The organism is Agrobacterium sp. MS2 (assembly GCF_003261015.1).
Classification (GTDB): Bacteria; Pseudomonadota; Alphaproteobacteria; order Rhizobiales; family Rhizobiaceae; genus Agrobacterium; species Agrobacterium pusense.
This window is the reverse complement of the sequence record NZ_QLNF01000039.1, coordinates 165,014-207,577: the sequence shown is the minus strand read 5'-3', so window position 1 is coordinate 207,577 and position 42,564 is coordinate 165,014. Positions and strand designations below refer to the sequence as shown.

The 42,564-nt window shown below is 62.0% G+C and carries 48 protein-coding genes; 38 read left to right on the top strand and 10 right to left on the bottom strand.

What is annotated here, in order from left to right; genetic code table 11:
- Positions 1–2,086: transglycosylase domain-containing protein (locus DOU54_RS14790; RefSeq protein WP_193603348.1), on the bottom strand; the 2,086-nt coding region annotated here is incomplete at its 3' end.
- A 253-nt stretch (positions 2,087–2,339) separates the two neighbouring features.
- Between DOU54_RS14790 and DOU54_RS14785 the strand changes: the two genes are divergently transcribed.
- Positions 2,340–2,819 (top strand): YcgN family cysteine cluster protein, encoded by a 480-nt coding sequence (locus tag DOU54_RS14785; protein WP_003497144.1) that lies wholly within the window; start codon positions 2,340–2,342, stop codon positions 2,817–2,819.
- A gap of 170 nt (positions 2,820–2,989) precedes the next feature.
- Positions 2,990–3,814 (top strand): class D beta-lactamase, encoded by an 825-nt coding sequence (gene blaOXA / locus DOU54_RS14780; protein WP_037091572.1) that lies wholly within the window; start codon positions 2,990–2,992, stop codon positions 3,812–3,814.
- 28 nt (positions 3,815–3,842) lie between these two features.
- Here blaOXA and DOU54_RS14775 read toward each other — a convergent pair whose 3' ends face one another.
- Entirely contained in the window at positions 3,843–4,178 is a 336-nt protein-coding gene (locus DOU54_RS14775) for a type II toxin-antitoxin system YafQ family toxin (RefSeq protein WP_113382162.1), read from the bottom strand.
- Positions 4,175–4,450, bottom strand: coding sequence for a type II toxin-antitoxin system RelB/DinJ family antitoxin (locus DOU54_RS14770; RefSeq protein WP_113731474.1), 276 nt, complete (start codon positions 4,448–4,450; stop codon positions 4,175–4,177). Before DOU54_RS14770 ends, DOU54_RS14775 begins: the two co-directional genes overlap by 4 nt.
- A 107-nt stretch (positions 4,451–4,557) precedes the next feature.
- Between DOU54_RS14770 and DOU54_RS14765 the strand changes: the two genes are divergently transcribed.
- The 6 genes from DOU54_RS14765 (at position 4,558) to DOU54_RS14740 (ending at position 9,306) form a co-directional block, all read left to right on the top strand.
- Positions 4,558–5,166, top strand: a complete 609-nt coding sequence (locus tag DOU54_RS14765) for a class I SAM-dependent DNA methyltransferase (RefSeq protein WP_113382161.1) — start codon at positions 4,558–4,560, stop codon at positions 5,164–5,166.
- A gap of 67 nt (positions 5,167–5,233) precedes the next feature.
- Complete coding sequence (locus DOU54_RS14760) at positions 5,234–5,614, top strand: YkvA family protein (protein ID WP_004440697.1); 381 nt, start codon at positions 5,234–5,236, stop codon at positions 5,612–5,614.
- A 49-nt stretch (positions 5,615–5,663) separates the two neighbouring features.
- Positions 5,664–8,249 carry a heavy metal translocating P-type ATPase gene (locus tag DOU54_RS14755; protein WP_162749698.1) on the top strand — a complete coding sequence of 862 codons (2,586 nt, stop codon included), beginning with the start codon at positions 5,664–5,666 and terminating at the stop codon, positions 8,247–8,249.
- On the top strand, positions 8,246–8,668 hold the full coding sequence (gene cueR / locus DOU54_RS14750; RefSeq protein WP_113382160.1) for a Cu(I)-responsive transcriptional regulator: 423 nt from the start codon (positions 8,246–8,248) through the stop codon (positions 8,666–8,668). The genes DOU54_RS14755 and cueR overlap by 4 nt, the downstream gene beginning before the upstream one ends.
- Positions 8,669–8,714: 46 nt before the next feature.
- Positions 8,715–8,915: a heavy-metal-associated domain-containing protein gene (locus tag DOU54_RS14745; RefSeq protein ID WP_006700082.1), complete on the top strand. Its 201-nt coding sequence runs from the start codon at positions 8,715–8,717 to the stop codon at positions 8,913–8,915.
- A gap of 220 nt (positions 8,916–9,135) precedes the next feature.
- Entirely contained in the window at positions 9,136–9,306 is a 171-nt protein-coding gene (locus DOU54_RS14740) for a type II toxin-antitoxin system RelE/ParE family toxin (protein ID WP_286079913.1), read from the top strand.
- On the opposite strand, the gene DOU54_RS14735 is transcribed toward DOU54_RS14740, so the two are convergent.
- A complete protein-coding gene (locus DOU54_RS14735) occupies positions 9,303–9,551 on the bottom strand; it encodes a hypothetical protein (protein WP_004440706.1) in 249 nt (82 codons plus the stop codon). The two genes, DOU54_RS14740 and DOU54_RS14735, sit on opposite strands and share 4 nt — an antisense overlap.
- Positions 9,552–9,727: 176 nt before the next feature.
- Here DOU54_RS14735 and DOU54_RS14730 point away from each other — a divergent pair, with 176 nt between their 5' ends.
- Positions 9,728–11,107 carry an MFS transporter gene (locus DOU54_RS14730; protein ID WP_193603351.1) on the top strand — a complete coding sequence of 460 codons (1,380 nt, stop codon included), beginning with the start codon at positions 9,728–9,730 and terminating at the stop codon, positions 11,105–11,107.
- A 19-nt stretch (positions 11,108–11,126) separates the two neighbouring features.
- Here DOU54_RS14730 and DOU54_RS14725 read toward each other — a convergent pair whose 3' ends face one another.
- Positions 11,127–11,300 (bottom strand): hypothetical protein, encoded by a 174-nt coding sequence (locus DOU54_RS14725; protein ID WP_004440709.1) that lies wholly within the window; start codon positions 11,298–11,300, stop codon positions 11,127–11,129.
- Between the two features lie 72 nt (positions 11,301–11,372).
- Positions 11,373–13,091, bottom strand: coding sequence for a glycoside hydrolase family 32 protein (locus DOU54_RS14720; RefSeq protein ID WP_044458786.1), 1,719 nt, complete (start codon positions 13,089–13,091; stop codon positions 11,373–11,375).
- 171 nt (positions 13,092–13,262) lie between these two features.
- Between DOU54_RS14720 and DOU54_RS14715 the strand changes: the two genes are divergently transcribed.
- Complete coding sequence (locus DOU54_RS14715) at positions 13,263–14,723, top strand: protein adenylyltransferase SelO (RefSeq protein ID WP_004440714.1); 1,461 nt, start codon at positions 13,263–13,265, stop codon at positions 14,721–14,723.
- 143 nt (positions 14,724–14,866) lie between these two features.
- Here the strand turns inward: DOU54_RS14715 and DOU54_RS14710 are convergent, their stop codons facing one another.
- The gene (locus DOU54_RS14710) at positions 14,867–15,967 is read right to left on the bottom strand and encodes a saccharopine dehydrogenase family protein (RefSeq protein WP_004440717.1); all 1,101 of its coding nucleotides are present in this window, start codon (positions 15,965–15,967) and stop codon (positions 14,867–14,869) included.
- A gap of 123 nt (positions 15,968–16,090) precedes the next feature.
- On the opposite strand from DOU54_RS14710, the gene DOU54_RS14705 reads away from it, so the two are divergent.
- Entirely contained in the window at positions 16,091–16,522 is a 432-nt protein-coding gene (locus tag DOU54_RS14705) for an Lrp/AsnC family transcriptional regulator (RefSeq protein WP_004440719.1), read from the top strand.
- A gap of 230 nt (positions 16,523–16,752) precedes the next feature.
- On the opposite strand, the gene DOU54_RS14700 is transcribed toward DOU54_RS14705, so the two are convergent.
- The gene (locus DOU54_RS14700) at positions 16,753–17,121 is read right to left on the bottom strand and encodes a winged helix-turn-helix transcriptional regulator (RefSeq protein ID WP_004440721.1); all 369 of its coding nucleotides are present in this window, start codon (positions 17,119–17,121) and stop codon (positions 16,753–16,755) included.
- A gap of 143 nt (positions 17,122–17,264) precedes the next feature.
- Between DOU54_RS14700 and DOU54_RS14695 the strand changes: the two genes are divergently transcribed.
- The gene (locus tag DOU54_RS14695) at positions 17,265–18,104 is read left to right on the top strand and encodes an SDR family oxidoreductase (protein ID WP_113731473.1); all 840 of its coding nucleotides are present in this window, start codon (positions 17,265–17,267) and stop codon (positions 18,102–18,104) included.
- Between the two features lie 23 nt (positions 18,105–18,127).
- Here DOU54_RS14695 and DOU54_RS14690 read toward each other — a convergent pair whose 3' ends face one another.
- The gene (locus DOU54_RS14690; RefSeq protein WP_162699461.1) at positions 18,128–19,768 is read right to left on the bottom strand and encodes an alpha/beta hydrolase; all 1,641 of its coding nucleotides are present in this window, start codon (positions 19,766–19,768) and stop codon (positions 18,128–18,130) included.
- Positions 19,769–20,108: 340 nt separating this feature from the next.
- Here DOU54_RS14690 and DOU54_RS14685 point away from each other — a divergent pair, with 340 nt between their 5' ends.
- The 11 genes from DOU54_RS14685 (at position 20,109) to DOU54_RS14635 (ending at position 28,760) form a co-directional block, all read left to right on the top strand.
- The gene (locus DOU54_RS14685) at positions 20,109–20,636 is read left to right on the top strand and encodes a hypothetical protein (protein WP_113382216.1); all 528 of its coding nucleotides are present in this window, start codon (positions 20,109–20,111) and stop codon (positions 20,634–20,636) included.
- The gene (locus DOU54_RS14680; protein WP_162749697.1) at positions 20,633–21,892 is read left to right on the top strand and encodes a DNA-packaging protein; all 1,260 of its coding nucleotides are present in this window, start codon (positions 20,633–20,635) and stop codon (positions 21,890–21,892) included. Before DOU54_RS14685 ends, DOU54_RS14680 begins: the two co-directional genes overlap by 4 nt.
- A gap of 556 nt (positions 21,893–22,448) precedes the next feature.
- Entirely contained in the window at positions 22,449–23,087 is a 639-nt protein-coding gene (locus tag DOU54_RS14675) for a lysozyme family protein (RefSeq protein WP_113382157.1), read from the top strand.
- A gap of 58 nt (positions 23,088–23,145) precedes the next feature.
- Positions 23,146–23,454, top strand: coding sequence for a Dabb family protein (locus DOU54_RS14670; RefSeq protein WP_113382214.1), 309 nt, complete (start codon positions 23,146–23,148; stop codon positions 23,452–23,454).
- A 236-nt stretch (positions 23,455–23,690) separates the two neighbouring features.
- Positions 23,691–24,857, top strand: a complete 1,167-nt coding sequence (locus DOU54_RS14665) for a phage portal protein (RefSeq protein ID WP_042936777.1) — start codon at positions 23,691–23,693, stop codon at positions 24,855–24,857.
- Positions 24,858–25,044: 187 nt separating this feature from the next.
- Positions 25,045–25,365, top strand: coding sequence for a DUF6107 family protein (locus tag DOU54_RS14660; RefSeq protein ID WP_003509186.1), 321 nt, complete (start codon positions 25,045–25,047; stop codon positions 25,363–25,365).
- Positions 25,366–25,393: 28 nt separating this feature from the next.
- The gene (locus DOU54_RS14655; protein ID WP_113731472.1) at positions 25,394–25,984 is read left to right on the top strand and encodes an HK97 family phage prohead protease; all 591 of its coding nucleotides are present in this window, start codon (positions 25,394–25,396) and stop codon (positions 25,982–25,984) included.
- A 31-nt stretch (positions 25,985–26,015) separates the two neighbouring features.
- Positions 26,016–27,284, top strand: a complete 1,269-nt coding sequence (locus tag DOU54_RS14650; protein WP_113731471.1) for a phage major capsid protein — start codon at positions 26,016–26,018, stop codon at positions 27,282–27,284.
- Positions 27,285–27,453: 169 nt separating this feature from the next.
- Positions 27,454–28,023, top strand: a complete 570-nt coding sequence (locus tag DOU54_RS14645) for a head-tail connector protein (protein WP_113731470.1) — start codon at positions 27,454–27,456, stop codon at positions 28,021–28,023.
- 3 nt (positions 28,024–28,026) lie between these two features.
- Positions 28,027–28,368 carry a phage head closure protein gene (locus tag DOU54_RS14640; protein WP_004440748.1) on the top strand — a complete coding sequence of 114 codons (342 nt, stop codon included), beginning with the start codon at positions 28,027–28,029 and terminating at the stop codon, positions 28,366–28,368.
- Positions 28,365–28,760 (top strand): DUF3168 domain-containing protein, encoded by a 396-nt coding sequence (locus DOU54_RS14635; RefSeq protein ID WP_004440751.1) that lies wholly within the window; start codon positions 28,365–28,367, stop codon positions 28,758–28,760. The genes DOU54_RS14640 and DOU54_RS14635 overlap by 4 nt, the downstream gene beginning before the upstream one ends.
- 6 nt (positions 28,761–28,766) lie before the next feature.
- Here DOU54_RS14635 and DOU54_RS14630 read toward each other — a convergent pair whose 3' ends face one another.
- On the bottom strand, positions 28,767–29,966 hold the full coding sequence (locus DOU54_RS14630) for an MFS transporter (RefSeq protein ID WP_167497209.1): 1,200 nt from the start codon (positions 29,964–29,966) through the stop codon (positions 28,767–28,769).
- A gap of 89 nt (positions 29,967–30,055) precedes the next feature.
- On the opposite strand from DOU54_RS14630, the gene DOU54_RS14625 reads away from it, so the two are divergent.
- The 15 genes from DOU54_RS14625 to ccmE form a co-directional block, all read left to right on the top strand.
- Positions 30,056–30,463: a phage major tail protein, TP901-1 family gene (locus DOU54_RS14625; protein WP_113731469.1), complete on the top strand. Its 408-nt coding sequence runs from the start codon at positions 30,056–30,058 to the stop codon at positions 30,461–30,463.
- A complete protein-coding gene (locus tag DOU54_RS14620) occupies positions 30,463–30,822 on the top strand; it encodes a gene transfer agent family protein (protein ID WP_077986779.1) in 360 nt (119 codons plus the stop codon). Before DOU54_RS14625 ends, DOU54_RS14620 begins: the two co-directional genes overlap by 1 nt.
- A complete protein-coding gene (locus tag DOU54_RS14615; protein WP_077986780.1) occupies positions 30,819–31,064 on the top strand; it encodes a rcc01693 family protein in 246 nt (81 codons plus the stop codon). Before DOU54_RS14620 ends, DOU54_RS14615 begins: the two co-directional genes overlap by 4 nt.
- A 44-nt stretch (positions 31,065–31,108) precedes the next feature.
- Positions 31,109–31,690: a phage tail tape measure protein gene (locus DOU54_RS14610; RefSeq protein WP_077986781.1), complete on the top strand. Its 582-nt coding sequence runs from the start codon at positions 31,109–31,111 to the stop codon at positions 31,688–31,690.
- Positions 31,691–31,803: 113 nt separating this feature from the next.
- The gene (locus DOU54_RS14605) at positions 31,804–32,442 is read left to right on the top strand and encodes a TIGR02217 family protein (protein ID WP_077986782.1); all 639 of its coding nucleotides are present in this window, start codon (positions 31,804–31,806) and stop codon (positions 32,440–32,442) included.
- The gene (locus tag DOU54_RS14600; protein WP_077986783.1) at positions 32,439–33,323 is read left to right on the top strand and encodes a phage/gene transfer agent baseplate hub protein; all 885 of its coding nucleotides are present in this window, start codon (positions 32,439–32,441) and stop codon (positions 33,321–33,323) included. The genes DOU54_RS14605 and DOU54_RS14600 overlap by 4 nt, the downstream gene beginning before the upstream one ends.
- On the top strand, positions 33,320–33,754 hold the full coding sequence (locus DOU54_RS14595; RefSeq protein ID WP_077986784.1) for an NlpC/P60 family protein: 435 nt from the start codon (positions 33,320–33,322) through the stop codon (positions 33,752–33,754). Before DOU54_RS14600 ends, DOU54_RS14595 begins: the two co-directional genes overlap by 4 nt.
- A 17-nt stretch (positions 33,755–33,771) precedes the next feature.
- Complete coding sequence (locus DOU54_RS14590; RefSeq protein WP_113382211.1) at positions 33,772–37,575, top strand: baseplate multidomain protein megatron; 3,804 nt, start codon at positions 33,772–33,774, stop codon at positions 37,573–37,575.
- A 30-nt stretch (positions 37,576–37,605) separates the two neighbouring features.
- Entirely contained in the window at positions 37,606–37,812 is a 207-nt protein-coding gene (locus DOU54_RS14585; protein ID WP_004440775.1) for a hypothetical protein, read from the top strand.
- 140 nt (positions 37,813–37,952) lie between these two features.
- Positions 37,953–38,207: a hypothetical protein gene (locus DOU54_RS14580; RefSeq protein ID WP_003497070.1), complete on the top strand. Its 255-nt coding sequence runs from the start codon at positions 37,953–37,955 to the stop codon at positions 38,205–38,207.
- 92 nt (positions 38,208–38,299) lie between these two features.
- Complete coding sequence (locus DOU54_RS14575; protein WP_003509815.1) at positions 38,300–38,971, top strand: response regulator transcription factor; 672 nt, start codon at positions 38,300–38,302, stop codon at positions 38,969–38,971.
- Complete coding sequence (locus DOU54_RS14570; RefSeq protein WP_004440792.1) at positions 38,961–40,361, top strand: ATP-binding protein; 1,401 nt, start codon at positions 38,961–38,963, stop codon at positions 40,359–40,361. The genes DOU54_RS14575 and DOU54_RS14570 overlap by 11 nt, the downstream gene beginning before the upstream one ends.
- Positions 40,362–40,465: 104 nt before the next feature.
- Positions 40,466–40,894, top strand: a complete 429-nt coding sequence (locus DOU54_RS14565) for an RT0821/Lpp0805 family surface protein (RefSeq protein WP_037091716.1) — start codon at positions 40,466–40,468, stop codon at positions 40,892–40,894.
- A gap of 160 nt (positions 40,895–41,054) precedes the next feature.
- Complete coding sequence (gene ccmI / locus DOU54_RS14560; protein WP_162749704.1) at positions 41,055–42,218, top strand: c-type cytochrome biogenesis protein CcmI; 1,164 nt, start codon at positions 41,055–41,057, stop codon at positions 42,216–42,218.
- The coding region (gene ccmE / locus DOU54_RS14555) for a cytochrome c maturation protein CcmE (RefSeq protein WP_113731476.1) at positions 42,215–42,564 on the top strand (350 nt) is incomplete at its 3' end. The genes ccmI and ccmE, both read left to right, overlap by 4 nt.

Sequence of the window (42,564 nt, the reverse complement as noted above, 5' to 3'; positions counted from 1 at the left end):
GGATTACACGTGTCGCCTCGGCCGAGAGCGAGCGGGGACGGGTGAGGGCCGGCAGGGCGGGTGTGCTGCTGGCTGCGGCTGCCACTTCCGCAGAAGGCTGCGGTCGGGCGCCGGTCGGCAGCGGGTTCTGGATGCCGGGGATGGGGCGCAGCTCCATGCCCTGATGGGCATAGTCCATCAGCCGCTTGAAGGTCATGGCGGGCAGCGCACCGCCGGTCATGTTATTCATCGGCGTGAAATCGTCGTTACCGAACCAGACGGCGGTGGTGTAGTTGCCGGTAAAGCCCACATACCAGGCATCGCGATAGGCCTGTGAAGTGCCGGTCTTGCCGCCGGAAACGATGCCATTGTCAAGCGCGCCGCGCCGCGCCGTACCCATCACGGGAATGGTCACCAGCATCTGGTTCATCTTCGAATTGGCGTCTACGGACAGCACGCGTTTGGCGGGCGGCTCGTCATGGCTGAAATCGTAGAGAACATTGCCCTCGTAATCCAGCACCTGCTCGATCCCGTGGCGGCGCGACTGCATGCCGTCAGCCGGGAAAACGGCATAGGCGGTGGCCTGATCCAGTACCGTCACTTCCGATGTGCCGAGCGGGATGGTCTTGTCGCTGCGCAGCGGCGTGGCGACACCCATCGCCTTGGCGGTATCGACGATGACCTGCGTGCCGAGCACGTCCTTGGCGAGGCGGACCGGCACGGTATTGTAGGACTTGGCGAGCGCCATCTGCAGCGTCACCTTACCCGCATAGGAGCGGCCGTAATTCTGCGGCGACCAGCCGCGCCAGGTTACCGGCGCGTCGGAAATCAGCGTTTCCGGCTTCATGCCTTTTTCCATGGCGGCCGAATAGGTATAGACCTTGAAGGAGGAACCCGGCTGGCGCAGTGCCGCCGTGGCGCGGTTGAACTGGCTTTCGCCATAGTCGCGGCCGCCCACCATGGCGCGCACGCCACCGCCATTTTCGATCATCACCATCGCGCCCTGCTTGACGCGATACCCTTCGCCCAGTTCGCGCAGGCCCATTTCCATCGCCTGTTCGGCCGCCTGCTGCAGGCCGGTGTCGATGGTGGTGCGGACGACGACGGTGTGATCCTTGAACTTGCCCGCGGCTGCCAGCCGCTGCACTTCGTCAAAAGCCCAGTCGAGGAAATAATCCGGCGCCTTCACATCTTCGCGGTCGATGACGGTGGCGGGGTTGCGGCGCGCGCCGACCACCTGCCCCTCGGTCATCAGCCCGCTCTGCACGAGGTTGGAAAGCACGGTGTTTGCGCGGGCACGCGCCGCCGGAAGGTTGACATGCGGTGCATATTTCGCTGGCGCCTTGAAAAGCCCGGCCAGAATGGCGGATTCCGAAAGCGTCACGTCGGTGAGGTTCTTGCCGAAATAAAACTGCGCGGCCGCAGCAGCACCAAAGGTGCCGCCGCCCATATAGGCGCGGTCGAGATAAAGGCTCAAAATTTCCTTCTTCGACATGTTGGTCTCGAGCCACAGCGCGAGGAAGGCTTCCTTGATCTTGCGCTCCAGCGAGCGTTCATTGGTGAGGAAGAGGTTCTTGGCGAGCTGCTGCGTCAGCGTCGAGCCGCCCTGCACCACGCCGCCGGCGCGGGCGTTTTCGCTCATGGCGCGGGCAAGGCCGATGAAATCGATACCGAAATGGTCGAAAAAGCGCCGGTCTTCGGTCGCCAGCACCGCCTTGATGAAATGATCAGGCATCTGGTCGATCGGCACGCTGTCTTCATGGATGATGCCGCGATGACCGATGGTGTTGCCGTATCGGTCGAGGAAGGTGACTGCGAAGTCACCGCGATAACGCCAGTCCTTCTTGGTTTCCTCGAAAGCGGGCATGGCAAGCGCCAGAAGCACGACCGATCCCGCCGTTCCAAAGGTCAGCGCGTCGCAGGTGAGATTGACGAGGAGCTTCTTCCAGCCGCGGACATGCAGCTTGCGGGAGGCGATGGTGACATCTTCCCAGAAATCCACCAGCCTTGCCGCAGCCGTCCACAGGCCGGAGTCGATGAAGCTATCGATCCGGAGCAGGATATGCCGTTTTTTGCGGCCTTTTTTATCGTCTTTTTCTTCCTGCACCTGGCGATATTTCCTGTTTAAGGCAATGCGACCGTCGATATTCTGCGCTTCAACCCATTCCCGACGCAAAACCGTGGCATGGTTATGTCGGAAGTGCTTGACGTGGCGGCCTTTCGCGGGCCAATGACCCCTTCGCCGCCTGCCAATATGCTAAAATATCGTACAAACCAGCCCTTGGCGATACGATATAAAGGATTAGGGACCGGTTAAACACTCCCGTCCAAGAGATCAAAATGAAACGGAAATGTTAACGATGAATGACGCGCCGTTCTGGAAAACCAAATCGCTGACCGAGATGACCGGCGAGGAATGGGAAAGCCTGTGCGACGGCTGCGGATTGTGCTGTCTCAACAAGCTGGAGGACTGGGACACCGGCGAAGTGGTGTTCACCTCCGTCCGCTGCGTGCTGCTCGACGGCGAGAGCTGTCGATGCTCGGATTACGAGAACCGCCGTGCCACCGTGCCTGATTGTATCCAGCTTGACCTGAAGAAGGTTCACGAGATCGGCTGGCTGCCGCCCACCTGCGCCTATGCGCTGGTGCGCGATGGCAAGGATCTCTACTGGTGGCATTATCTCGTCTCCGGCGATACCGAAACAGTGCATCAGGCCGGCATTTCCGCGCGCGGCCGCACCGTCAGCGAGGCCGATGTGGATGTTGACGACTTCGAGGATTATGTGGTCGACTGGCCGCTGACGGTCGGCGAAAGGGCGGGAGAAAAGGAGCGGACGTGATGAAAAACGGCAATTTTCGTTTTGGTCCTATTCCTGCCCCATCAGCCTCCTAAAGGCATGTCATCCGAAAACGTGTCACGGTTTCGGGCTATGACTTGTCTGAAATCAAAGACAGCTTCCGGCCATTCCGGCAATTGATCCGCAAAAGCGGACGAGGGACATCAAAACGCATGCGCTACCGGCTGCCCGCCATCTTTCTTTCATGCCTTGCCCTTCCGGGGCTCCTGCCGTTTTCCGCTGACGCCCAGCAACAGCCCCAGGCCTTCGAATGCACGCTGGTCACATCAATCGAGACCGGCGCCATCATCAACCAGCAGGGCGCCTGCGACCAGCGGGTGGCGCCAGCCTCCACCTTCAAGGTGCCGCTGGCGCTGATCGGTTACGATGCCGGTATTCTCCAGGATGAAAAATCGCCCGCCTGGGACTGGAAACCTGGCACGGAGGCGCGCGCCGCCGACCGCAAGACGGTCGACCCGACCATCTGGGAGCAGGATTCGGTGCTGTGGTATTCGCGCGAGATCACCCGCCGCCTCGGCCCGGAAAAATTCGCCGCCTATGTGAAGCGTCTCGGTTACGGTAATGCCGATGTATCGGGCGAGCCTGGCAAAAACAATGGACTCACCCATTCCTGGCTGGGGGCGTCGCTCACCATCTCGCCGGTGGAGCAGGTCGGTTTCCTTCGCCGGTTGCTTGCCGGCAATCTGCCTTTCTCCCGCGATGCGCAGGCCAAGACGCGCGCCATCGTACCGGTCTTCGATGCGCCGGAAAGCTGGGCCGTGCACGGCAAGACCGGAACCGGCTACATGCGTGACGAAAAGGGCAATCCCGACCGCAACCGCCCCTTCGGCTGGTTCGTCGGCTGGGCGGAGCGTGAAGGCCAGCACATCGTCTTCGCAAGGCTGCGTGTTTCCGACAAGCCGTCAAACGAGCCGCTCGGCCCCGCCGTGCGCGACGCCTTCCTGCGCGATATCCCGCGGCTGGCGGTGCATAGGTAGGCAAGATCGCGTCTTTCGCATTGCACGTTTACCTGAAGAGCTCGGCGTGCGTTCCAGCGCGGGTGAAGATGAGAAGGTTCTGCTTCTCATCGAGAGTGTAGATCAACAGAAAGTCCCCGCCGACATGGCATTCGCGATGATCACGCCATTCTCCGGTCAGTTCATGGTCACGAAACTGGGCCGGTAACGGCGCGTCGTTTGCAATCAGAAGGAGCATGGTCTCCTTCAGCTTCACCATGTCGTAACGCCCGGAATTGTTCAGCCGTTGCCAGTCCTTGATAAATTGCCTGGTAAAATCCGTACTGCGCGGCAGCACCGTTCTCTTTGATGCTGCGTCCTTTCCATGGCCCTTCTTCTCGGTCACCTCTTTTTACCATCAAGGGCGTCAAATAGTGCTTCCGTCGTATCGAAACGACTGCGCCTGGAAGCAACGAAGGCGCGCGCTTCTTCAATTGCAGCGAGGGTTTCGGCATTTGGTTGCGTCAGTTCTATCGGCAGAGCTTTTTCTCGCGCGATGCGCGTCAGCATCATTCGCATGACATCGGAAATGGTAAGTCCCAGACTGTCCAGCACGGCCGTCGCGTCATCCTTGAGTGTCTGATCGATGCGCGCTCTTACATAAGCATTTGCGGTCATCATGGACCTCCTTTTAATAATGCGGTATGTAGCTCAAATGGGCATCATTTTCAATGGGCGCTGCATAATGGACGATGGGTTGCTGGAATCGGAAAGGACATCAGCATTTGTCGGATGCTTCCCGTGACGTCATAGGGCTCTATACTGAATACGGCGCCGATTTCGACAATCAGCGCGGTCGTTCCCTTGTTGAAAAACCCTGGCTGGACAGGTTCACCTCGCTACTGCCCGATGGCGGCTCCATTCTCGATATCGGCTGCGGTTCGGGTGAGCCGATCGCTGGCTATTTGATTGCCAACGGTTATGACGTCACCGGCATGGATGCCTCGCTGCCGCTGATCGAACTTTGCCGCAGCCGCTTTCCGGAAAATCTCTGGGTGGTTGCCGATATGCGCGAACTGGCCCTCGGCCGCCGTTTCGATGGGCTGATTGCCTGGCACAGCTTTTTTCACCTGTGTCCCGAGGATCAGCGCCGGATGTTCGGTATCTTCCGCCAGCATGCCAATGAAGGTGCGGCCCTGATGTTCACTGCCGGGTCAGTGCAAGGCGAAGCAATCGGTACCCTTCAGGGCAAGCCACTTTATCACGCCAGCCTCGCGCGTGAAGATTACGAAGGCCTTTTCGCCACGCATGGATTCCGGCTTCTGGATCAGGTCGTCAACGATCCGCAATGCGGCGGGGCAACGATTTATCTCGCCAGGCGGATCGTATCATAGAGACCATTGCATAGTCCCCGGGGATCACGCATAGGATCGACAGGCCGGATGTTTCAGGGACTTTCCCATGCTCGAAAAGCTCAAGCGATGGGCGAAATCCATCAAGCGTGACGTTCACGCCCTTTATCTTGCCGCACGCGATCCACGCACGCCGCTTTTGGCTAAAGTGGTGGCGATGCTGGTCGCCGCCTATGCGCTGTCACCGATCGATCTCATCCCGGATTTCATCCCCGTTATCGGCTATTTAGACGATCTCGTCATCGTCCCGCTCGGCATCCTCCTTGCGGTGCGTCTTGTGCCGCCGCCACTGCTGGCGGAGCATCGATTGACGGCCGCGGCCGCGCAATCCCGTCCCGTCAGCCGCGTGGCTGCTGCCATATTCATCGCCCTGTGGCTGGCGGCATCGTTCACGATTTTGTTTGCGGCAAAAAATTTCTTCTTCCCTTGACCTTCCCATCATGGGAAGCCCTACATAGGATCTCGAAAGGGGATTTCCCATGAACGAGACAGTCAGACACGCCCATCCAAATCAACCGGTTTCCATTCCCGTGGAAGGCATGACCTGCGCTTCCTGCGTGCGGCGGGTGGAGACGGCCGCGGCCAAGGTGCCCGGCGTCATGTCGAGTTCCGTGAACTTCGCCACGAAGAAGCTTACGGTCGAGCCGGCTGAAGGTTTCTCGGCCAAAACGCTTGGCGCTGCGATCAAGAAGGTGGGTTACGATATTGCACCGGATCGGCATGAATTTACCGTCGAAGGTCTGCACAGCGACGCGGATGCGGCGCGGTTGAAGGCCGTTCTGGAAGCCGTCGCAACCACCATTAACGCCACTGTCGATACCGCAGCCGGCAAGGCCGCTGTGGAGACGATCGGCGGCCGGCGTGAACGGGACGCGCTGGTGGAAACGGCAAAACTTGCCGGCTTTGCATTGGCGACGCCAAAGCCGCACGACCATTCCGCCCATCAATCCCACAACAGGCACGAGGGGCATCACCACGGCCACAGCCAGATGGCGACGGCCGGTGAAAGCGGCGGCCATGACCATATGCACCATGCGGGCGAAGAGGGCGCGCTGAAACGCGACCTGACGATCGCCGCCATCCTGACGGCACCGCTTTTCGTGCTGGAAATGGGCGGCCATCTCTATGAGCCGATGCACCACTGGCTGATGGGCATCATCGACACGCAGAACCTCTATTACATCTATTTCGTGCTGGCGACGGCAGTGATTTTCGGACCGGGTCTGCGCTTCCTCAAGACCGGTTTTCCGGCCCTGCTGCGCGGCGCGCCGGAAATGAACTCGCTGGTGGCGCTGGGCGTTACTGCCGCCTATCTCTATTCCGTCGTGGCGACCTTCGCGCCCGACCTGCTGCCGGCAGAGGCGCAGTTCGTCTATTATGAAGCGGCAACGGTCATCGTGACGCTGATCCTGACCGGACGGCTTCTCGAAGCCCGCGCCAGCGGCCGCACCGGAGACGCCATCCGCAAGCTGATGAGCCTGCAGGCGAAGACCGCCCGCGTAGAGCGCGATGGCGCCACCATCGATATTTCCCCTGACGATCTGGTGATGGGCGATATCGTCGTCATCCGTCCCGGCGAGAGGCTGGCGGTGGATGGCGAAGTTGTCGAAGGCTCGTCCTATGTCGATGAATCCATGATATCAGGCGAACCGGTGCCGGTGGAAAAGACGGTTGGCGCGGCGGTTGTTGGCGGCACCATCAACAAGACCGGGGCCTTCAAGTTCAAGGCGACCAAGGTGGGCGCCGATACCATGCTGTCGCAGATCATCCGCATGGTGGAGGAGGCGCAGGGCTCCAAGCTGCCGATCCAGCTGCTGGTCGACCGGGTTACCGCGCTGTTCGTGCCCGTCGTCATTGCGATTGCGGTGCTGACCTTTATCGTCTGGGCGATTTTCGGTCCCGAACCTGCCTATACATTCGCGCTGGTCAATGCGGTGGCCGTACTCATCATTGCCTGCCCATGTGCCATGGGTCTTGCCACGCCGACTTCCATCATGGTCGGCACCGGTCGGGCAGCGGAGCTGGGCGTATTGTTCCGCAAGGGACAGGCCCTGCAGGAACTGCGCTCGGCTGAGATCGTCGTGGTCGACAAGACCGGCACCGTCACCAAGGGCCGCCCGGAACTGACCGATCTCGTGGTTGCGGAAGGATTTGTCGATAACGACGTGCTGGCGCTGGTCGCCGCCGTCGAGGGCCGCTCGGAACATCCGATTGCCGAAGCCATCGTCCGGGCTGCGGAGGAAAAGAAGGTGGCGACCCATGCAGGACTCGAAGCTGCAACTATCGAGAACTTCGAAAGCGTGACGGGTTATGGCATCGCGGCCACCGTCAATGGCCGCAAGGTCGAGGTCGGTGCGGATCGTTACATGGCCAAACTGGGTCATTCGGTTGATGTCTTCGCCGAAACCGCTGCAAGGCTGGGTGACGAGGGCAAGACGCCGCTTTATGCCGCGATCGACGGCAGGCTGGCGGCTGCGATCGCCGTCGCCGATCCGCTGAAACCGTCAAGTGTCACCGCTATCAAGGCGTTGCAGGCGATGGGCATCGAAGTGGCTATGGTGACGGGCGACAATGAGCGTACGGCAAACGCCATAGCCCGGCAGGTCGGTATTTCCCGTGTGGTTGCGGAAGTACTGCCCGAGGGCAAGGTAAAGGCAATCCATGAGATGCGGGCAGGCGGCAAGGTGCTGGCTTTCGTCGGCGATGGCATCAATGATGCGCCGGCACTGGCAGAGGCCGATATCGGCATTGCCGTCGGCACCGGCACGGATGTCGCCATCGAAAGCGCTGACGTGGTGCTGGTTGGCGGCGATCTTCTTGGCGCGGTCAACGCCATCGAGATGAGCCGCGCGACCATGCGCAACATCAAGGAAAACCTGTTCTGGGCCTTTGGTTACAACGTGGCGCTGATACCGGTTGCGGCGGGCGTGCTTTATCCGTCTTTCGGCATCACGCTGTCGCCGATGATCGGTGCGGGGGCGATGGCGCTGTCCAGCGTCTTTGTTCTCGCCAATGCACTGCGGTTGAAACGGGCGAAGGTCGCTCATCGGGAGGTGAAATCGTGAATATCGGCCAGGCATCGGAAGCATCGGGCGTTTCCGCCAAGATGATCCGTTATTATGAGCAGATCGGCCTCATCAACCCCGCCGCGCGCACCGGTAATAATTACCGCGTCTATGGAGAGCAGGATGTCCACAACCTGCGCTTCATCAAACGTGCGAGAACGCTCGGTTTTTCATTGGAAGAAACCGAGACGCTGCTGAAACTCTGGCAGGACAAGAGCCGTGAGAGTTCGGCGGTAAAGGAAATCGCGCTCGTCCACATCGCCGATCTCGAACAGAAGATCGCCGAGATGAAGAGCATGGTGAAAACGCTCTCCCATCTCGCCCATTGCTGCGGCGGCGACCACCGGCCCGATTGCCCCATCCTCGACGATCTCGCGGGTGCCGACAAGACAGACAGCAAGCCCGCCAGAACCCACTGAAAGAAAGCCGGTGCGAAAATATCGGCGCCGACCAATAGGAGAAATCATGACCCCAACCACCTTCCTCATCCCGGACATGACCTGCGGCCATTGCGAAAAGACCCTGCGCGGCGCACTTTCGGACGTCCTTCCCGACGCCGCCGTCAATATCGATCTTTCCACGCATAGGCTCACGGTAACGGGTGACGCCGCAACCGCGGAGGAAGCAATCCGCGAGGCCGGTTACTCGCCTGAACGGGCGGGCTGACGCACGTCGTTCCAGGAATAAAAAAGGAAAGATATGCTGCTGAGTAGCATCATTTTTCCTTTGAAGGCAGAACTCCAATGTCCGTCTCGACCATCTCCTTCAATCCTATCGCGGCCTCGGCGACACGCTGCCGGAGGCATTCGAGCGGGCGGTCCTGCGCATCGGCGCTATTGAGGCGGATATGCAAACCCTCGGCAAGGCACCGTTTCACGGGACATTGATGCCTGAACTTTTGCCCGGCCTTCGTCGGGTCGCGAAAAATCAGGCGATCTTTCATTTCGATGTTGATGACGGCGAGAAGACATTGCGTGTTCTCGCCATCTTCTTCGGTGGGCAGGATAATCAGCGCCACATGTTGAAACGCGTCGTATCCGGCCTGACAAGCGGTTAAACCTCGTCGAACGCCCCGCCCTCGCGCGAGGGATTGCGGTTGATCACCCGTTCCTCCGCATCGTCGGGCAGGGCCTCGTCGCTTTCCTGATAGGGGTCGTCCTCGCTCTCGGCCTCTTCTTCCTCGATTTCCTGCTCGATGAATTGAGGAATTTCTCCCTTGGCGGGGAGGGCGTCGATGTCGAGGTCGAGCAGGTCTTCATCCATGGCGTCTTCGTTCGAGGGCAGGATTTTTTTGCGGTCCATGACGGTATCCTTTCTATCGGTTATTCGGCAAACGAGCGGAAACGCGCAGGGTTCCTGTCGCCTGCGAATTCCCTCGGATTGAATGGCGCGAAAAAGCTGTCTTGACCTCAATGGCGCTTGAGGTTCTAGTTTGCCCGCCGTATCGCGAAAATCGAAAGGATGCGGCTTTGACGAGTATGGAAATGACGGAGAAAAACGGCTGGGGTGAATTGTTGAGCGGGACCAATCTCTCGCTTTTAACCGTCATCTCCTCCGGTATCGGCCTGCACGCTTTCAACCAGTTCGCGGTCGTCACGGCTTTGCCAGTGGCCGTGAATGAAATCGGCGGAGCGGCCTTTTACAGCTGGGCCTACAGCCTCTATTTCGTCGGTTCCGTCGCTGGCGGCGTCACCGCCGTGCTGTTTCGCGAACGTTTCGGCGCGCGCACGGTCCTGCTGCTGTGCTGCCTGATCTTTTCTATGGGTTCCCTCCTTTCGGCAATCGCCGACGACTTCTTGTGGGTCGTCGTCGGTCGCGCCTTGCAGGGTCTGGCGGACGGGTTGATCGTTGCCGTGTGCTACAGCCTCATTCCCGCCGGTTTCCGCTCCGGCCTGTTGCCGAAGGTCTTTGCCATCGAGGCGGCGATCTGGGCGGTCGCCTCGTTCATCGGCCCGCTCACAGGCGGTTTCGCAACCGAACATATCTCCTGGCGCGCCACCTTCCTGTTGTCGGCACCCCTGATTCTGTTGCTCGTGGCCTATACTGCCATTGCCGTCTCCGCCGAGCGACCGGTGGTGACGACGCGCAGGCCGCTGGTGCCGCTGGCACTCTGCCTCGTCGGCGCATTGGCGTTTTCCGCTCCCTCTGCCTTCGAGGATGCGAGCCTGCGCGCCCTGTCCCTGCTGGCGGGTGCAGCACTCCTGTGGGCCTCGCTCCGCGCCGGTACACGGCCTTCCGTTGGATTGTTTCCGAAGGATTCGTTTCGGTTGAAGACGGTGCTCGGCAGCGGCTTCTGGGTGCTGTTCCTGATGTCCTACGCCCACGCTCTCGGCAGCGTCTATCTGGCCTATGTCGCCATCAATCTCTGGCGACCCACCTTCGCCGGTTTTATCGTGGTAACGATGCCGCTCGCCTGGAGCCTGGTGGCAATGCTGATCGGAAGCCTGCGCTCCGATCGCCTGCGCGAGGTTTGCCTGCATTACGGCCCGTATCAGATGGTGCCGGGCTGCATTTTGCTCGGGCTCGGGCTTTCGTCCGGCAGTTCGGTCGAAATGCTGCTTGGGCAAATCCTGATAGGATCGGCTTTCGGCATGTCATGGGCAGGTATCAGCCAGGCGGCCATGGAAGCCGCACCGGAGGAGGAACGCAAGATGACGGGCGCTCTGCTCCCCACGGTCGCGACACTGGGAGCCGCCGCCGGTGCGGGTGCAAGCGGCACCGTGGCCGCTGCAACCGATCTCGTGACGCAAGTCGATCGGGCAGACGTGACGATGCCGATGATGTATCTTTACGGACTTGGTGTCGTGGTGTCGCTGCTGGCGATCTTCACGGCAAGGGGGCTGCGCAGCGTGCGCTAGCGCCCCCGCCGCGGCCTGGTCAGGACTGGGTAGTGGCGATGGTGATCGCCGTCAGATAGACCACAAAGGCCATGACGGCGATCGCGCCGATGACGATGACGATACCCTTTCCGGCGCGCTTCTTCTCGGTCTTGTTCTCGTTGGCTTCCGTCGGAAACAGGATGGGATCGCTGGTGTCGCGGATTTTGGTCATGCCGTTTCTCCTTTCGGCGGAATTTTTCGGGCGTTTCTGGTCTATCAACCACCCAATCCGCCAAAAGGTTCCTTAGGGACGCAGCGCCCAGGTCGTGGCGTGGACCACCGCCCCGGACTCGGCCTTCAAAAGAGCGGCGCGCACGGGCTCGAAGCCCTCGATGCGTTTCGTGCCGACATACCGTCCGCGATTGGCAAAAACCTCCATAGAGCCGTAATCCAGAAAGATACGGACGCGCGAGGCCCTTGCGCCTTTGGCAATGTAATGTGGGGAGTGGCCCTCCCGCCCATCCTCGTGGCGGATCCAGAGGCCCGTTTCGTCGCTGACGAGACCGAGCGTGACCGTCGGGTGATCAAGCGCGAGTTCGAAGGGCACCCCCGGCGACGCAAGCTCGATCAATATCTCCACTGCGCCGTTGATGAAGGTGACGCGCTCGCCGGCCGCAAGCCGGGTGCGGTCGAGAATGTGGCTGCGCAGGCTTTCGGCCGCGCCGATGGGTGGGGTCAGAAGCTCGCCATTCACATAAGTGATCCGGCGCGGTAACGTCATGGAGGTGGGGAAATCGATCTCGGGATTGGCGTCGGCCCAATTGGCCAGCCAGCCGATGCCGATGATGCTATCCCCGTCCAGAAAGGCCTGAAAGGCATAATTATCGGTGCCGAAATCGAGCTCCTGACCGGATTCCTTGGTGAAGACCTTGCCGTCGAACCAGCCCACATCGGCCATTGTCAGGTTCTTGCGGCCTGTCTCGGGGTCTTCCGAGTGCATCAGTCCGTAGATCAGCACCCAGCGCGTGGAACGGGCATTGGCGGGGCCATCGAGCGGCAGCAGGCAGGGGCATTCGATGGCTGTGGTTTTATACCGCGTTTCCACCCAGAGCTTGCCCACATAGGTCCAGCCGGAAGCAGCCGTGGGGTCGAGCGTTTCGTAAAGCAGGATGACACCGCCGCCCTCGCTCTGGCTGCCGAGCACCATTTTCCATAAGCCATCGGGACCGCGAAAGACGTAAGGATCGCGGAAATCCGGCGTCAGCCCCTGTCCGTCCGGACGATGGCCCAGAATGACGTCTGCCTGCCCTGCCATGATGAGATCGGAAGAGGTGGCGGTGAGCTGTATCTGCTGTTCGGGAATGCGGTCCTGCACCTGCTCGGTGAAGAACACGCGGATGCCGGTGCCTTCCACCAGCGGAATGGTGGAGCCGGAATAGGCGCCGCCGCGCTTGTCCGGCCGGGTGGTCAGGTCTTCTGACGGAAAAAGGAAGATCGGCAGATGCCGCCAGCGAAGATAATCGGAGGAGACAGCATGTCCCCAATGCATGGTGTTCCACCGCAGCCCGTGCGAATAATGCTGATAAAACAGATGCGGACGGCCCTCGAAGCGGCCAAAGCCGTTCGGATCATTCATCCAGCCGAAGGGCGGGCGGAAGTGGTAGCTCCCGGGAAGTTCCGGCGCGGCATTGTCAGGCTTGGTATGAACAACCGTGATGCCGGTTTCGAGTACATCCGATGCCGTGAACCAATAAATCACCGAAACGGCGGTGGTGACCGTGTCGTAACTCAGCTCCACATGGCCGCCGCCAAAAACCTGATAGATCCGAAACCCGTACTCTTCGGTGTTGACGCTTGAAACTTCAGCGAATTTTCCGTTTTGATTGGAGAAGGAAACCGCACCCGGCTCGCCGGCTTTTTTTGCCTTCAGCCAGACATGAAAGGTGGCGTTGACGGGCAGATCGGTGTGAATGGTACGGATGGCGCTTTCCGGTTCGGCGGTTACGGCTTCAACGACGGTCATTGCTTTTCCTTTCCTTTCGGCATTCTGCGGGTCAAGCATAGGAACGATGATGGCGATGGAAAGTTCATTGCGCAAAATTGAATGAGGCGAAGGAGCGGAGCTTTGGCATTTATCGCTCGCATCCGTCGCCCTCCGGCCCCATATAAAGGCAAAGCAGGGAGTTTATCCGTGATGAAATTTGACAATTCCTATGCCCGCCTGCCGGAGCGTTTCAGCGCCGCGGTGCTGCCGACGCCGGTAAAGGCACCGCGCCTCATCGCCTTCAACCGTGGGCTTGCCGACGAGCTTCGTCTCGACGTCACCGGCCTTGACGATGAAAGACTGGCGGCGATCTTTTCGGGCAATGTCGTGCCTCAGGGAGCCGAACCGCTGGCCATGGCCTATGCCGGCCACCAGTTTGGCGGTTTCGTACCGCAGCTGGGCGATGGCCGCGCGATTCTTCTGGGCGAGTTGATCGACAGGAACGGCAAACGGCGTGATATCCAGCTGAAAGGCTCCGGCCCGACGCCGTTCTCGCGCAGGGGTGACGGGCGCGCCGCGCTTGGCCCTGTGCTGCGCGAATATATCGTATCGGAAGCGATGTTTGCGCTGGGCGTTCCCGCAACCCGGGCGCTGGCGGCTGTCCTCTCCGGCGAAAGGGTGCAGCGTGAAGTCGGCCTGCCGGGCGGCGTCTTCACCCGTGTCGCGGCAAGCCACATCCGTGTCGGCACGTTCCAGTTTTTCGCCGCGCGCGAGGATGACGAGGCAATCAGGAACCTCGCGGACTATGTGATCGACCGTCATTATCCCGAGGCGAAAGAGGCAGATAATCCCTATCTCGCCCTGCTGCAAGGCATAGCGCAACGGCAATGCGACCTCATCGCCCGCTGGATGATGGTGGGCTTCATCCATGGCGTGATGAATACCGACAATATGGCGGTCTCCGGGGAGACCATCGATTTCGGCCCTTGCGCCTTCCTTGATGAATATCACCCCAACAAGGTTTTTTCCTCCATCGATGCGCAGGGCCGTTACGCCTATAACAACCAGCCCGGCATCGCCCAGTGGAACATCGCAAGGCTGGCGGAATGCCTGCTGCCGCTGCTCGATCCGCTGGTGGAAAAGGCCGCTGAACTCGCCAATGGGGTTCTCGCCGATTTCGCTGCCGCCTTTCCCAAACGCTGGCTTACCGGCATGCGCGCAAAACTTGGCCTGACGGCGGAGGAAGACGGCGATATGGATCTGGTGCAGGGGCTGCTGGCGCTGATGCAGGCATCGGAAGCGGACTATACGCTGACCTTCCGTCGTCTTTCGCATGCCGTCAATGGCGACGCCGAGCCATTCCGCGGCATGTTCATCGATATTGCGGGCGCGGACGAATTTCTCGCCCGTTGGCGGGAAAGAGCCGGTCGGGAGGGGATTTCCGATTCCGAAAGATCGGCGGCGATGCTGTCAGTTAATCCCGCCATCATCCCACGCAACCACCGCATCGAGGAACTGATCGAGGCGGCAGTGGAGGAGGATGATTTCGAGCCCTTTCACGCCATGCTGAAGGCGATTGCGACGCCCTTCGAGGAGCGGCCGGACAATTTCGTCTATATGCAGCCGCCGATGAGCCATGAGCGGGTATTTCGGACGTTTTGCGGGACGTGACGACCTCACCGTCATGCCGGACTTGATCCGGCATCCAGCCGACGCGCGTCTGCGCGGCGAATAGAGTATTTCCAGCCCAAGGACTTGGGCTGGCTGGATACCGGCTCAAGGCCGGTATGACGGAATAAACTGAGGCCGGTAGCTCACCCCACCCGAGCCAGTGGCTCATGTGCGCCATAATACCGGCCGAACCGGTTATCGAGGAACTTGGGCAGGTCCACTTCCTCCTGGCGCACGAAGCCCTTCTGCGGCAGCGTGCCTTCGGCAAGCAGATCGAGAACCGTGCAGATGCCTGAGGCGGTTGTGATCTGGATGGCGCTCATCATCCGGCCGGAAACGGGACCGGCATAGACCTTGTTGGCGTAGGTTTCCTGCAGGAAGCGGCCGTTGCGGGTGCCGCAGACGGTGACGAAGACGATGACCACATCCTGCATGGTGCCGGGAAGGGCGTTCTCGAACAGGTCCTTTAGAACATCACGGCGATTGCGCAGGTTGAGATCGTTCAGCAGCGCCTTCATGATCGCGACATGGCCGGGATAACGGATGGTGCGGTAATTCATCGTCCGCACCTTGCCTTCCAGCGTGGCGCAGAGCGTGCCGAGACCGCCTGACGTGTTGAAAGCCTCATAGGTGACGCCATCGAGCGAGAATTCTTCACGCTCCTCAAGCGCCGGAACGGCGGTGAGGCGGCCTTCGACGATCGCTTCGCAGGGCTCGATATATTCGTTGATCAGCCCGTCCGTGCTCCAGGTGAGGTTGTAGTTGAGCGCATTGGACGGATATTGCGGCAGCGCGCCGACGCGCATACGCACGCTGTCCAGCTTGTCGAACTTGCCGGCAAGATCGGCGGCGACGATGGAAATGAAGCCGGGCGCGAGGCCGCATTGCGGGATGAGCGCCGTCTCCGCCGTTTCCGCCAATGCCTTGACCTTGCGGGTGGATTCCACGTCTTCGGTCAGATCGAGATAATGCGTGCCGACGGCAACGGCCGCTTCGGCAATGCCCGCCGTCAGGTGGAAGGGGGCGGCGGATAGCACCGCGAATTTGCCTTTTAGCAGTGCTTCCAGCGCCGGACGATCGGTGATGTCGACGATCTCGGTGTCGACGCGCTCATGTGCTGGCACATTGGCCAGCTGGTCGGCCGAGCGATCGGCAACCGTGATGCGATAATCGCCTGTGGCGGCCAGCATCCAGGCGATGGCCGAGCCGATGTTGCCCGCACCTATGACGACGATGTTTTTCATGTTTTGTTCCCCGCAGAAAAATCCGTAGGGCACAATCATATTGCGGTTTCGCTGCGATTCGGAGCTTCACTATGTGCAGATCGCTCGTTATTATTGAACGATAAGACGACAGGATTGATCACTATGACGATCACTGACAAGGACCGGGCGCTGCTGGCGCTGCTTTCCGAAAATGCCCGCATGCCGGTGGCGGAACTGGCGCGCAGGCTCGGCCTTTCGCGCACCACGGTGCAGGCCCGCATCGAGCGCCTGGAGGCAGACGGCGTGATCGCGGGTTACGGCCTCAGGCTTTCGGAAAGTTATCTTTCCGGGTTGGTGCGCGCGCATGTGCTCATCACCATCGGGCCGAAGGCTCTGCCGGCGGTGACTGCGGCGCTTGCCGCCATCAAGGAAGTGACGACGCTGCATTCGGTGAGCGGCACATTTGACCTGATCGCCATTCTGGCCGCCCCTTCGATCCTCGATCTCGACCGGCTGATCGACCGCATTGGCGCCTTGGACGGCGTGGAGCGCACGCTGTCATCGATCATTCTGTCGACGCGGATCTCGCGGTAAGAAGCGTTTGAAAGAGTGGAAGATAAGCGAAACCCACTTCCGTCATGCCGGACTTGATCCGGCATCCAGTCGCTGCGCTTCTGCGCGGGGAACAGAGTCTTTTCAGCCCATGGACTTGGGCTGGCTGGATACCGGATCAAGTCCGGTATGACGGAAGCGATGGTCTGCAAAACGAAACAACAAAGGATTGCCACTCCTATGTTTCTCTCGCTACGCGAAGGCGAAACCGTCTAAACCACCGTCCGCTCATCATAAGCCTTCTGTGCCGCCATCACCGCGTCCATATTGCCCTCCGCCCAATGGGCAAGCGCCGCCACGGTGTCCGTCAGCGTGCGCCCCAGCGGCGTCAGTGAATATTCGACGGTGACAGGAACCGTTGGAAAGGCCTGCCGTGAAATCAGCCCGTCACGCTCCAGCTTCTTCAGCGTCTGCGACAGCACCTTCTGCGATATGCCCTTGATCTCGCGCCGTAACAGGTTGAAGCGAACGGCATCACGCCGCAGCTTGTCGAGGATCAGCAGCGCCCATTTGTCGGCGATCCTGTCCAGCACCATGCGTGTCGGGCAGCGGTCCTCATAAACGTCATAGATATTTGCCATCGATTTCACCCTGTTGTTTCAAGGCCATACCGGTTTCCGCGAGGAAACCAGCTAACCGAAAAGTGCTCTCTTTTCATGATTTCTCTAACGCAGTATCTGTGTTTTCGAAACATGGTTTCCATTAGATACTAAGGAGATTTGAGATGGCAGGCAAGATACTCGTAATCGGTTCAACCGGCACCATCGGCACGCCGCTGGTCAGGGCACTGGTGGCCAAGGGCGAAAACGTGAAGGCGGCATCGCGCAGCGGCAGGGCGTCGGACGGCGGCGAAGGGGTGCGTTTTGATTATACCGACGCATCGACTTATGCGGATGCCTTCGACGGTGTTGACCGCCTGTTCCTGCTTCTTTCCGGCGGGCGTCTGGATGCCATCGACGCGCTGACGCCCGTTGTCGAGGAGGCCGCACGCCGGAAGGTGAAGATCGTGTTCCTCAGCGTTCTCGGCGTCGATGCCGACGATTCCATTCCCTATCGCCAGATCGAGCTGAAGATCATCGCGTCAGACACGCCTTACGTCATCCTGCGTCCCAACTGGTTTGCCGATAATTTCCACAGCTACTGGAAAGCCGGCATCGACCACGGCCAGATCGCCGTTCCGGCGGGCGAGGGCAAGTCAAGCTTCATCGATGTGCGCGATATCGCCGATAGCGCCGCCGCCGCTCTGACATCCACGGGCTTTGACGGCAAGGCCTTCAATCTGACCGGACCAAGGGCAGTTGGCTACGGCGAAGCGGCAGCACTGATTTCGCAGGCTATCGGCAAGCCAGTGTCTTATGCCGCCGTTTCGGACGAGGTCTTTATCGGCATCCTCACGGGTGCAGGTGTGCCGCAGGACTACGCGTCCTTCCTCGCCTCGATCTTCCATCCCGTTCGTGAGGGCTGGACCGCGGTGGTGACCGGCGACGTGGAAACGCTGACCGGCCATGCGCCGCGTTCGCTGGAGACCTATATCGCCGACAATCTGGACCGGCTTAAAGGCTGAGACTCAACGAGAGCCCGCCGCGCTTAAGCCGGATCGGTGGAGCCGCGGCGGGCCTTGAAGAACATCTTCAGCCGCTGGATATCCTCGGCATTCCAGCCCTGCGGCGCCGTTACCTCCGTCCAGGCATCGATGTAATGTTCCGGCGCATACACATGGCCATATCCGATCGGCGCCGTGGTGGCGGCGGCAACATCGAGGCCGAGCTGCAGCAGGGTGACGACCGGGAACCAGCGGAAGGATGTGGAAACGTCTGGCCCGTGATGCACCATCCATTGCGGCCGCCGGTAAAGCGAGGCGGCCTCGAAGAAGGTGATGGGGTCGCTGGCATATTGCAGATAAACGATCCGCATCGGCCCCCAGGTCGCATCAGGCATATGCGCGGTGGTATATTGGTTGGCGAAGCGGATGACGGAGGAATCGCGGAAACGCGGCAGCCATTCCGGCGTGCCCTTCACCCGGCCATTGGTGGCCATGCGCCATGTCGGGCTGGAGAAGGGAGGGCCGCTCCACAGCGCGCCCTGGAAGGGGTCGGAGAGCACATCGTAAAGATCGGAGGACTTCTGCGAGTTGAGCGAACCGAGGCTCAAGCCGTGCAGGTAAAGCCTCGGCCGCTTTTCCTTCGGCAAGGTGGTCCAGTAGCCATAAACGGCTTCAAACAAAGCGCGCGCCGTCTCGACGCCGTAATCCGGCTCCGTCAGCAAGGCTATCCAGCTTGAGAGATAGGAATATTGCACGGCAACGCTGGCGATATCGCCGTCATGCAGATACTCGACGGTATCGAGCGCTTCCGGATCGACCCAGCCGGTGCCGGTGGGGATGACCACCAGGAGCACCTTGCGGTCGAAGCCGCCGACACGTTTCAGTTCCTCAAGCGCCAGGGATGCCCTTTCATTCGGGGTCGAGGCGGAGTTCAGGCCTGCATAGACCCGGAGCGGCTCCTTGGCCGGGCGGTGGGTGAAGGCGGAGATGTCTGCGCTACGAGGGCCTTCAGCGACAAATTCGCGGCCGCGACGGCCGAGCGATTCCCATGTCATCAGCGAGGCGCTGCTGCCGGTCTTGAGCGGATCGGACGGGCGCGGCACATCGGGTTCGATCAGCGCATCCACCTGTTTCAGCGAGGAATCGGCAAATCTGAGGCCGATGTCGAAGATCAGCCCGTTGAGCAGCATCCAGGACAGAATGATGGCCGCGGCGATGCCGAGCACATTGGCCAGCCGGCGCGGCAGGAAATGCCGGCTGCGCGTCGCAAAGAAACGGCGGATCAGCTGGAACAGCCGGCCGGCGCCGATGAGAATGGCAGCCACCAGTATGGCGATGGCGCCTGTCTTGGTGGGGTGCGCGCTGGGGAGCGGATCGAGCTCCATCAGCACGCGAATGGAGTTCTGCCAGTCTTTCGCCTGCCACAGAAACGCAATCGCCGTAATCGCGGCGGCAAGCGCAATGAGAAACCGAACGCCGCGGACATTATGACGCGAGGGTTCAGGCAGCTCCAGATAAGCCCAGATCGCATGAAGGGCGACGCCGATCATGTAACCGATCGCGAAAGAAAACCCGCACAGCACACCTTGCATCAGCCATGTTCGCGGCAGGAGCGATGGTGTGAGAGAAGCGCAGAAGAGAACCGTGCCAAAGACGATGCCGGTTGCTGAAAGACCCGCAAACAACCGCTCAACCCATTGTTTTACCAACTTGACTTGTCCCTTCTACTCACCGCCTGATGCTAAGTGTAATATGTGACGGACGAGGGTGCAAATCCCGTGATCAGGATAAAAATCACAGAAATAGGAAAATAATCCTTTACACCGTGACGGTGGTTTGATAGTGTTTGGCTATAGTCGGAGATTTGCGGCTGAACGGCAATGGTTGTCTTTGGGACTGCCCGTAGCGCTTTCTTCACCACCGCGTTCCTGTGCTTGTCACAGGAATGAGGGTGAGTGAGGTGCAAGCAAACTCGCCTTGTTCGCGGCCCCTCTTTATTTGTTCTTTCTCTCGCAGGCCAATCCCATGACAACGTCCAGCAATTGCGATCCGGCGCTCTACAGCGTCTGGCCGGAAACGCCCGCCTATGCGGCTGACGACATGCCGGAAGCCGCACCCGAGACGAAGTCGCGGGCCGACAGGCTGGCCGCCGAAGATGCGGCGCGCAACGGCAGCCTGCGGCAATTGCTGAATGAGCTGACGGAGGAGATGCGCGAGCAGTTCTGCCTGTACCGCAATCTCCGCCAAGTGAGCGAAGCGGCCTTTCTGGCGACGGCGGAGGATGCTTCGGGCAAGCTCGCGCGCGCCGATGTGAAGGCTGCGACGGACCAGCTGTCGCTGATCGTTCGCACGCTGGAGCGGATCGACGCTTTGCAACGGGTGCTGGCGGAAGAAAGGGATGCTCTTTTCAGCGAAGACGAAACCGATGTCGGGGACTACGAAGCGGCGGTGGCGCATTTCCTCAATCGCATCGATGAACTGGCTGAACAGAAATGCCGCGCAAAGATGGCAACCGATCCCGCTTGCAGCCCCTTCGCAGAAACCGACACATGACGGATATGTCGACCGGACCCCATCTGCCGGCGCAGGTCTTCAATCTTCTGCGCGACTGGCGCTTCATCGGCAACCTGCCGCAGCAACCGCCGGAGGGCGACTGGCGGACATGGCTTCTGATCGGCGGACGCGGATCCGGCAAGACCCGCGCCGGGGCGGAGTGGGTTCACGCCGTCGCTTCCGCCGGCAGGCAATCGGATTTGCGCATCGCGCTGGTTGCCGAAACGCTGGGTGACGCCCGGGAGGTTATGATCGACGGCATTTCCGGCATCTGCCGTATTGCCCGCCGCCATCGTCCCGCCTTCGAGGTGTCGCGTCGGCGGCTGCTTTGGCCCAACGGGGCGATGGCGCAGGTGTTCTCATCGGAAGACCCGGAAAGCCTGCGCGGGCCGCAGTTCCACATGGCCTGGGCGGATGAGCTGGGCAAATGGAAACATCCACAGGAAACCTGGGACATGCTGCAGTTCGGCCTGCGTCTGGGTGAATTGCCAAGACAGCTGGTGACGACCACGCCACGGCCCATTCCATTGCTGAAGGCGCTTCTGGCCGATCCTTCGAGCCGGGTGGCCCGGATGCCGACGGCCATGAACGCGCGGAACCTTTCGCCCGGTTTTCTGAAAGCCATGCAGGACCGCTACGGCGGCACGCGGCTCGGCCGTCAGGAAATTGGCGGCGAACTGATCGATGAGCGCGAGGGCGCGTTATGGAAACGCGCCGATCTGGAAGCGATCGTTGAGGTTGCGGCTGCGCCGCTTTCGCGGATCGTGGTGTCGGTCGATCCGCCGGCCGGCAGTGGTGAAAATTCCTGCTGCGGCATCGTCGTGGCGGGACTGGGCATGGCCGGGCGTCTCACGGTGCTTGCGGATTGTTCGGTGGAAGGCGAGACGCCGGCCGGCTGGGCTCGCGCCGTCGTCGCCGCCTTCCGCCGCCACGAGGCTGACCGCGTCGTGGCAGAGGTCAATCAGGGCGGCGAGATGGTGCGCGCCATGCTGCAGAGCGTAGACGCCAACCTGCCGCTGACGCTGGTGCGGGCAAGCCGCGGAAAGTTCGCCCGCGCCGAACCGGTCGCCGCGCTCTATGAGCAGGGAAGGGTGCGCCACGCTGCGCGATTTGAAAAGCTGGAGGACCAGATGACGGATTTCGGACCGGAAGGCCTGTCGACCGGGCGCTCGCCGGACAGGCTGGACGCACTCGTCTGGGCGATCACTGCGCTGACGACGATGGTGACCAGCGAACCGAAGGTTCGGGGGATGTGAGATGGTGATTTATTGGCTCCAGGGACCTAGAGCCAATAACGCCTCAAGCGTGCCGCCTGTTTCTTCTTCCGTTGGGCAGAAGGATTGCAGCGCGGGATGAAGAGGCAACGGTCAAGATGTGCCGCGAGAGCATGGATGTCAGGAGCTTGCCCGTCATCTGACCCTTGGGGCCATCTTCTCCCCAGCGGGGAGAAGAAAAAGTGAAGGACCCGCCCGATTTCGGGCGTCGGGCAAATATTATTTCTTCGGAGATTGCGCCGGCTTCGGCTGGGAGCCGGTTTCACGCATCTGGCGCCACTCGTTTTCGAGACGGTCATAAACGGTCTGGGGGATTGTCGCTGTCATGGTGGCATTCCTCCTTGAATGGTTAACGCTGCAGGATTGCGCGGTAAATGGAGTTAGCGCGCTAAGGTTCCGGAATTCAAGGAATTTTTTACTCCAAAACCCCGGTCCGAGGATTAAAATCGATTAAGGTTTTTTCAAATCGATTTAGTCCTGACGGACGTCAGGGGTCATGAACCCCAAGTCATATCAAGTGTCATATCAGGAGCAGGCCATGGTCTGGGACGAGGCGCGATTCGTCGCGTCGGTGCGGAAATCCCTGTTTGGCGGGCGGCTGCAGACGGCGCAGCTTGCCGGGATGAAGACGATCCTGTCGGGCTTTGCGACGGCGCTGCCCGGCGGCGATCCCCGGTGGCTGGCTTATATGCTGGCGACTGCTTTCCACGAGACGGCGGCAACCATGCAGCCGGTGCGCGAGACTTTGGCGACAACCGATGCCGAAGCGATCGCACGGCTCGACCGCGCCTTTGCCGCCGGCCGTCTGCCGATGGTCCGCAGACCCTACTGGCGGCGTGATGCGGAAGGGAAAAGCTGGCTGGGACGTGGCTTCGTTCAGCTGACCCATCGCCGCAATTACGAGACCATGTCGGTGCTGACCGGGGTGGATCTAACCGGCCGCCCCGAGCGCGCCATGGAAGCGGACGTGGCGACGGCTATCCTGATCCAGGGCATGGTGGCCGGCAGCTTCACCGGCAGACGTCTTGCGGATTTCTTCGGTGCAGAGCGCGAAGACTGGGATGCGGCGCGCGCCATCATCAATGGCAGCGACCGGGCCGGCCTGGTGGGCAATTATGGGCGCGCATTTCATCGGGCCCTTCTTGCGGCGCGGATTGAACCGGCGCGGCCCAGGTGATAACCCGTTACGCAGCGCCGAGAAGGCCGCCTTCGAATTTCGCATGACAGGTGACACCGTGATCCGCCATATCGTCTTTTTCACCGTTCCCGAGGAAAACCGCGACGCCGTCCGCAAGGGCCTTTCCGGCCTTACCGCGATTCCGCATGCGCTGAAGCTGGAAATCGGCGAGAATGTGAAGAAGGACCAATGGGGCAATTACGTCGATTTCATCGTTTATGGCGAGTTCGAAAACGAGGCGGCGCTGGCGGCCTACAAGGCCGATCCCGCCTATGATCTTTCCACCCGCACGGTGAAGCCGCTGCGGGAAACCCGCGTCGCCGCCGATTTCGACAGCGATACGGCAGTAAAAGCACCGATCCGGTAACGGTTCGGTTCAGCTGCGCAAGTGACGGGCATCTGCCCGTCGTCTGCCGAGAGCCGGCGAAAATCTTTTTCCGTTTGGGCTTTGAGTCCCGGTATCCCTTATTTCTGTGCCTGTCGCAGGAAACCAGCCGACGCGTGTCTGCGCGACGACAAGACTCTCTTCCGCCCATAGAGCTGGGCTGGCTGGTTCCCTGTGACAAGCCAGGGATGAGGAACATCACAAACAAGGACACCGTCATGCGATTTCCCTTTTCCCTGCCGCGCAAGCGCCCGGCGGATGGCAACGCCATGCCCGAAAACCGGAAAATGGCTGGCGGCTTCATGGCCGTGGCCATGCAGGGCGGGCAGGCCTTCTGGTCCGGCCGGTCCTATGCCGCGCTTGCCCGTGAGGGTTTCATGAAGAATCCCGTAGCCCACCGGGCTGCCCGCATGGTGGCGGAAGCGGCCGCGTCGGTGAACTGGCTGCTTTACGACGGCGATGACGAGATAGGCGATCATCCGCTGCTGGCGCTTCTGGCGAGGCCGGGCGCCCACATGGGCGGGCCGGATTTCTTCGAGGCGCTTTATGGCCACCTCATGCTGGCCGGAAACGCCTATGTCGAGCCGCTTGTGGTCGGCGGGCGGCTGCGTGAACTGCATCTTCTCCGGCCTGACCGGCTCAGCATTGTCGAAGGGCCGGATGGCTGGCCGGCGGCTTATGATTACCGCGCCGAAGGCCGGGCCACGCGGCGCATCGCCGCCGAGCGGGACGGGCTGGGGCTGCTGCATCTCAAACTGTTCCATCCGCTGGATGACCGGGTGGGGTTCGCGCCGCTCGCCTCCGCCGGCGCGGCGCTTGATCTCCACAACGCGGCCAGCCAGTGGAACAAGCGCCTGCTCGATAATTCCGCCCGGCCTTCCGGCGCGCTGGTCTATCAGCCGCGGGAAGGCGGCAATCTTTCCGCCGAACAATATGAACGGCTGAAGCGCGAGCTGGAGGAGGGCTATCAGGGCGCCATGAATGCCGGCCGGCCGCTGCTTCTGGAGGGCGGGCTGGACTGGAAGGCGATGGGACTATCGCCGCGCGACATGGACTTTCTGGAAGCCCGCAACGGCGCGGCCCGCGATATCGCGCTCTCACTCGGAGTACCGCCAATGCTGATCGGCATTCCCGGCGACAATACCTATGCGAATTACCAGGAAGCAAACCGCGCCTTCTATCGCCTCACCGTGCTGCCGCTCGTCAACCGCACGGCGGCGAGGCTTTGCGGCTGGCTTGCGCCGATCTTCGGCGTGGGCCTGCGACTGGAAGCCGATCTCGATCGGATTGCCGGGCTCGCGGGCGAGCGGGACGCGCTCTGGACACGCATCGGCGCAGCCTCGTTCCTGAGCGACGAGGAAAAACGCGAGGCCGTCGGTTATTGAAAGGACGGCGTTTCTTTCGCTTTGACGGTTCAAGCATTGTCTGAAGAAGCGGATTCTCTTTGTGAGCTCATCCGTCCAAGCGATTCCGAAGATTCGTAAAATCACCCGGTGCAGGCGCGCAGGAAGCGGCTGCGTGCGACGCGGCGCGTCCGCCCGATGACAACATCCTAGAACGGAATGATTACCCATGTCTGAATTCGCCAATGAGGCCGGCATCTGGGCCGCCCGCATCACCGGCGCCGTGGCGGGCGCGGGTGTATCGCTCGTTTATCTCCTGCCGAAAAGCAAACGCGAGGCCGCGAGCCGTTTTATCACCGGCGTCTCCTGCGGCATGATCTTCGGCGGGCCTATCGGCCTGTGGATCGTGCAGCAGCTTGATATTGCCGGTGCGCTCTCCGGTCGCGAAATCATGGTGGCGGGTTCCGCCGCCGCCAGCATGGGGGCCTGGTGGGGGTTGGGCGTGCTGGTGCGCATCGCCGACCGTTACAGCGCCCGCCCGCGCGCCTGATATTCCCCTCACATTGCAGGAGTTACCCATGCACGCCTATCGCGGGCCGCGTCCCGCCACGCGTAAATTCGCCAATCTGGAACTGCGCGGCATTGCCGGCGACGGCACTTTTTCCGGTTACGCCAGCGTTTTTGGCGAGATCGATCTCGGCCGCGATGTGATCGAGCGCGGCGCCTTCCGCCGCTCCATCGAGGAGCGCGGTGCGTCCGGTATCCGCATGCTCTACCAGCACGATCCGGCCCAGCCTATCGGCGCCTGGCGCACCATCCGCGAGGATGAGCGTGGCCTTTATGTCGAGGGTATCCTCTCGCCCGGCGTCGCCCGGTCGAGGGAGGTCCATTCGCTGATGAAGACCGGCGCTCTGGACGGGCTGTCCATCGGTTTCCGCACGGTTCGTTCGAGTAGGGAAGGGCTTTCCGGCAAGGCGGCCCGCGCCGGCGTCCGGCGCATTCTGGAGGCCGATCTCTGGGAGATCTCCGTCGTGACTTTTCCGATGCTTCCCTCGGCTCGCGTCTCCGATGTCAAGCATGCCCGCTTCTTCCGCGACCGCGACACCGAACTGGTGCGCAGCATGCGCCGCGCCGCCCGTTCGCTTTTCGATACCGCCTTCAAACGCTGATTTCCGGACAAACCGCAACAAGGAAAACCACATGACAGAGCAGACAACGACACCGGCCCCGATGACGGTTGCGCCGCAGTTGAAGGCCGTCCCCGATACGATGACGGCCGCCTTCGACGAGTTCATGGAGGCCTTCGAAGCCTTCCGTGAGACCAACGATCAGCGGCTTGCCGATATCGAGCGCAAGATGGGGGCTGATGTCGTGACCCGCGACAAGCTCGACCGCATCGACAGGGCGCTCGACGACAACCGCAGGCTCATGGACGATCTGGCTTTGAAGAAGGCGCGGCCCGCGCTCGGCCGGAAGGACACGCTGTCGCAGGATGCCGAAGAGCACAAGACCGCTTTCGAGGCCTATATCCGCCGGGGCGAGGAAGCCGCGCTGCGCGATCTCGAGGCAAAGGCCTTTGCCGGCTCGGCCGGGGCGGACGGTGGCTTTCTTCTTCCGACCGAGACGGATGGCGAGATCGGCCGGCGCATGACGGCGATTTCGCCTGTCCGGGCGCTCGCCACGGTGCGACAGGTTTCCGCTGCCGTGCTGAAAAAACCCTTCGCCACCGGCGGGCTCGCCACCGGCTGGGTTTCGGAAACGTCGGCGCGCCCGGAAACGGCGACGCCGAAACTGTCGGAGCTTTCTTTCCCGACCATGGAGCTTTATGCCATGCCTGCCGCCACCCAGGGCCTGCTGGACGACGCGGCGGTCGATATCGAGGCGTGGATCGCATCCGAGGTCGACATCGCATTCGCCGAACAGGAGGCGGCGGCTTTCGTTGGCGGCGACGGCATCAACAAGCCCAGGGGGTTCCTCGCCTATACGACCGTTGCCAATAACGACTGGAGCTGGGGCAATATCGGTTATGTCGCGACCGGCGTATCGGCGGGCTTTTCCTCCGCCGGTCCCATGGACGTGCTGCTCGACGCCATCTATGCGTTGAAGGCCGGCCATCGCCAGAACGGCACCTTCCTGATGAACCGCAAGACGCAGGGTGCGCTTCGACGCTTCAAGGACACGACCGGCGCCTATCTTTGGCATCCGCCGGCTGCCGTCGGTCAGCCCGCCTCGCTGATGGGCTTTCCGGTGACGGAAGCCGAGGACATGCCCAATGTGGCGGCCAACAGCTTCGCCATCGCCTTCGGGGATTTCCGCGCCGGTTACCTCATCGTTGACCGAACCGGCGTCCGCATCCTGCGCGATCCTTATTCGGCCAAACCCTATGTGCTTTTCTACACCACCAAACGCGTGGGCGGCGGCGTGCAGAATTTCGAGGCGATCAAGCTGGTGAAGTTCGGGGTGAATTGAACCTCGACGGTGCCGCGCGTTTCTTCCCCCGCCGATGCCCGACAGGGCAGATGAGGGGGCAAGCTCTCGGTTTACCCCGACCCTTGCCCCCTCAACCCGCTGCCGCGATCTTCTCCCGGCGGGAAGAAGGCGAAAGACGCAGCCGCTCGCCCTAATCTCCGGAGACCCCATGACCTATGCCCTCATCCATCCGCCGCAGGCGGAGCCGTTGACCCTTGCCGACGTCAAGGCGCATCTGCGTCTCGACAGCGGTGACGAGGACACCTTGCTTGCCGCGTTGATACGCGCGGCCCGCGAGCATCTGGAACGCACCACCGGGCTGTGCCTCCTGCGCCAGACCTGGCGGCTTTATCTCGATCGGTGGCCCGAAACGGGCGTGATTCTGATTGGCAAGACGCCGGTGCAAGCCATCGAAACGATTCTGGTTTTCGACGGGCAGGGGCGCGTGGCAGACATCACCGCCACCGAAAAGCTGCTCGACGGCGCGGCGCGGCCGGCACGGCTGTGGCTGCGCGAACCGCCGGCCCCGGAACGGGAGCTGAATGGCATCGAGATCGATTTCACCGCCGGTCATGGCGAGGCCGGGACGGATGTGCCCGATACGCTGAAACGCGCCATGCTGATGCATGTGGCGCAGATGTTCGCCTTTCGCGGCGCCGTCGCGCCGGAAAACCAGCCGGCCGCCGTTCCGGCTGGTTATGAGCGGCTGGTGTCTCCTTTCTGCCGTCTGGGGCTTTAGGCCATGAACCTCGTCTTTCTTGATCCTGGCAGGCTGACGGCGCGACTGGAACTGGAAGTGCGGTCGGAAACGCCTGATGGACAGGGCGGCGCCGCCGAAAGCTGGAAGGCCGTGCGCGCGTTGTGGGGCGCCATCGAGCCGGTTTCCGAAGCCTCGCACGAGCGGGCTTCGGCCGAGGGGGCGACGATTACCCATCGTGTCTGGCTCGCCTGGCGCAACGACATCGACATCGGCACCGGGATGCGCTTTCGCAAGGGGTCGCGCATCCTCAACATCCGAACGGCGATGGATCCCGACGAAACCCGCCGCTTCATCGTCTGCCGTTGCGAAGAGGAAAACCGATGAGCGCCGCGAACCCGCTTCTTCAGGCGATCGTCGCAAAGCTCGCTGGCGATGCCGAATTGGCAGACCTCAACCCCGGCGGCATCGTCGACCGGCTTCTGACGCGTGGCCTTTTGCCATGTATTGTCTTCGACGAGGTCGAGACCCGCGATTATTCGACGGCGACGGAAAGCGCGGAGGAGCATTTTCTGACGCTGCAAATCTGGGGTGATGCCAATCGCCGCAGATCCACGGGTGAGATCGCCGCAAGGGTAAAAGCGCTGCTTGATGATGCCGCGCTGCCGCTCGTCGGCTTTTCGCTCGTCAACATGCACATGCTGTCCAGCCGCTCCCGCCGTGAGGCGAAGTCACGGAACTTCGTCCTTGAAATGCGGTTCAGGGCGGTAACGGAATAAAGGGCCTTACGCTTTCTGGCCGGCCACGGTTTTCCACAGCAGGATCAGCAGCAGCAGCGACAGGGTGATCAGGATGGAAGCGATGCCAAGCATCGCCGCCACACCGCCGCGATCGAGCGCCATGCTGAAAATGACAGGTGCAAAGGCGATGGCGAGATTTTGCGGAAGCGAAATCCGTGCGGCCTGAAGGCCGTATTGCTGCGGAGAAAACACTGCAAGTGGCAGAACGGCGCGGCTGACCGTCAGCACACCCGCGCCAAACCCGAACAGGGCGATGAAGCCGGCAAAGGCTGGTATGGCCGGAGAAAAGACGAGCAGGACCAGAAAGGATGTCAGCAGAAGACAGAGGCCGATCAGGCAGGTGATGAAGGGATTGCCGCGTTTTCCCAGCAGGAAATCTAGCCCGCGCGCGGTAATCGCCAGCACGCTGCGCACCGATGCCAGCTGGATTGCAAGCGCTTGCGATGCGCCTGAATGCACGAGAAGCAAAGGCAGAAGCGGCGAGAAGCCAAAGGCGGTGAAGGCGCTGAGCGTGGTCATTGCCGCCAGAAGCAGGAAGGCGCGCCGCGTATCCACCGGCGAGGCCGGGATTTCGCCAGGATGCGGGCGCTGGCCTGGATTGCCGCCCTTTCTCTTCGGAAGAACGAAGAGGTAAAGCGGCAGAAGCAGGAACAGCTGCAGACAGCCGTAGAGGATGAGGGTGCCGCGCCAGCCGAGATGCTGCTCCGCAAAGGCTGTGACGGGCAGGAACACGGCCGCCGAAAGGCCGGTAAAGACCATCAGCAGCGTCAGGGATCGACCGCTTTCCGCCCCGACGCGCTCCACCACGGCGGTGTGTGCCGCCGTTGTCAGCCCGCACGCGCCGGCAAAGCCCATCACCGCCCAGCCCAGCAGATAGCTTGTCACGCCGCCTGCAAAAGCAAGCAGCGCAAAGCCGCAGGCAAAAAGCAGGGTGCCGCTGACCAGCACCGGCGCTGCGCCGTGGCGCACAAGCATCCGCCCGAGCAGCGGCCCGCAAAGCGCACTGATGGTCATCATCACGGTCAGGCCTGCAAAAACGACTTCGTTGGCGATGGCGAGTTCGCTGCCCATTCGTGGACCGAGAATGGCCAGCATGTCGAAACCGGAACCCCAGCTGACGACCTGCCCAAGCGCCAGCACGCCGATAAGGCGTGTACGGAACGTCGGGGAAGCAGCATCGGACATGGCAAGATCGCACAATGCGAGGGCAAGGAACATTTTTGGTCGCAGGCCCGCAACACCCTGCAACCGCAATCGAAACGGAAGGAAACAGGATGGTGGCGCAGAAGGGCAAGGATTTTCTGCTGAAATTCAACAATGCCGGAACATATGTCACTGTTGCCGGGCTCAGAACGCGGCGGCTGGCCTTTAACGCCCAGGCGGTGGACGTTACCGATGGGGAAAGCGTTGGGCGCTGGCGCGAGTTGCTGGCGGGTGCCGGCGTGCAAAGGGCCGCGCTGACGGCGTCAGGCATATTCAAGGATGCGGCGAGCGATGCGCTCGTGCGGGGCGCGTTTTTCGCGGGCACCATTCCCGGCTGGCAGATCGTCATACCCGATTTCGGCGCGATTGTCGGGCCGTTCCAGATCGTGGCGCTGGAGTATTCCGGCCGTCACGATGGCGAAGTGCAATTTGAGATCGCGCTGGAATCGGCCGGTCTTTTGACCTTTGGAGCGCTGTGATGCCGCAAGGGTTGCGTTACGGGCGGGCGAACCGCCATCGCGGCGAGATCGAAGCGCTGTTCGACGGCGAGAGGCGCATATTGTGCCTGACGCTCGGCGCGCTTGCCGAGCTCGAAACCGCCTTCGAAGTCGATGACCTGACAGCGCTTGCCGAACGTTTTGCGAGCGGACGCATGAAGGCCACCGACATGATCCGGGTGATCGGCGCGGGGTTGCGCGGCGCCGGCAATGTTTTTTCGGATGAGGATGTTGCCAGCGCCACGGTGGAGGGTGGCATTGTCGGCCATGCCGCCATCGTCGCCGAACTTCTGACCGCCACCTTCGGCGGTTTGAAAGGGGAGACGCCGCGGGACCCCTGAATGCCGCAGCAGGCGATGCGACGCCGCGCCCTTTTCCCTGGGATGCGGTTCTCCATGCGGGTTTCTGCCTACTGCGGCTTTCTTCCGAAGTCTTCTGGCGGCTGACGCCCAGAGAGTTTTTCGCCATGACGGGCGGCGTGCGCTCCGGTTCACACGGCCCCGATCGACAGGAGATGGAGGCGATGATGCGGCGTTTTCCCGACAGGGAGGCATCCGATCATCGTTTCGCGAAGATGTTTTAATTCAAATACTTGAAGCTCCAGTTTGAATCGGAAAGGCAGGTACGATGGCGGGTGAAGGATCGATCGCGGAAAATCGGGAGGAGGCGGAAGCCCTGTCCGAAGTGATGGGCGATCTCGAACGCCGCTCCGAACGGTTCGGAGCGGCGCTGACGTCTGCACTGCAGGCGGCAACGACAGGCGGCAAAGGGCTGGACGATGTGCTGCGCGGCCTTGGGCAGCGGCTGTCGGGCATCGCGCTTTCCGCCGGGCTCAAACCCTTTGAGGCCATGATTGGCAATGCCGTCGGCGGGTTGTTGAACGGCGGCGGCTCGCTCTTCGCCTTCGCGGATGGCGGGATGCCGGGGCGCAGCGTCACGCCTTTCGCCGAGGGTGGTGTCGTCTCCAGCCCGGCGTTTTTTCCCATGGACGGCGGGCTTGGCCTGATGGGAGAAGCAGGGGCGGAAGCCATATTGCCTCTGAAGCGCGGCCCGGATGGTGCACTCGGTGTTGCGGCGCCTTCCGCCGGCGGCGGGTCCCAGATCATTTTCAACGTCACGGCGACGGATGCGGCAAGCTTCCGCAAAAGCGAAGGCCAGATTGCCGCAATGCTGGCGCGCAGCGTCGGGCGCGGCCAGCGTGGACTGTAATATGCAGACCTTGTCCCTGTCCCGACCGGCCTGCCGAGCATGGACAAACCGCGAAGGATGAGGGCCTGCGGCCGGCACACCCCGAACAGCGAAATGAATCCAGGAACAACGACATGGTGGCATTTCATGAAGTGCGGTTTCCGCTCCGGCTGGCGCTCGGTGTGAGCGGCGGGCCGGTGAGACGGACCGACATCGTCAATCTTTCCAATGGGCGGGAAAGCCGCAATCAGCGCTGGCGAAATGCCAGGCGTGCCTATGACGCCGGCTCGGGCATCCGCTCGCTCACCGATCTCTATGAGGTGCTGGCCTTTTTCGAAGCGCGGCGCGGCGAGCTTTACGGCTTTCGTTTTCGCGATCCCGTGGACTTCAAATCCTGCCCGCCGGGAGACACGCCGGCATCGACCGATCAGAGGATCGGCGTGGGTGATGGCGTCACGGTGCGGTTTCAACTGGTCAAGACCTATGCCGATGCGGGTGGCTTCTTCACCCGCCGGGTGGAAAAGCCTGCCGAGGGCTCCGTCCTCGTATCGGTCGAGGGTGTGCCCGTATCCGCTTCGGATATGTCCTGCGATTACGCGACCGGTATGGTGACATTCGGTTCCGGAAAGGTTCCGCCCGCCGGTGCGGTGGTCCGTGCCGGCTATGAATTCGATGTACCGGTACGGTTCGCGACCGACCGCATCGACATCAACCTCACCGCCTTCGAAGCCGGGCGAATTCCCGCCATTCCGCTGATGGAAATCCAGCCATGAAAACGATCGCTCCCGCCCTTGCCGGGCATCTTGAAAGCGATGCCACGACCACTTGCCATTGCTGGAAAGTGACGTTGAAGGATGGCGCCGAAATCGGATTCACCGATCATGACGAGGCGCTTTTCTTCGCCGGCACGGCCTTTCTGGCCGCCAGCGGTTTTTCGGCCAGCGATAATGACAGCGAAACCGGGCTCGGCGCCGGCGCAGGTGAAGTGGCAGGCGGTTTTTCCAGCGAGGCGATTTCGGAAGAGGATCTTGCCGCCGGCCGTTTCGACGGAGCGAGAGTGGAGCTTTACCTCGTCAACTGGCAGGCTCCGGAAGAGCATGTGCTTCTCTCCCTGCGCGAGATCGGCGACGTAACCCGGGCGGGCGGGTCCTTTCGCGCCGAGCTGCGCAGTTTCGCCCATCGCCTCAGCCAGCCGCAGGGGCGGGTTTATGGACGGCGCTGCGATGCCGCGCTGGGAGACGCACGCTGCGGCGTGGCTCTGGCGCGGTTCACCGGCAATGGCCGGGTGGCGGCGGTGGACGCGGCCGGCAATCTCGTCGCAACCGGGCTCGATGCTTTCCCGGATGGTTTTTTCAACGGGGGAAAGGTGCATTTTCTCACCGGTCCGCTTGCCGGGCGCGGGTTCGATCTCGATGGTCATGAGCAGCGCAATGGCGGCGCGCTTCTTTCTTTCTGGCTTCCACCGGATGAGGCACCGTTGCCGGGAGACAGCTTTTCCGTCACGGCCGGTTGCGACAAGAGCTTCGCCACATGCAGGCATACATTCGCCAATCAGCTGAATTTCAGGGGATTTCCCCATCTTCCAGGGGCTGATTTCGCCTATTCTTATGCCAGCGGTGGTCACACCCACGATGGCGGGGCCTTGTTCCCATGAGCGAGACGGGAGACAAGGTGCTGGCGCTGGCCGAGCCGTGGATCGGCACACCCTATCGGCATCAGGCGTCGCTAAGGGGCGTTGGCTGCGATTGTCTCGGCCTGATCCGAGGCGTCTGGCGCGAACTCTACGGCAGCGAACCGGAACTTCCGCCGCCCTATGCGCCTGACTGGGCCGAGCGCTGTGGTGAGGACCGGCTGATGGCGGCCGTGCAACGTCATTTTCCCGACGTTTCGGGCCTGGACGGGGCAAAGCCCGGAGACCTGCTGCTGTTCCGCTGGCGGGCCGATGCGGCGGCTAAACATCTCGGCATCCTCGCGGAATCCCGGCATTTCATCCACGCTTATGAGCAGGCGGCGGTGGTGCGTTCCGCCTTGGTGCCATGCTGGAAACGGCGCATCGCCGGCATTTTCCGCTTTCCCGATCCCTGAGATTTTTTGAGGCAGGCATGGCAACCATACTATTTCAGGCAGCAGGTGCGGCGCTCGGCGGTATTTTTGGGCCCGTGGGAGCGATCATCGGGCGTGCGGCCGGCGCGCTGGCTGGCAACGCCGTGGATCGCGCCTTGCTTTCAGACGGTCGTACCGTGTCCGGGGCACGGCTCTCGGCCGCGCGTATTCCCGGTGCGGATGAAGGCGCCGCGATAAACCGGCTTTACGGTACGGCGAGGATCGGCGGCACCCTGATCTGGGCGACACGTTTCGAAGAAAGCCGTGTCGTGCAGAGACGTGGTGGCAAAGGCAACCGCGGCCCAAGGACGGAAACCTATCGATATTTCGCCAATCTCGCCATCGGTCTCTGCGAGGGGGAGGCGGCCTTCGTGCGGCGCGTCTGGGCCGATGGGCGCGAAATTGACCTGACCGGCATCGAGATGCGCTTTTATCCCGGCAGCGAAACGCAATTGCCCGATCCGCTGATCGAGGCGAAACAGGGGAGCGGCAATGCTCCCGCCTTTCGCGGCCTCGCTTATGTGGTCATCGAGCGCCTGCCGCTTGAAGCCTATGGCAACCGCATTCCGCTCATGCAGTTCGAGGTGGCGCGGCCGGTCGGCGGGCTGGAGAAGTCGATCCGCGCCGTGACCGTCATTCCGGGCGCAACCGAACATGGTTACGCAACGGTGCCGGTTTCCGAGCATACGGCCATGGGTGAAAGCCGCGTGATGAACCGTAACGGCCTGACGGCCGAGACGGACTGGCGCGCTGCCATCGATGAATTGCAGGCGCTTTGCCCCGCTCTTCAAAGCGTGGCGCTGGTGGTGAGCTGGTTCGGCACGGATATGCGGGCGGGCGAATGCCGCATCCTGCCGGGTGTTGAAGTGGGGGACCGGGAGGGCGAGACGACGCCGTGGTCCGTTGCCGGCCTGACACGCGCCGGGGCGCATCCGGTCAGCCATCATCATGGCGGTCCCGCCTATGGCGGCACGCCGAATGATGAAGGTGTGCTGCAGGCGATAGCCGACCTCAAGGCGCGGGGCCTGAAGGTCTGCCTTTATCCCTTTGTGATGATGGACGTGCCGGCGGGCAACGGCCTGCCGGATCCCTATGGCAAGGCCGAACAGGACGCCTATGCCTGGCGGGGGCGCATCACCTGCTTTCCCGCACCCGGGAGGCCCGGATCGGCCGATCGTACCGCCGGTGCGCGGCTGGAGATCGATCGTTTCTGTTCCCGCGCCGAGGGCTATCGACGCATGGTGCTGCATTACGCCGACCTTTCGGTAAAAGCGGGAGGCGTCGACGCCTTCCTGATCGGTTCCGAACTGCGGGGGCTGACGGGGTTGCGCGACGACAACGGCGCCTTTCCCTTCGTGGAGGCGCTGGTGCGGCTCGCGCGCGATGTACGGGCTGTCGTCGGAAGGGCGACGAAACTAACCTATGCTGCGGACTGGAGCGAATATTTCGGTCACCAGCCGGACGACGGCTCGGGGGACGTGTTCTTCCATCTCGATCCGCTCTGGGCGAGCCCCGACATCGACGCCATTGGCATCGACAATTACATGCCGCTCTCCGACTGGCGCGACGAAGATGCCGCAAACGGCAATCCTGACGGCATGACCGGCCCGGATGACGCTGTGGCCTTCCGCCGCGCCGTTACGGCTGGCGAGGGTTTCGACTGGTTTTATGCAAGCGAAGCCGACCGCACGGCCCGGCGGCGAACCCCCATTGCCGATGGCACAACGGCAAAGCCATGGGTATTCCGCTACAAGGACCTTCGAAACTGGTGGGAAAATCTCCATTACGATCGGCCCGGCGGGAAGGAGAGCACCACGCCGACCGTATGGAGGCCGGGCTCGAAGCCCATCTGGTTCACGGAACTCGGCTGCCCGGCGGTGGACAAGAGCGCGACACGCCCCAATGTCTTTCCCGATCCGAAATCGGCGGAAAACGCCTTTCCCCATTTTTCCCGCAAAAGCAGGGCGGACAGCCAGCAGCGGCGTTTTCTGGAGGCGCATCTGGGGCACTGGGAAAATGGCGATGCCGCGATGGTGGATACGAGCCGGATCTATCTGTGGACCTGGGATGCGCGGCCTTTCCCGGCCTTTCCGCAAAACGGTGCGACGTGGAGCGATGGCGGTAACTGGCGCACGGGCCATTGGCTGAACGGCCGGCTGGGAACGGCGACGCTTGCCGACACCATCGCCGCCATTTTGACGGATCACGGCTTTTCCGCTTTCGACGTCTCCGCCATCAGCGGCGATCTCATCGGTTATGTGCAAGGCGAGGTAACTTCGGCCCGCAGCCTGCTGGAGCCGCTGATCGCGGCATTTCAGCTGGATGTGGCGGAGGATGCCGGCACCCTGCGTTTCCGCTCCCGCAACGGGGCTGTCACGCCCGTTCGGGATATTTCCATTCTCGCCGATCTGGAGGGTGAACCGCTGTGGTCGGAAAATCGCGGCCACGACAGCGATTTCCCCGCGGAAGCCGTTCTGACCTCGTTCAACCCGGCGCTGGACTACGAGCAGGCGAGCGTGCGTTCGCGGCGCGTGGAGAATGCCGGCAGCCGTGTCATGCGGCTCGATCTCAACGCCGCTCTATCTTCGGAAACGGCGCAAGCGGCGATCGAGGCGGCCTTGCGCGACAGCCGCCAGGCACGGCGCAGCCTGCGTTTTGCCCTGCCGCCGGGGCAGATTGCGCTGGAGCCGGGCGACTGCATCCGTCTCTCCACGGATGCCTTTCCGCAGGCGCCCGCAGGTCGGTTCATGGTCAGCCGTATCGAGGATGGTGCGGTGCGGCAGGTGGAAGCGCGGGCCTTTTCCCCGGCCTTGTCAACTTTTGCCGGTGTGGCGGACGAGCGACGTGCCCGTGGCGCAAGCGGCAGCGAGGGTTTCGCGCCGGAAGTGCTGTTTCTCGATCTGCCGTATCAGGACGGTGCGGCGGCCGAGCAGTCGGCGCGAGTTGCCGCCTTCGCGAAACCCTGGCGGCACATCGTCGTCTCGGCCTCATCAGGCACGGAAGGATACGGCCAGCGCGTCGTGCTAGACCGTCCGGCCAGGATCGCAACGCTGGCAATGCCGCTGAAGCCTGGGCCCTCCGGTCGCTTCGACCGTGCAAATACCATCGTGCTCGATCTGCCTTTCGGCGAAGTTGCATCGGCCGAACCGCTTTCGGTGCTGAACGGCGAGAACCGCATCGCCGTGAGGGGGGCGAATGGTGTCTGGGAAATCGTCGCTTTCGCGAAGGCAGAGGAAACCGCGAGGTCGCGCTGGCGGCTTTCTGTTCTCCTGCGCGGCCTTGCCGGCACGGAAGACGCGTTGGCCACCGGTGCGCCGGCAGGGGCGCCCGTGGTTGTTCTGGATGCCGCGGTACAGCCTCTCGGTCTGCTCGCCGGAGAGCGTGGCCGGCGAATGAACTGGATTGTCGAGGCAGCGGAACAGGCCGGTGCGCCGGTCGGGCCTTTCTCCGTCGAGGCCGGATTTCGGGCGCTGACGCCGCTTGCGCCGGTGCATCTTGCCGGCCTGCGAAAAACGGATGGCGTTCTCATCAGCTGGAAACGCCGGGGGCGGATGGACGCCGATGGCTGGGACGCAAGCGAAATTCCGCTGGATGAAGCTTTCGAACGTTATCGGGTGGAGGTGATGGACGGCGACGAGGTGCGGCGTACCGCCGACGTCTCGGAACCCTTATGGTTTTATCCAGCAACAGCCGAACTCACAGATTTTCCGGCGCTGCGGGATCACATTTCCGTGCGAGTCCGCCAGCTCGGCCGCGCGGTGCCCCTGGGAGTGGCGGCACAGGCCGTTCTCCCGCTTTCATAAATGCCTGAAAACAAAGCAAAGGACGACAAGATGGACAGTACCAAACCGTGGTATCAATCCCGCACGATATGGGGCGCGCTGATTGCGGTCTTCGCCCCGCTTTTCACCATTGCCGGCTTTGATCTGCCCGCCGGACTTCACGGTGAGCTGGCCGACGGCCTGATGACCGTGGCCGGCGGAATTGGCGGTCTCATCGCGCTTTACGGCCGCCTTTCGGCGACCCGTGCGATCCGCTGACCCCGCCCGCGCAAGCGCCGCTCCCGTTCCGTCTTCCCGCTGCGGGGGCGGCATTCATTTGCCATTCAGACGCTTTGCGCTACATATTCGGTCACAATACGGTTCAAGACGCACCCGTTTTTTTTGTGGAAGTTTGTAGAATGGCATCACCTCTCATCATCGCGACGCTTGCAGCCGGGCTTTCCGGTTTCACGGCGCCCGAGGCTGATTTGCAGGGCCACTACATTCTCGCTGCCAGCGACTGCGGCGCGGCCGTGGCCCGCGTTGTACGCGAAACCGGCGGCCAGCTTCTTTCTGTCTATCCTTCCGGCGACGGTCAGTCCTGTGTCGTCACCGTTCTCGTCCAGGGAAATGGCGAGCGCCCGCGCAAGGTGACGATGCGCGTGCCGATGTAGCTTGCCCGCATCGCCGAAATATCGGAAAACGATCCGAGACATCTAGCATGACCGGCCACGCACGCGGGCCGGGACACAGGAAAGGGCGGACAATGCGTATTCTCGTTGTTGAGGACGATGCCAATCTCAATCGTCAGCTGACCGATGCTCTCAAGGAGGCCGGTTATGTCGTCGATCAGGCATTCGACGGCGAGGAAGGCCATTATCTCGGTGACACCGAGCCCTATGACGCCATCGTTCTTGATATCGGCCTGCCGCAACTCGATGGCATCACCGTCGTCGAAAAATGGCGCGCGGCCGGAAAGGCCATGCCTGTTCTCATCCTGACCGCCCGCGACCGCTGGAGCGACAAGGTGGCGGGCATCGACGCCGGCGCCGATGACTATGTGACGAAGCCCTTTCATGTCGAGGAAGTTCTTGCCCGCGTGCGCGCGCTCATCCGCCGCGCGGCCGGCCACGCTTCTTCCGAACTCGTCTGCGGCCCGGTCCGGCTCGACACAAAGTCCTCCAAGGCGACCGTCAACGGCACGACGCTGAAACTCACCTCGCACGAGTTCCGGCTCCTGTCCTATCTCATGCATCACATGGGTGAGGTCGTATCGCGCACGGAGCTGGTGGAGCATATGTACGATCAGGATTTCGACCGCGATTCCAACACGATCGAGGTATTTGTCGGACGTCTTCGCAAGAAGCTCGGGGTTGATCTGATCGAGACGATCCGTGGTCTCGGTTACCGGATGCAAGCGCCGGCAGATGCGAAGTAATTCTCTCACCGCCCGCGTCCTGCTGCTCGCCTCGCTCTGGTCGGTGCTGGCGCTGGTGGTGATCGCCGTCGTGATCTCGACGCTTTACCGCCAGGGCGTGGAGCGCAGCTTCACCGATCTTCTCAGGGCACAGCTCTATAACGTCATCAATTCCGTGACGATTTCCAACGAAAATACGCTGGCCGGCAGCCCGCAGCTTGGCGATCTGCGCTTTTCGCAGCCCGATACCGGCTGGTACTGGGTTGTCGAGCCGCTCGGAAATTTCCAGACCGCGCCGCTGGTCTCTTCCTCGCTCGGCGTTTCCACCCTTCCGGTGCCGAGCATTCTCGATGCCCCCTTCGACAACCGCTACGAGCGCTTTTATGCCGTCACCGACGAGGCCGGCAATCAGGTGCGGGTGGCGGAAACCGAAGTCGTGCTGGATGGCGAGGGGCGTGCAGCGCGTTTCCGTGTGTCCGGCAATCTGAACGTCGTGGAGGACGATGTGCGGGACTTCTCCAACAGCCTCTATCTGGCGCTTGCCGTTTTTGGTGTCGGAAGTCTTGTCGTCAATGGTCTTGCCATTCTCTACAGTCTGCGGCCGCTCGATCAGGCTCGCGTCGCACTTGGCAAGATCAGGGGCGGAGAGGCGGAAAGCCTCGAAGGCGAATTCCCGCGCGAAATCCAGCCACTCGCCAACGAGGTCAACGCACTGATCGATAGCAACCGAAGGCTCGTCGAGCGCGCCCGTATGCAGGTCGGCAATCTCGCCCATTCACTGAAGACGCCGATTGCCGTTCTCCTGAACGAAGCCCGCACGCTCGATCCGCAGCACGGCGACCTTGTGCGCGCTCAGGCGGACGCCATGCAGGCGCAGGTGCAATCCTATCTCTCCCGCGCCCGCATCGCCGCCCAGCGCGGCTCCATCCTTGCCCGCGTGGAGGCCGAACCGGCGCTGGAACGGCTGGTGCGTGTCATGCGCCGCCTGAACCCCGACAAGCAGTTCGTGCTGAATTTCGAGCAACCCGGCGCGGTACTCGGCATGGAGCAGCAGGATCTGGAAGAGGTCGTCGGCAATCTTCTCGAAAATGCCGCGCGTTTTGCACAGACACGTGTGGTCATTACGCTGGCGACCGGCACGCACCCATCCTCCGACGCCGAAATCGCCCGTCGCGCCTGGGTGGAGCTGACGGTGGAGGATGATGGGCCGGGACTTGAGCCGGAACAGATCAGCGAAGCGATGAAGCGTGGGCGGCGATTGGATGAGAGCCGCCCCGGCACGGGCCTCGGATTGTCGATCGTTTCAGAGGTGGTGTCAGAGTACCATGGCCGCTTTTCGCTGTCGCGCAGCGCCATCGGCGGGTTGAAGGCAGATCTGATTTTGCCCGGCCTTTCGAAAGAGCTTGCGTGAGCCGAGAAAAAAGGCAAGAAATTCAACGCTGGTATATTGATGCAATGCGGTAGGAAAGAGGACAGGGTTTGGTTGACGTGTATGATGGCTGCCGCTCCGTGACGATGCGTTCGCTGGTGTCACGCCCGGCACTTCTCTCGATCCTGTGCGTTTCCATGCTGAGCGCCTGCACCACCACGGGCACCCGCCCGGCAGGCGGCGGTCTTTTCGGCCGTTCGTCACAGCCCTCCACGCCCTTCCTTGCCAATCTGGAAGGCGGTATTGTCGGGCGAAGCGGCGTGCAGCTTGACAGGGGTGACCAGACAAAGGCGCTGGAGGCCGAATATAAGGCGCTGGAAACGGCCCCGGTCGGCACGCCTGTCACCTGGACGGGCGATGACGCCAGGGGCCAGGTGGTCGCCAATGCGCCCTATCAGGTTGGCAACCAGAACTGCCGGCAATATTCGCACACCCTGACGGTAGACGGACGCGAAACCCGGGCGCGTGGCGCAGCCTGCCGCAATGCCGATGGAAGCTGGTCGCCGCTGACATAACCGGTTTGACGCAAATCAAGGTCACGGGCCCTTTGCGATGACAAGAGAGGCATGGCGGTGCAGCCGGGGGAACGGCCTGCGGTGCGGCGTGATGTCTCAAATTCGCGTCATCCCTGCGCTTCATGTTTCCATGTGCCGCGCATTCGAGTAATTGAGCCTTATGTTCTGGATTGTCGTTGCGATATTGACGGCGGCTGTTGCCATCGTCCTGATGTACCCGCTGATGCGGAAGACCGAGGCGCCGCAGACGCGCCGTGACGGTGAGGTTGCCGTTTATCGTGACCAGCTGGCCGAACTGGACCGCGAGCGCGCCGCCGGCCTGATCGGGCAGACCGAGGCGGATTATGCCCGCGCCGAAATCGGCCGCCGTCTGCTTGCCGCCGCCGAAGCGGAAGAGCAACCCGGCAAAGAAACCCGGCCGCGCCGGCACAATCTCGCCGCCAGCCTGATCACCATTCTGTTGCCGGCGCTGGGTCTCTGTCTTTACATCTGGAACGGCAGTCCGGAGGTGCCGGACATGCCGCTCGAGGCACGCCTTGAAAAGCCCGGCAACGACATGAATCTGCTGGTCGCAAGGGCCGAAAGGCATCTGGCGCAGAACCCGGATGATGGCGCGGGCTGGGACATTCTGGCACCGATCTATTTCAAGATGCAGCGGCTTGGCGACGCCGAGCTCGCCTATCGCAATGCGCTTCGCATTCTGGGCCCGAGCGCCGAACGACTGACGGGCCTTGGCGAAACGCTGGTGGCCGGTAATGACGGTATCGTCATCGAGGCGGCGCGGGATGCATTTGCCGAGGCGGAAAAGCTGAAACCCGGCAACCCGCGTGCCCGCTTCTATCTCGCGCTGTCGCTGGAACAGGCCGGCGAGGCGGAGGAAGCACGCGCGGCCTTCACTCAGCTGGCGGCAGACGCCCCGGCTGGCGCGCCATGGCTGCCCCTGGTGCGCGAGCATATTGCCCGGACTGGCGGCGAAACGAAGCCTGCCGCACCCGGCCCGACGACCGAGGACATGGCGGCGGCAAAAGACATGACGGCGACCGACCGGCAGGCGATGATTGAAGGTATGGTGGCGAGCCTTGACGCCAAGCTGAAGGATAACCCGGCCGATTTCGAAGGGTGGATGCGGCTCGTGCGTGCCTATTCCGTGCTGAAGAACGAAGCCAAGGCCGGAGAGGCGCTGCGGGCGGGGCTGAAAGCTTTTCCGCCGGAGGGTGAGCAGGGCAGGCAGCTTCTGGCGCTGGCGAAGGAACTCGGCGTTTCCGCCGGACCGATCCGTATGAACGGGAAACAGGATGCCGCGCCGCAGGGAGTGACACAATGACCCGCAAACAGAAACGACTCGCGATCATCGGCGGCGGCATGAGCTTCATCGTGGCGGCCGTGCTGCTGGTCATGTTCGCCTTCGGCCAGTCCATCGCCTATTTCTACATGCCGGCCGATCTGGAAAAAACGCCCGTCAACCCCGGCACGCGCATCCGCCTTGGCGGGCTGGTGGCGGAAGGGTCGATCAAGCGCGGCGAGGGCCGCACGGTGAGCTTCACGGTGACGGATGGCGAAGCGACCGTGCCGGTCAGCTATACCGGCATCCTGCCCGATCTCTTCCGCGAAGGGCAGGGCGTGGTGACCGAAGGCATGTTCGATGCCGCGACCCACGGTTTCGTGGCCGA

Bases quoted from the DNA above. Each gene is read 5' to 3' on its own strand.
- DOU54_RS14785 (WP_003497144.1), top strand. From the start codon at position 2,340: ATGAATGACGCGCCGTTCTGGAAAACCAAATCGCTGACCGAGATGACC.
- blaOXA (WP_037091572.1), top strand. From the start codon at position 2,990: ATGCGCTACCGGCTGCCCGCCATCTTTCTTTCATGCCTTGCCCTTCCG.
- DOU54_RS14770 (WP_113731474.1), bottom strand. From the start codon at position 4,450: ATGACCGCAAATGCTTATGTAAGAGCGCGCATCGATCAGACACTCAAG.
- DOU54_RS14760 (WP_004440697.1), top strand. From the start codon at position 5,234: ATGCTCGAAAAGCTCAAGCGATGGGCGAAATCCATCAAGCGTGACGTT.
- DOU54_RS14755 (WP_162749698.1), top strand. From the start codon at position 5,664: ATGAACGAGACAGTCAGACACGCCCATCCAAATCAACCGGTTTCCATT.
- DOU54_RS14745 (WP_006700082.1), top strand. From the start codon at position 8,715: ATGACCCCAACCACCTTCCTCATCCCGGACATGACCTGCGGCCATTGC.
- DOU54_RS14740 (WP_286079913.1), top strand. From the start codon at position 9,136: ATGCCTGAACTTTTGCCCGGCCTTCGTCGGGTCGCGAAAAATCAGGCG.
- DOU54_RS14735 (WP_004440706.1), bottom strand. From the start codon at position 9,551: ATGGACCGCAAAAAAATCCTGCCCTCGAACGAAGACGCCATGGATGAA.
- DOU54_RS14730 (WP_193603351.1), top strand. From the start codon at position 9,728: ATGGAAATGACGGAGAAAAACGGCTGGGGTGAATTGTTGAGCGGGACC.
- DOU54_RS14725 (WP_004440709.1), bottom strand. From the start codon at position 11,300: ATGACCAAAATCCGCGACACCAGCGATCCCATCCTGTTTCCGACGGAA.
- DOU54_RS14720 (WP_044458786.1), bottom strand. From the start codon at position 13,091: ATGACCGTCGTTGAAGCCGTAACCGCCGAACCGGAAAGCGCCATCCGT.
- DOU54_RS14715 (WP_004440714.1), top strand. From the start codon at position 13,263: ATGAAATTTGACAATTCCTATGCCCGCCTGCCGGAGCGTTTCAGCGCC.
- DOU54_RS14710 (WP_004440717.1), bottom strand. From the start codon at position 15,967: ATGAAAAACATCGTCGTCATAGGTGCGGGCAACATCGGCTCGGCCATC.
- DOU54_RS14705 (WP_004440719.1), top strand. From the start codon at position 16,091: ATGACGATCACTGACAAGGACCGGGCGCTGCTGGCGCTGCTTTCCGAA.
- DOU54_RS14700 (WP_004440721.1), bottom strand. From the start codon at position 17,121: ATGGCAAATATCTATGACGTTTATGAGGACCGCTGCCCGACACGCATG.
- DOU54_RS14695 (WP_113731473.1), top strand. From the start codon at position 17,265: ATGGCAGGCAAGATACTCGTAATCGGTTCAACCGGCACCATCGGCACG.
- DOU54_RS14685 (WP_113382216.1), top strand. From the start codon at position 20,109: ATGACAACGTCCAGCAATTGCGATCCGGCGCTCTACAGCGTCTGGCCG.
- DOU54_RS14680 (WP_162749697.1), top strand. From the start codon at position 20,633: ATGACGGATATGTCGACCGGACCCCATCTGCCGGCGCAGGTCTTCAAT.
- DOU54_RS14675 (WP_113382157.1), top strand. From the start codon at position 22,449: ATGGTCTGGGACGAGGCGCGATTCGTCGCGTCGGTGCGGAAATCCCTG.
- DOU54_RS14665 (WP_042936777.1), top strand. From the start codon at position 23,691: ATGCGATTTCCCTTTTCCCTGCCGCGCAAGCGCCCGGCGGATGGCAAC.
- DOU54_RS14660 (WP_003509186.1), top strand. From the start codon at position 25,045: ATGTCTGAATTCGCCAATGAGGCCGGCATCTGGGCCGCCCGCATCACC.
- DOU54_RS14655 (WP_113731472.1), top strand. From the start codon at position 25,394: ATGCACGCCTATCGCGGGCCGCGTCCCGCCACGCGTAAATTCGCCAAT.
- DOU54_RS14650 (WP_113731471.1), top strand. From the start codon at position 26,016: ATGACAGAGCAGACAACGACACCGGCCCCGATGACGGTTGCGCCGCAG.
- DOU54_RS14645 (WP_113731470.1), top strand. From the start codon at position 27,454: ATGACCTATGCCCTCATCCATCCGCCGCAGGCGGAGCCGTTGACCCTT.
- DOU54_RS14640 (WP_004440748.1), top strand. From the start codon at position 28,027: ATGAACCTCGTCTTTCTTGATCCTGGCAGGCTGACGGCGCGACTGGAA.
- DOU54_RS14635 (WP_004440751.1), top strand. From the start codon at position 28,365: ATGAGCGCCGCGAACCCGCTTCTTCAGGCGATCGTCGCAAAGCTCGCT.
- DOU54_RS14630 (WP_167497209.1), bottom strand. From the start codon at position 29,966: ATGTCCGATGCTGCTTCCCCGACGTTCCGTACACGCCTTATCGGCGTG.
- DOU54_RS14625 (WP_113731469.1), top strand. From the start codon at position 30,056: ATGGTGGCGCAGAAGGGCAAGGATTTTCTGCTGAAATTCAACAATGCC.
- DOU54_RS14620 (WP_077986779.1), top strand. From the start codon at position 30,463: ATGCCGCAAGGGTTGCGTTACGGGCGGGCGAACCGCCATCGCGGCGAG.
- DOU54_RS14610 (WP_077986781.1), top strand. From the start codon at position 31,109: ATGGCGGGTGAAGGATCGATCGCGGAAAATCGGGAGGAGGCGGAAGCC.
- DOU54_RS14605 (WP_077986782.1), top strand. From the start codon at position 31,804: ATGGTGGCATTTCATGAAGTGCGGTTTCCGCTCCGGCTGGCGCTCGGT.
- DOU54_RS14600 (WP_077986783.1), top strand. From the start codon at position 32,439: ATGAAAACGATCGCTCCCGCCCTTGCCGGGCATCTTGAAAGCGATGCC.
- DOU54_RS14595 (WP_077986784.1), top strand. From the start codon at position 33,320: ATGAGCGAGACGGGAGACAAGGTGCTGGCGCTGGCCGAGCCGTGGATC.
- DOU54_RS14590 (WP_113382211.1), top strand. From the start codon at position 33,772: ATGGCAACCATACTATTTCAGGCAGCAGGTGCGGCGCTCGGCGGTATT.
- DOU54_RS14585 (WP_004440775.1), top strand. From the start codon at position 37,606: ATGGACAGTACCAAACCGTGGTATCAATCCCGCACGATATGGGGCGCG.
- DOU54_RS14580 (WP_003497070.1), top strand. From the start codon at position 37,953: ATGGCATCACCTCTCATCATCGCGACGCTTGCAGCCGGGCTTTCCGGT.
- DOU54_RS14575 (WP_003509815.1), top strand. From the start codon at position 38,300: ATGCGTATTCTCGTTGTTGAGGACGATGCCAATCTCAATCGTCAGCTG.
- DOU54_RS14570 (WP_004440792.1), top strand. From the start codon at position 38,961: ATGCGAAGTAATTCTCTCACCGCCCGCGTCCTGCTGCTCGCCTCGCTC.
- DOU54_RS14565 (WP_037091716.1), top strand. From the start codon at position 40,466: ATGCGTTCGCTGGTGTCACGCCCGGCACTTCTCTCGATCCTGTGCGTT.
- ccmI (WP_162749704.1), top strand. From the start codon at position 41,055: ATGTTCTGGATTGTCGTTGCGATATTGACGGCGGCTGTTGCCATCGTC.